We start from the raw sequence: 55,414 nt of genomic DNA on the forward strand, positions 1-55,414 counted from the left end.
CCCGCTTCGGCGCCGGCTCAGGCAGCAACGGCTCGATCAGCGACCACAGTTCATCCGACACGATCCACGGCCGCGACTGACGTTTCCCCACGGCTGGACCAACGACCAGCCGAACCGAAAGTCACATGATCAACAGCTTCTGTTAGGACCTCTAAGCCTTGCCGGCAGCAAGACTGTCGGGCTTCTTGGAGGGCTTGCCCGGAGCCGGTCTGCACACACGAATCTCCTCCAGGACCGGTTCGAACCGGGTGGCGTCTCCCCGCTGACCTGGAGTGACCATGGAGACGGAGCGGGACGCCCGCGCACGTAGCGCTGTCAAGCGCCGCCGCTTGTGCCGCAGTGAGCTTCGGCTGTTCGGCGGAACAACGGCTTGGTCCACTCCAGCCCGAAGCAGTCACGGCACCCGCGGCAAACGCCTCGCCGGCAGGGTGGACGCGGTCCTGGCCCGGCTGTCGGTGGGGCAACGTGTCGGGCCACGCGGAGCGGGTAGCCGAACAACAGTCAATCCGACCATCAGTTCGGATACCCAGTCTCAGGAGGTGACGGCCGTGAACGCCGTCGACAGCTCCACCTGCTCCGGGGAGACGGAGGAGGCGGTCACCGGGCAGGTCAGAACCTGCCTCCCCGCCTTTGATGAGGTGAACGTCGATCCGGCAGCGGACTCCGCGGGGCAGAATGCCGACCCGGAGCCCCAGATCGTCCGTGGTGAGGACTGACCGACGGCTACCGGGCCGTCGGAGCCGGCTGTACGCCGCCGGAAAGCCGGCGGCGTACGGACACCGTCCAGCCCTTCCGCGTCTGTGGTGCGGCCGTCCCTCTGGACGGCGGCCGACCGAAGCCCTCCGCCTGACGTCCCCGGCGGTGAGGTGCTGCGATGAACCACCGTTCCTGGCATGACGGACCCGGCCCGGCTCTCCGAAACGTCAGGAGGCCCGAGCGGCTCATTCGGACCCGCTGACGCCGGTCACCAGGTCGATCAGCCCTGGCAACCCTGTCTCGTGCAGGGCACGACGCTGGCGCTCGGCGGGTGTGCCGCGGCGAAGGAGCCGATGGACGAGCCCGCTCACTCCGCGAAGGTCACCCGCGTCCCCCAGGGCGCACGTGATGTGTCGCAGGAGGGCGTACAGCACGTCGCCGCTGCGGTGCGGGCGCCCTGCGGGATCCAGCAGAATCCCGTTCAGACCGTGCCGAGCGGCGTGCCAGTTCGCGGCCTGTGTCAGCTCCGGCGCAACCGCAGGAAGTGGCATGCCGGCCTTCTCTTCCGCTATGGCCGTGGCCACCAGCCCCCGGACGATCCCGGCGAACATGACCGCGTCGTCGGCGCTCAGCTGGACGTCGAGGCAACGCACCTCGACCGTGGGGTAGCGGTCGGACAGCCGAGCCTGCCAGTAGACCTGCCCCCGGTCAGCGATCACCCCCGACTCCACCAACTCCTCAAGACGCTGTTCGTAGTCGCACACGCCGTCGAAGTGGGGCGGCGGGCCACTGACAGGCCAGCGACCGAACAGGATGGTGCGCCAGCTCGCGTACCCCGTGTCCCGGCGGTCCCACACGGGCGAGTTCGCGGACATCGCCAGCAGGGTGGGCAGCCAGCCCCGGATCCGGTTCAGCACCGCCACGCCCGTCTCCGGATCAGGGACCCCAACATGCACGTGCATTCCGCAGATCAACTGCTCGTCGACCAGTTGGCGAGCCTCTCCCTCCATCCTCAGGTAGCGCGGTGCGGGGGTCACGGGTACGGGCAGGCCGCCCCGCAACGGTGCCGCCCCCGTCGCGGCCACACGGACTCCGTTCGCCTCGGCGGCGGTGGCGACCGCGTGACGCAGCCGCAGCAGATGGCCTCCCACTTCGTCGAGGCTCCAGCACACGGGCGTGGCCACCTCGATCTGAGCCTGCAACAACTCGTCCTGGATCTCGTCGCCCTCAGCGAAGGGACCGACACCAGCCGCCCGGCGGACCTCCGTCACCACCGGGGCCGGGACGGCTGTCGCCGGGTCCACCAGCAGATACTCCTCTTCCACACCCACGGTGATCACAGCTTGCGCCTACCCGGGCACCTCATGATCACCCGTCCTCGATGTCCCTCGCACGCGGTCGAACAGCTGGAACCCACCGCGACCGCGTGAAAGGCCGGGCACGAAGGCGGGGCCCGCTCAGGCGGCCGGCAGCGGTCGGCACACCGAGAGTCCGCCCCATGACCACGCGCTTGTTCGGGTCGTCGAGCCGAACTCGTCGGACTCGATGGGGGCCATGGATGCCTCGGCCTGTCCGGTGAGCCGCGCCACCCAGACATGCGGGTCCGCGGCTTCCTTGTCTCGATGGGACCGCCGGCTCGCCCGCGGCGGCAGCAGGCAGCCGCAGCGGTGACTGGGACCCGCAGGTCCACCTACACCCGGCGTGCGGACGTCCGGGCCGGGGTGTCGTCAGGTGTTGCGGGCACGGATGACCACCAGTTCCTCCCGCTTCTCGCCCGCGCCCGCCAGGCCCCTCCGTTCCAGCCAGGCCCGTCGCGAACGCAGGACCGGACCCCACGGCACGGTCGCGCGCGCGGCGATGCCGGCGGACAGGCCCTCGCCGGTCAGCCGGTCGACGGTCGCCTCTGCCCCGCACATGCCCGAGTGCACCATCAGGAGAACGCCTCCAGGGCGAAGCAGGGCGGCAGCGGCCTCGCAGATCCGGTCGATCACGAGGCGTCCGTCGGGACCCGCGTCCCAGGCCCGCTCCGCGCCTCGCGGGGGCAACCGGGTGCTCGGAGCCGGAACGTACGGAGGGTTGGTCACGATCAGGTCGAATCGTCGCCCGCGTGTCCGCTCGGCGAAGTCGCCGTGCAGCACGCGCAGGGGCAGCCGGTGGAACCGCGCGTTCATCCTCGCTGTCACCACCGCGAGCCACGAGACGTCGACCGCCGTGACCGTGGCGGCGCCCCTGCGCGCGGCGTGGAGGGCGAGCGCACCGGTTCCGGTGCCGATCTCCAGGACGTCCGTGAGGGGCCCGACCTCCTCCTGAGCGAGGGTCGCGGCGAGCAGTCGCGTGTCTGCCTGTGGCCGGTAGACGCTCGGGAGGGCGACCAGTCCGCCGGGGAGCGTCCCCGAGGTCAGAGCCGTGCTGGTCATCGCCTGCCTCATCTCCGGGTTGGAATCCGGCTCGCGTGCGGGCTGCTTTCGTGGCTACGGGCCCACCGGGCTACAGCGGGCGTGGCCCTCGTGTCAGGGTTGGAAGAGGACCTTGACGGCCCCGTCCTGCTTCTTCTGGAACATGGCGTACGCGTCCGGTGCCTGTTCGAGCGGCAGGCGGTGGGTGGCGAAGCCGTCGACGCCCAGCGGGTCCCCATCGGTGAGCAGGGGGATGATGTCGTCGACCCAGCGCAGCACATTGGCCTGGCCCATCCGCAGCGTCAGTTGCTTGTCGAACATGGTGAGCAGGGGCAGCGGATCGACCGCGCCGCCGTACACCCCGGACACCGAGACGGTGCCGCCGCGGCGGACGAGGTCGATGGCGGTCTGGAGGGCCGCGAGCCGGTCGACTCCGGCGCGCTTCATCAGGGATGCGGCCAGCGCGTCCGGCAGGAGGGTGGTCAGGCCCTGGGCGGCTTCGGCGACGCGGCTGCCGTGGGCCTCCATGCCCACGGCGTCGATGACGGAATCAGGGCCACGCCCACCGGTGAGTGAACGGACGGCCTCGGGCAGGTCGTCGCCGCACTCCTTCAGGTCCAGGGCGTGGACGCCGCGTCGACGTGCCCTTTCCAGCCGCTCGGGGACGAGGTCGATGCCGATGACCGTGTCGGCTCCACGGTGAGCGGCGACGCGGCAGCTCATGTCGCCGATGGGCCCGAGTCCGAGGACCGCGACGCTGCCTCCCTGGGGCACGGCCGCGTACGCGACCGCCTGCCACGCCGTGGGCAGGACATCGGAAAGGTAGACGAAGCGGTCGTCGGAGGGTCCGTCGGGAACAGGGATCGGCAGCGAGTTGCCGAACGGCACGCGCAGGTACTCGGCCTGACCGCCGGGGACCTGGCCGTAGAGTTTCGTGTACCCGAAGAGCGAGGCGCCTGTGCCATGCTCCCGTACCTGCGTCGTCTCGCACTGGGAGTGCAGCCCATGGCCGCACATGAAGCATGACCCGCACGAGATGTTGAACGGGATCACCACCCGGTCCCCCGGCTTCAGAACGGTGACCTCCGGTCCCACCTCCGCGACGACTCCCATGGGCTCGTGCCCCAGGATGTCGCCGGGATCGATGAACGCCCCGAGGACTTCGTAGAGGTGCAGGTCGGAGCCGCACAGCCCGGTCGTCGTGATCCTGACGATGACGTCATCGCCATCGCGGATCACCGGATCGGGCACGGTGTCCACACGCACGTCCCTCTTGCCCTGCCAGGTGAGAGCCCTCATGACGCCTCCTCATCGACCCTGCGTGTCGTCGCTCTCGTCCGTGTACGGCCCACCGTCGCTGGTCCGCGTCCGCCGCGCCGTTGCCGTCGGCCCCGCCGGCCGAGCTCACCTCCGCTCGGGCGCCCGGGCCCGCCTTTCGGCCCACCTATCTCTGCACGCCCCTTCGTCCCGTGCTCCGCCGGATCACTCATCGCGCACCACCCGGACACTCGTGACCTCGGTGTCGACCGCGTCCGGCACGACCATGCCCGCCCGCACACCGGTCCGCAGGTAACGCAGGACGTCGCCGCTCAGGCGCTCCCCCGGCACCACTGCCGGGATGCCCGGCGGATAGGGGGTCAGCATCTCGGCGGCGACCCGGCCGTCCGCCTTCTCCCAGGGGACCTGCTCCGTACGGGCGAAGAAGGCGTCCCGCGGAAGGCTCGCCTGCTCCAGCCGGAGCGTCGACGGCGGCGGGATCTCGACGGGCCGGCCGGAGCGCAATCCCGCTCGCTGCCCGGACAGGTCCGTCAGCCCCGCCACGAGTGCCTCCGCGGTGTCGGCGTCGTCGGCGTGGGTGAACTGTGCGGTGAGGCGGCGGTGGTCGGCGATGTGGAGGTTGATCCGGCGGTTCGCACGCAGCCAGTCGGCGGCGCGGTAGCCGGTGATCTTCCACGCGCTGAGGTCGATGATGATCTGGAGGGGGTCCATGTCGGCCGCCCGGCCTGGCCCGCAGAAGTCGTCGCGGTCGTTCACGCGGATACCGCCGATCCGCGAGACGCGTGCCCGGGTCTGACGGGCGAGGGTCAACGCGTGGTCGTACAGGGTCTCACCGTGTTCGACCATCTGCCGGCGCCAGCCGTCCAGAGCGGCGTACATGAGCACGTTGGGGCTGGTGGTGCCCAGCAGGTCCTCGCGGCTCCTGAGCACCTCGGGCCGGACCAGGTGGCCCTGAAGGTGGAACACGGAGCTCTGCTCCAGGGCTGAGCCCATTTTGTGGACGGACGTGACGCACACGTCGGCCCCGGCGTCCATGGCCCAGGTGGGGAGGTCGGGGTGGAACGGCAGGTGGGCCCCCCATGCTTCGTCGACGATGAGCGGCCGGCCCCGCCGGTGACATACCTCCGCGATCGCGGCCAGGTCCGAACAGGTGCCGTAGGGGGTGGGTGTCGTCACCAGCGCGCCCCGAGCGTCGGGGTGATCGGCGAACGCCGCCTCGAACGCCTCGGCCGCCGGCGGGTGGGCCAGGTGACGCTCCGCGTCCCATTGGGGGTCCACCCAGGCGGGCTCGATCCCCGAGAGGATCAGACCCGACACCACGGACTTGTGGGCGTCGCGGCCCACCAGCAGCTTCTCGTGCGGCCCCGCGACGGACAGCATCGCCGACTTCACCGAGAGGGAACTGCCGCAGGTCGAGAAGAAGGCGTGGTCCGCACCGACGGCCTCGGCCATCAGGGCTTGGGCCTCCTGCACCACGCCCTGGGAAGACGTGCGGTCGTCCAGACCGCTGGTGGCGAGGACATCGGACCAGAACGTCGCATCGCCGAGCACGGCCCGCACCCTGGGGTCGGCACCCCGTCCCTGTTTGTGGCCGGGGGGTGTGAACGGTGTCTGGCCCTCGCGGTGGTACTCCGCCAATGCATCGAGAACGGGTGCCTTCGACTGGTCCATAGCGCGCACCTGCCCCGGAACCGATCACGAAAACGGACATTCGGCGTGATTCGGTGGGAGGTGCGTGGCGCTGACGGGCCGGGCCGGTCTGCTCTTGCCGGCCGCTTCGGGCGAGGAGGCGACGTACCGCTTCTTTCACTGCGCCGCGGGTCGCGGGGCCGTGACGTGCGTCATCCTCCCCGAGCGCGTGCGTCACGCCTCTCCCCGCGGTGTGCGTCCCCTCGACCCGTTCCGGCCGATCGGGGTGGCTCGTACGGAGTCTTGGCGGGCCTCGCGGGAAGGCCCGGCCTCTTCCGCGGCAGGCATGCCGCGCGCGGCTACCCGCCCCGTAGACCTGCGTCCCCCCGGACCGCGGGGCCCGGCTTCCCCACGCTGTCGCGAAGCTCGTCGGCGCGGCCCCCCGCACCGAGCAGACCGGTCGCCTCGAAACGCAGCTCCCGTTCCAGGCGCGGCAACCGGGCGCGGGCGTATCGCGTGACCACCAGGGGGACACAAGCCCGCACGGGTTGGACCGCACGGAGCCACGCCGGCACGTAGACGGTCGTCTCACGCCGGACCACGGCGGCGGCCAGCCGGTCCGCGACCCGTGCCGCGGTGGACACCCTCCGGGCAGGCGGCGGCATATGGGCGCGCAGTTCACGCAGCACTGCATGACGGTCCGCATCGCGGACCATATCGGTGTCGATCCAGTTGAGGTAGCCGATCCCGACCATCACGCCGCGAGGCGAGAGTTCCGCGCGCAAGGACTGGGCGAAGGACTCGACGCCTGCTTTGGAGGCGCAGTAGGCGCTCATGAGCGGGGTGGCTCCCAGGGCCGCCAGGGAGGCCACTTGCAGGTAGTAGCCGTGGGTGTGGAGGAGGTCGGGCAGGAAGGACCGTGCCGTGACCGCACTGCCCACGAGGTTGACCTCGACGACGCGACGCCACACGTACGGGTCGGTGTCGGCGAACATGCCCCCTTGGGCGACGCCGGCGTTGCCCACCACGACGGACACCGGCCCGAATCGGGAGCGAACCTCCCGGGCCGTGTCGGCCATGGCCACATCGTCGGTCACGTCGACCTCCCAGGTGGCCGCCTCGGCACGTGACGCTGCGGCCACCTCTTCCAGGCGTCTTCTCTCCAGACCCAGGAGGGCCAGGCGCGCACCCCGCTCGCCGAGGGACCGGGCCAGCGCCGCTCCCAGTCCTCTCGCCGCCCCGGTCACCACGACGGTGCGGTCCTGGAGGGGCCGGCCCTGGCTCTGTGTCCTCACGTGGCGCCTCCCGCTCATTCGGGTCGGCCCGGCCGCGGCGGTGCCGAACGCCCGCGGGGGTCGGGGTCCCCCTTCCAGGATGCTCCTCCTCGGCGGTCGCCCGCGGACGGGAACACGCGGCCCGGACAGGGCGCGACCGGTCCTCGGCTCACGACAGCGCGGGCGACGAGCGCGTCCGGTCCTGACCGCGTGAAGCATGTCCATGGGGGTAGGCGCACCACGACCGTGTCGTCACTCCGGTGAGGACGTGTTCCGTGCGGCCGGCCAGACTCCGGTCGTCCGGTGAGTCCGGAAAGGGCCCTCCACCCCGAGGGCGGCCTCTTCTCGTGGCTGCCCGGGGCGGCGCCGTGCCGTACGCGGCCCGGGCCGTACGGGGGCAGCACCCGTCGTTCCGCTAGGAGGGATCCCCCGTGGCCGTCCGACATCAGCTCGTCCGACGTCCGCCGCTCTCGGTGTGGGCCGTGCTCGCCGATCCGGCCCGCTACGGAGAGTGGGTGGCCGGTCCGTCGGAGTCCGTCCCGCTCGACGACAGCTGGCCCTCACCAGGCTCCCGGCTGCGCTACACGATCCGGCTGGGCCCCTGGACGGTCGAGGGTGTGACGACCGTCCGCCACCAGGAGGCCGGCAGGGAGCTGGAACTGGAAGCAGCGTTCAAGTCCCTCGGCACGGCGAGGATCTTCCTCCAGCTCAGGCCGTGGGGTGAAGAGACGCTCGTCGTCTGCGACGAGCACCCGCTGCGCGGCCTCGGCGGAACCCTGCACAACCCGGTGAGCGAGGCCGCTCTCCAGCTCAGGCACCGGGGCATGCTGGCTCGTCTGGCCACGGTGGTGGAACGACGGTCCGAGGAGGTGTTCCGTGCCTGACGCGGTGGTGATCGGTGCCGGCCCCAACGGACTGGTGGCCGCGAACCTGCTCGTCGACGCGGGATGGAGCGTGGAGGTCCTCGAAGCCCAGGAGGAGCCCGGCGGGGCCGTGCGGAGCGACCATGGAGTGCACACCGACTACGTCTCCGACCTCTTCAGCGCCTTCTACCCCCTCGCCGCCGCCTCGCCCGTCCTGGCCGGGCTCGACCTCGCCGCCGAGGGCCTGCGCTGGAGCCACGCCCCGAGCGTGCTGGCGCACCCGCTGCCGGACGGGCGGTGCGCCGTACTCGAACGCCATGTGGAGGACACATGTGCCGGGCTGGCGCGGTTCGCCGCCGGCGACGGGCCCTCCTGGGAGGCTCTGTACCGGACGTGGAGGCGGCTGGAACCGGACCTCCTGCGAGCCCTGTTCACGCCATTCCCGCCAGTCCGCGCGGGACTGCGGCTGGCCGCGAGGCTGCGGGGTGCCGAGGGGCTGCGGCTCGCCCGGAGCATGGCCCTGCCTGTGCGGCGTCTGGGCGAGGAGGAGTTCGCGGGGGAAGGCGGCAGGCTCCTGCTCGCGGGCAACGCCCTCCACGCCGACCTGGCTCCCGAGGCGGCGGGCAGCGGCGGCTTCGGCTGGCTGATGTCGATGCTCGGCCAGAGCCACGGGTTCCCCGTCCCCGTAGGCGGAGCCGGAGCGCTCACGGCGGCGCTCGTGAGCCGCCTCCGGCGCCGAGGCGGAGTCCTGCGGTGCGGGCAGCGCGTCACGTCCGTCGTCATCCGCGGCGGCACGGCCGTGGGCGTGGGAACGGCGGGCGGGGAAACGGTCGACGCGCGTCGGGCCGTACTGGCCGACACCTCGGCGCCCGTCCTCTACCGGGAGCTCGTCGGCGAGCAGCACCTTCCGGCTCGTCTCCTGCGTGACCTGGAACACTTCCAGTGGGACTTCGCGACTTTCAAGGTCGACTGGGCGCTGACGGGCCCCGTGCCGTGGGTCGTGTCCGGAGCCGTCGGCGCCGGCACCGTTCACCTCTCCGACGGGGTGGACGGCCTGACCCGCTTCGCCGCTCAGATCGCCAGAGGGCTCGTCCCCGACGAGCCGTTCGTCCTCTTCGGTCAGATGACCACCGCGGACCCCACCCGGTCACCCGCCGGAACGGAATCGGCGTGGGCCTACACCCACCTCCCCCAGCGCGTCACCGCGGACGCGGGTCCCGACGGCATCACCGGCCGGTGGGACCCCGGAGAACAGGAAGCGATGGCCGACCGGGTCGAGAGCCAGGTCGAACGCCTCGCACCCGGCTTCCGCTCCTTGATCGCGGCACGCCGTGTCCTCGCCCCTCCGACCCTCCAGGCCATGGACGAGAACCTCCACGGCGGCGCCATCAACAACGGCACCACGGCTCTCCACCAGCAGACGGTCTTCCGGCCCACACCCGGCACCGGTCGGCCGGCGACGCCGGTCAAGCACCTCTATCTGGCCTCCGCCGCCGCCCACCCGGGTGGCGGCGTCCATGGAGCGCCGGGTGCCAACGCGGCCCGAGCCGCGCTGCTCCCCCGCACCGTACGCGCGACCCTCCACCGCGCTCGACGGTGACGGCCCTCCGTACTCACTCGGGTAGGTCCCGCGAGAGCGGCGCAAGCCGCCATGGCAGGCTCGCGGCACCCCGCTCTTCAGCCGCTGGGTCCGTCGTTCCGGTTGCCGCTGCCACCCATGTGGGTGAGCTTGGAGAGGAGGTCCGAAAGGGACCGACCCCTCGCCGATCGTGCTTGTCCTCAGGAGGAGACATGGCGCACCCCGAGCAGGACCCGAAGCGGCAGGAAGGTCCGGAGGACGGCGGCGCCGACGGCACGCCTGACGTCCACGACGGAGGAGCGGACGGCGGCGCGGACGGAGGAGCGGACGGCGGCGCGGACGCTGGCGCGGACAGCGGCGCGGATGGCGGCGCGGACGGAGGAGCGGACAGCGGCGCGGACGGTGGCGCTGATGGCGGCGCGGACGGAGGCGCCGACGGAGGAGCGGACAGCGGTGCCGACGGAGGCTCGGATGGCGGCGCGGACGGAGGCGCGGACAGCGGCGCCGACAGCGGCGCCCAAGAGGCTGGCGACGGCGATTGAGCACCGTGTCGAGGACGCTTCAGGGCACGGCCTCGGATGCCGAGAGCGGTGTCCTGGAGACTCGGCTGATCGGCCTCAGCCGCGAGGAGTTCGCTGTGAGCGTGTGGGGGCGCGCCCCGCTGATCACCCGCGGAAGCGGTGACTTCTCCGACCTCTTCTCAGCATCCGCTGTGGACGAGCTGGTCTCCCGACGCGGGCTGCGCACGCCGTTCCTCCGCGTCGCCAAGGGCGGCTCCACCGCCCCGGAGTCCTCGTTCACCTCGCCGGGAGGAGTGGGCGCTTCGGTGCCGGACCAGTTGGACGACACCGCGCTGTGGCGGAGTCTCGCCGACGGCAGCACCCTGGTCCTGCAGGCACTGCAGCGCACCTGGCAGCCGATCACGGACTTCGTGGCGCGGCTCGGCACGGAACTCGGCCATCCCGTCCAGGCGAATGCCTACGTCACCCCACCGCAGAACCGCGGCTTCGACGACCATTACGACGTCCACGACGTCTTCGTTCTGCAGGTCACCGGGACCAAGCGCTGGATGGTCCACGAGCCCGTGCACCCGGCGCCGCTGCGCGACCAGCCCTGGACCGCTCACCGCGCCGCAGTCGCCGAAGCAGCACGGAGCGAGGCGCGCATCGACACCGTGCTCGAACCCGGCGACGTCCTCTATCTGCCGCGCGGCTGGCTGCACGCCGCCGAGGCGCTGGGCACGGTGTCGATCCATCTGACGCTCGGCATCCACACCTGGACGCGGCACGCGCTGGCGCAACAACTCGCCGAGTCCGCCCTTTCGTTGCTGCGGGAGGATGTGGAGATGCGCGAGTCCCTGGCCCTGGGCGTGGACGGTCCGGGCGACGAAGTCGACTTCGTGCGCCGACGTCTCGTCGCCGCGCTCGCCGAGGCCGATCCCGCTCCCCTCTTCCACCGCGACCGCCGCGGCCAGGCGCGCCCCGCGCCCATGGGGCCCCTGGCGCAGCTCAGAGCCGTCGCCAACCTCGCCCCCGACTCGCCGGTACGGCTCCGGGAGGCGCTGGAGGCGAGGCTGGAGGGTCGTCGTCTCATCACCCGCGCCGGGTGGCTCGACCTCACGGAGGCGGACATCCCCTCGACGCTGCAGATCCTCGGCGGCGGCACTCACCCTGCCGGCACACTGGGTCTTCCCTTCGTCGAACGGCTGCTCCGCGCGGGCGTCCTCGTCCCCGCCGGGTCGTGAGACCGGCCCGATGACGACTCCGGCACGGTTCCTCTGCTCCGATGCCGCGCGCCTGCGCGGGGATCCGATCGCGGGCACAGCTCCGTACGGTTCGGTCTGGATCCTGATCGAGTACCGGGGCGGCTGGCCGTTCAACGGTTTCGACGGACTCGATCTCGATCCCGGCATCAAGGCACGGGTGAACTCCGCCGCACGGGCGATGCGTGCCCGCGTGGTGCTGATCAGGCGACCCGGCCGCGCTCGTCCGGACGAACAACCGCGATGGGCCGTTCTCCGCTACGAGGAGGGCGGAAGCCACAGTCAGCATTGGGGAGCCTGGGACGACGACAGCGACTTGGCGGGAATCGTCACCGCCCTGGACGCGCCTGGGGAGCGGGGGCGTCCGCCCGTCCTCCTCGTCTGTACCCACGGCCTGCACGACACCTGCTGCGCTCTCCGCGGCCGTCCGGTGGCCCGCGCGCTGAGTGAGGGATGGCCTCAACTGGTCTGGGAGTGCACGCACGTGGGAGGTGACCGGTTCGCCGCCAACGTCGTCGTCGCACCCGACGGTGTCTACTACGGCAACCTCGACGCCCTCTCGGCGGTGAGGGTGGTGGAGGAACATCTGTCGGACCGCATCCACCCGGACCACCTGCGCGGCTACACGGGCCTCACCCCGCCCCAGCAGGCGGCCCTGTCCGCTGTTCTCCACCACGCCGGTCCATCGGGTCGGCACGACTACTTCATCGAGCGGACGGTCAGGGACGACGACCGCTGGCGGGTCCGTGTCACCGGCCGGCTCGCCGGACTGTCGACCTTCGAGGTCGAGGTCCACGCCCAGCGGGCACGTGCGCACCAGCTGACCTGCCGCGCCCTGTCACCCAGCTCGGCGGTGTACTACGAGGTCACCTCGCTTCACGTCGCCTGATCGCCCCCCTGCCTCTCATGGCGTTCTCCTCGCGCCTTCCGCAGGAACGCCCACCCCTCAGTCGCCGGCGTGCGGTGCGGGTGTGGGGGTTTGCCGAGTCGCGCCCCAGGAGGCGAGAAGGCGTAGGCCCTGCTCGGAGGGGGAGGCGGGCTCGGCGGTGTAAATGGTGAGGGTGAGGCCGGGTTCGGCGGCCATCTCAAGCCCTTGGTAGGCGAGAGTGAGTTCACCGACGGCCGCATGGTGGTAGCGCTTGAAGCCGGTGCCGTGATGGCGGACGTCGTGGGCGCCCCAGCGGGTGCGGAAGGCGTCGCTGCGGGTGGAGAGCTCGCCGACGAGGTCGTGGAGGTCCTTGTCGTGGGGGTCGCGGCCTGCTTCGGTGCGCAGGATGGCGACGGTGATGTCGGCGGCCTGGTCCCAGTCGGGGTAGAACCGGCGGGCGTCGGGGCTGAGGAAGGTGAAGCGGGCCAGGTTCTCCTGGTTGTGGGGGTCGGCGTAGACGTCGGCGTAGAAGGCATGGGCGAGCCGGTTGGCGGCGAGGAGGTCCATGCGGCCGTTGCGGACGAACGCCGGCCCCTCGGTGATCGCGTCCAGCGTCCACTGGAGGCTCGGATGCGGCTTCCAGCGCCGCGTGGCGCGGCGGCGGGGCCGGGCGAGTGAGTCGGAGCCGTCGGCTGTCTGTGCCAGGCGGAGCAGATGGGCGCGCTCGGCGTCGTCGAGCTGCAGAGCGCGGGCGACGGCCTCCAGGACAGCCGGTGAGACGCCGGCAAGGTGGCCGCGCTCCAGCTTGGCGTAGTACTCGACGCTCACGTCGGCCAGCGTCGCGACCTCGCTGCGGCGCAGGCCCGGCACGCGCCGACGGGTGCCGGCGGGCAGGCCGGCTCGCTCGGGGGTGATCTTCGCGCGCCGCGAGGTGAGGAACTCGCGGACCTCTGCCTGGTTGTCCACACCCTCGACGGTACGTCCCGGGTACGGCCGCAGGGATGCACTGGCAGTACACCCCTTGAGGGTGTCTCGCTGCGGGCGACGGGAGCGGCTTGTCTGGACGGCGTGGTGCTGTCCGCCTTGCTGTCACGACGGATGCGCACCTGTACCTGCACCTGTACTCGGCAGACGGCCGCGGATCTCCGGCGGCTGCCCGCCACGGCACGCGAAGGAACCCCTCTCATGCGCGGAGCAGTGATCCACGCCCCCGGCGATGTCCGCTTCGAGACCCTGGACGACCCGACGATCCTCAAGCCCACCGACGCGATCATCCGGACAGCCGTCACCTGTGTCTGCGGCTCGGACCTGTGGCCCTACCGGGGCGCGGAGCCGATCGGCGAGCCGCACCCGATGGGCCACGAGTACGTCGGCTTCGTGGAAGAAGTGGGCAGCGAGGTCACTTCCCTGCGGCCCGGGCAGTTCGTCGTCGGCTCGTTCGCCACCTCGGACAACTCCTGCGCGAACTGCCGGAACGGCTATCCGTCGAACTGTCTGCACCGCGAGTTCATGTCGACCTGCCAGGCCGAGTACGTCCGTATCCCGAACGCCCAGGGCACCCTGGTCGCCACCGACGAGGTCCCCGGCGAGGAGTTCTGGCCCGGGCTGCTGGCCGTCTCCGACGTGATGGGCACCGGCTGGTGGGCCGCGGAGGCGGCCGGGGTGAGGCCCGGCTCTGCCGCGGTCGTCGTGGGCGACGGCGCGGTCGGCCTGTGCGGCGTGATCGCGGCGAAGGAGATGGGCGCGGAACGGATCATCGCCATGTCCCGCCACGAGTCCCGGCAGAAGCTCGCCCTGGCCTTCGGCGCGACCGACATCGTCACCGAACGCGGTGAGGAGGGCGCGGCCCGGATCAAGGAGCTGACCGGCGGGATCGGCGCCGACTCCGTCCTGGAATGCGTCGGCACAGCCCAGGCCATGAGCCAGGCCCTGCACTCTGCCCGCCCCGGCGGCAGCGTCGGCTTCGTCGGCGTCCCCCACGACGTCGCGGTCGACGGGCAAGAGCTGTTCTTCTCCCACGTCGGGCTGCGCGGCGGCCCCGCCCCCGTCCGCCGCTACCTCCCCGATCTCATCGACCGCGTCCTGACCCGCCGCATCGACCCGGGCCAGGTCTTCGACCTCACCCTCCCCCTCGCGGAGGTGGCAGAGGGCTACAAGGCCATGGACGAACGCCGCGCCATCAAGACCCTCCTCATCCCCTGACCCGTCCCCCGTCCGAAGGAGCGATCATGCAGATCACCCGCGGCTCGACCGACACCGTCAAGGGGCCGGCCGACTGGTTCACCGGCGACGTCTACATCGACGCCGTCGCCGCCGCGCCCGCCCCTTCCAGGGTCACCGCGAACCTGGTGCACTTCATGCCGGGCGCCCGCACCCACTGGCACCGGCATTCCCTGGGGCAGACCGTCTTCGTCACCGAAGGCGTCGGCCTGTGCCAGCGTCGCGGCGGACCGGTGGAGATCATCCGGCCAGGCGACCGCGTCCTGTTCGAGGCCGACGAGGAGCACTGGCACGGCGCAGCCCCTAACCGGCTGATGGTCCACCTGGCCATCAACGAGGGCGACGCCGACCATGCCGTCGTGCACTGGCTGACGCCCGTCACCGATGCCGAGTACGCCGCCGCCCCGGCCGTCTGACCTCACGCCCGGCCCTCTCGTACACGTCTGACCCGGAGGTCCCCTCGATGCACTCCACAGACCTTCGCGGTCCGGCCTGTATCGCTTCCGCGGTCGCTCTCCTGCTCGCCGCGACCACGTGCTCCAGCGACCGGCGAGAAGCGGGGCCGACCGCCTCCACGACGTCCGTCTCGTCACCTGCTTCCGGGCGGCAGGAGGTGCTGGCGACCACCGCGCCGCGCCGTGGTCCCGCCTCCCCTTCGCCGGCCTCCGGCAGGAGCACCCTCATGGACATCCGCGTCACCCTCGACGGCAATCCGGTCGAGGCCACCTTGAACGACAGCCCCGCCGCACGCGACTTCGCCGAACTGCTCCCGCTCGCACTGGATCTGAAGGACTTCCATGGCGTCGAACGGGTCGCCGGCCTGCCGCGCAAGCTGGACACCTCGAGCTCCCCCGAACCGACCGCGGCCAGGACCGGCGACATGGCCTACTACGCCCCCTGGGGCAACCTGGCGCTCTTCCACCAGGACGGGCCTTCCGCTTCCGCCGACCTGCTCGTCCTCGGCCACCTCGACGTCGGCGCCGCCCGGCTCGGCCGAGCCGGCCGCATCACCATCGAATCAGCCTCCTGACTCTCCCTCCCCGCCTTGACCGCCCGACGGGACGACAACGGCGTGAATCCCACCTACGACTTCTCCGGCCAGGCCGCTTTCGTCACCGGCGCCTCCTCCGGCATGGGGCTGGCCGCCGCCCGCGCCTTCGCCGAAGCGGGCGCCGCCTGGGCCTCGCCGACATCGACGGGGAGACCGTCACCACCGCCGTGAAGGGCCTCACCGCTGTTGGCCACCGGGCGCGCGCCCTGGTCTGCGACGTGTCCGACGAGGACCAGATCGCCGCGGCCGTCGCCCACACGGTGGAGACCTTCGGACGGCTCGACATGGCCCACAACAACGCCGGCGGCCGTCGCGGAAGCCCGCGAGCGACGCGGCGAGAGGCCGGCAGGCGGTGGTCGGGCGATCGTGCACGGAGCGCGGCAGGCGCGTGACTGCTGCGCCGATCAGCGGGTAGAGGCGTAGCGTAGGAAGTGCCCGAAGGCCGGTGGACCGTACGGGTCCGTACCGCATCCCAATGTGGAGGGTTGGATCTCCGCCAGCCGCACAGCCGGGGAATTCTCTCCCTGGCTCAGGTCGTCGATACGCCGATGGCGGCCCTGCCCGCCCCGTATGCCCCGACGTCCGGCCTTCCCGGCCCCCGCGACTCAGAGACCACACATATCCCTTGCGTCGTCCGCCTGGTCTGGCTGGTGGAAAGTTGTCCGCCATGCCCACCGTCGCCTTCGTGGACGGAACCCTCTCGCTGAGCCTCGCGGCCGATCTCGCCGTCCCCGACCGAGCGGCCGCCGTCCGCACCATGCAGGCCCTCGTCCTCGGCCACCGGCCGGACCGCGTGCTTGTGCACCTCACGCCCGGCCCGCCGACGTCCGCCGCGCTCAGCGTCCTGGCCCGGCTCCGGCGCCTGTGCGAAACGCTCTCGCTTCCCCTCGGCCTCGCCGCGGGCCCGCCGCCCGGTGCGCGGGCTCGCGGCCGCACCAGGGCGGGTGCGTCATGACCGGCGGGCTGGCGCACGAGGTCGAGACCGTCCTCGCCGACGGTGGCTTCGGCCCGGGCAGCGGCCTCGCCGTCCAGGAGCGCGCGGACGGCGTGCTCGTCTCCTGGAGCGCCGACGCGCTCATCCGGCCGACGATCCTCGCCCACGCCTCCGACCCGGCCGTCCACACCCGCGCCACCATCCCAGGGATACGCACCGCGCTGGACCACGCCCTGGCCGCGCTTTTCCTGGACGCGGGGTTCCACACCATAACCTCCTCCGACGGCGTCCTCCTCGTGAGCCGGATGCGGTCGGCAGCCCGTCCGCCCTGGTGACAGCCGGATCGAGGCGGATCCCCAACCGCTTCGACCCAGCTGCTCGACGAACGGGGCGTCCGCGGCGTCGCTGTCGCCACCGGCCCGCGTGGACCCCACCTCACCTCAGGCGACCTGCGTCACCGGCGAGACAGCGCCCGTCTCACCCACTGCCCCGACGAACAGCACACGGGATCGTCCCGTCCGCCTACCCCTCGACCCCCGTGGAGGTGTGCGCAGCGCCCACCGGCTTGGATTCCGGGGAGCCTCGCTGACGCAAATACACGGACAGGATGGCCATGGCGGCCACGGCCAGCAGTTCCGACTGCCAGTTCTGCAGTGAACGGTCCCAGAAATCGGCGGAGACGAGATAGTCGCTCCAGGACACCGGTGGCAGGAGCTCGCGCAGCTGCTGCTCGTTGTATGCGGCTGTTCCGGCGATCGACTGCGCGAGCCAGGACAGGACGAACAGCAAGGCCATCGCGGTGCCGAGAGAGCGTGAGTACAGGCGCTGCCGCCAATCCTTCGTGCCCGCCCACCGGGGTGAGTCGGCCCGGACGTGGTCGCCGATACGCTGCTCCTCATCACTTTCGGTTCCCGCCTTGTGGAGTTCCTTGGACTCGGGCGAGCCACGCTGGAGGAGCCAGACCGTGCCGAAGATGTAGAGGAAGAACTGGAGGAACTCCGACTGCCAGTTCTCAGTGACGTCGACGGCGAAGTCCGACGACATCAGGTACTCGCCGATCGTCAGCTGCTGCATCCCGTCGACGGCGAGGTCCTCGTTGTAGCCGGCCCGTCCGGCGACTGCCTGGCCGGCGAGGACCAGGAGGAACGCGCCGCCGAAGGCGAGTGTGAGGCTGTTGTCCCGCCAGAAGATTCCTTTACGGGATTCGCTCCGCCTGTTCACCGGTACATCGCCCCGATCATGGTGAAGTAGCTCAGCCCGCCAAGGATCATCACCAGACAGGCTACGAACACGAGGCGCACGTCAGCCGCCCTTCACCATGCATCGGTAAGGCTCCCCGGCCTGCGGCCGGCACCCTGCCGCAGTGACTTTCCAGCCATCGGCGAACTGCGACAGGAACAGGGTGTCGTCCGGAAGCCGCAGCAGCGCCTGCCTCCCGTACACCTGGGTGGGGCCGGGCGCTCCGCCGCCGGCGGGGAGATCCTGGCCTTCGAGAGCAGCACTGCACGACATGTTCTCGGTGCCCTCGAGTTCCTCGCGGGTTTGGGGCGCCAACAGCGTGCACGCCTGTGCGTAGTCCCCTTCGGCGAGTGCCTCTTCGAAAGCCACGCCAGCGTGCCTGGCCCCGTCCACGCGGCCGGCGGGCGCTCCGCAGCCGCACACCAGGACCGCGGCCGCCACGGCGACGGCTGTGAGAGGAGGAGCCCAGGACGGCTTCCTTCCCTGGACAGCGGGCCACGGCACGAGGCGAAGATGCCGTGTCACTTGTCGGCCGCGCTGGGCACGGCAAGCGGGTCACGCGGCGCCTTTCCCTTCTCCGCCTCAAGCTGCTCGCCGAGATCGGTCAGCAGGTTGCGCCCCATGGCCTTGCGGACGTCGGGGAACCATTCCTTCTCCTCTTCCTCGACGTGGTGGCGGACGTTCTCCATCAGGACGCTCATCTTGGCCTTGAAGCGTTCGTCGGAGGGATCCATGTCCTTGAGTTCGGAGAGCATCCATACGACGGCATGGTGCTCCTCGATGCTCTCGAGAATGTGGTCGGTGGTGTCGGGCGCTGCTTCACGGGCGGCCGGATAGAAGACCTCCTCCTCGATCCAGGCATGCACGGTCAGCTCTTCGACGACCTGGTCGGCGATCGTCCTGCGCTCGGTGAGATCGTCGTCCCCGGTCTTCTCGAACCGCTTGAACAGCTTCTCCACCGTTTTGTGGTCCTCGCGCAGCAGCACGATGGCATCCATGAAATCTCCTCCGCCTGGGCCTGCAGGTGCCGGATCCGTAAGGGACACCCCACCATCAGTCCGGAATGCGCTCGGTGATGCTCCTGGCCCTCGTGACACTCCCGGGACCGCCCACCCGGCCCAACCCCGGCTTCGCAAGACTGGGCGCCCTTCGACGCGGCGAGATGCTGATCTCGGCGGGTGCTGTCGATGCGTGCGGCAGCGGCGGCAGGCTCCACAGCGGACTGCGCAACGTCGTCCCGGCTGTCGACCGCCCGGCCTTCGATCGGTCATGGGGTGGCGATGCCAGGGAGGGCGCGTTACCGGCGGCGGAACGTCTCTTCGACTTCCGATCCCCTCGATCGGCGTATGTCGGCGTGACAAGGCGGGATACGGCATGACCGTCGGGGTAGCGGATCACCATGGACACCACCACGGAAACCATGCCCTTGCGCGCCGTCGCGTTGGTCTGCACGCTCTCCCCGTCCCCGAAGAAGTCCAGCTCACAACTGCTGGCCGAGCAGACCCTGGCCGCCCTGGCCGGTCATGGTGTGACCGGCCAGGTGATCCGGATCGCCGACCACGACGTCAAGCCGGGCGTCGAGGTCGACATGGGAAACGGTGACGCCTGGCCGGGGATCCGCGACACGATCCTGGGCTGCGACATCCTGGTCCTGTCCACACCCATCTGGCTCGGCCACCCTTCCAGCCTCGCCCAGCGTGTCCTTGAACGCCTCGACGCCGAACTCGGCGAGAGCGACGACGAGGGCCGCCTGCTCACCTACGGCAAGGTGGCTGCCGTGTGCGTCGTCGGGAACGAGGACGGTGCCCACCATGTCAGCGCCGAGCTCTTCCAGGGCCTCAGCGACGTCGGATTCTCCCTCGCGCCGAACGCCGTCACCTACTGGGTCGGCGAAGCCATGCAGGGCACCGACTACCAGGACCTCGACACGACCCCCGAGAAGACCGCCGCGACGACCAGGACACTCGCCGCGAACACCACGCACCTGGCGCGCCGCCTCAAGACATCGGCCTACCCGCCCTCTTCTTGACCTCCGCCGCACCCGACCGAGCCGGAAGGAGACCACGATGACCTCCCCCGAAGAGAGCCGCCTCATCGATCCGGTGAAGCTGCACCCCCGGCCCCCGTTCCCCGGGCAGGACCAGGAGCATCCTGGCTGGACCGAGGCGATGGATCCCCGCCCCGACCACGGCGAGGACAGCTATCGGGGACACGATCTGTTGCGTGGCCGGAAGGCGCTGGTCACCGGAGGGGACTCCGGGATCGGCCGGGCCGTCTGTCTCGCCTTCGCCCGGGAGGGAGCCGATGTCGTCTTCACCCACTTGCCCGAGGAGTCCGGGGACGCCGACGAGACCGCCCGCCTGGTCCGCGAGGCCGGCCGCACAGCGGTCGCCGTCGCCTGCGACATCCGGCACGAGAACGAGTGCACCGCCCTCGTCGACAGGACGGTCGGCGAGCTGGGCGGCCTCGACCTGCTCGTCAACAACGCCGCGTACCAGATGGCCCAGCCGGACGGCATCGCGGCGATCACCACCGAGCAGTTCGACCGGGTCATGAAGACCAATCTGTACGGGATGTTCTGGCTCACCAAGGCCGCGCTGGCCCACCTGCCGCGCGGCGGCTCCGTGATCAACACGGCGTCCGTGCAGGGCTATCAGCCCAGTCCGCACCTCCTCGACTACGCGATGACCAAGTCCGCGATCGTCTCCTTCACCCACGGCCTCGCCCAGATGCTCGCCAGTCGGGGTGTCCGGGCCAATGCCGTGGCCCCCGGCCCGGTCTGGACACCGCTGATTCCGGCCACGATGCCCGACCCGACGAGCTTCGGCGCGCAGTCGCCCCTGGGCCGTCCCGCTCAGCCGGCCGAGATGGCACCCGCGTACGTGTTCCTCGCCTCCGACCGCGCCTCCTACATCACCGGCGAGATCGTCAACGCCACCGGCGGAACACCACTGCCGTGACCCCTGACGAGGCGCTGCGCCGGATCGCCTTCCTCCTCGAATGGCGCGGGGCGTCCCCCTACCGGGTACGGGCCTTCCACACGGCGGCCGACGCCGTCCGCGGCATGCCGCCGGGACCGGTGGACGCCGAGCGGGCCGGGCTACTGCGCGGAGTGGGGCCGGTCACCGCTCAGGTGATCGCCCAGGCGTCGACGGGGGCGGTTCCTGACTATCTCGCCCGTCTCCGGTCCGAAGCCGATCCGGGCGCCCGCGCCGGGTGGGACCTCGTTTCCGCGAGTACCGGGGACTGCCATCTGCACTCCGACTGGTCGGACGGCGGCAGTCCGATCGAAGAGATGGCCGCAGAGGGCCGTGCCCTGGGCCACCAGTGGGCCGTGCTGACGGATCACTCGCCGCGGCTGACGATCGCCCATGGGCTGAGCGCCGGGAGGCTGAAGAGCCAAGTGGAGGCCGTGGCCGCCGTGAATTCCAGGATGGGCCCGGGTTTCCGGCTGCTCACCGGCATCGAATGCGACATCCTTGAGGACGGCTCGCTCGACCAGGACGAAGACCTCCTCGGCCGGCTCGACATCGTCGTGGCGTCCGTCCACTCCGCACTTCGTTCGGAACCCGGCCCCATGACCGCCCGTATGGTGGCCGCGGTGCGCAACCCGCACGTCGACGTTCTGGGGCACTGCACGGGTCGGATCATCACCGGCAGGGGCCGCCCGGAATCCCGCTTCGACGCCCAGACCGTGTTCGCCGCGTGCGCGGACGCCGGTACGGCGGTGGAGATCAACTGCAGGCCCGAACGGCGCGACCCGCCGGACGACCTGCTCGAACAGGCCGCCGCCGCAGGCTGCCGCTTCGCGGTGGACACCGACGCCCACGCCCCCGAGCAGTTGTACTGGCAGAGTACGGGCTACGCCCGCGCCGCCCGGGCCGGCCTGGGAGCCGATCGCCTGATCACGACCTGGCCGCTCGGTCGGCTGCTGAGCAGCAGAAGCAGCCGACGATGAACCACCCCCTCCCCCGCCGCCTCATCCTCACCAGCGTCTGGCCCCTGCCGGACAGCCGGCTGGTCAGCATCCTCGACCACGTCGCGAGCCGTCCGGGCGCCCGCGGGCTCACACGAGCCGGCTCACCACCACCGCCTGCGCCCTCCCTCCCGCAGCGCCGGCAGATCGGCGTGTGATGTCCCACCACCTACGTCGGAGTGGAGGCTGCCGGGAGTGCTTGGGCAGCGCCGCTGCGGGCAGCGGCAGAGTCGGGGCTGTTGCAAGCCTCTACCCGGTTCACCGACGGCGAGGAGTCATCGCATGAGCAAGGTCAGCGCCGTGCTGAAGCGTATGCGCGGCATGGTGAAGGAGTCCGACGGCAAGGCGCTGCAGGACCCGGTACGAAGCCGGCGAGGACGCCAGATGCGAGAGCAGGCAGAAGCGGAGCGATCCGCTCTGCGCGAGGCACGACTGCGTGACGGTGGCGAAAGCCGCTGACGACTGCGTGCGCAGCGCCGCAGGTGAGGCTGTCCCTCCTGAGACGCGGCAGGGTGGTCGCGGGCTGAAGTGCGGGCCGAGGAGGTGCTGCCTGTGGATGTGTGGGTACGACGGCAGCGCTGGTTCTCCGGTGGGCCCGGTGCCGCGGCGCAGGCCCGGCATGAGGTGCACGGGCTGGCGGGGGATGCCCTGCTCATCGGTCATGCGGTGAGCCAGAGGTCAGAGGGTGATGCGGCTCTGGTCGCCAGTGAGCTGGTCTCCCATGCCGGCGGTGCATGTGTGCTGGAGCTGGTGCTCACCTCCGGCGGTTTCGACATCCTGGTCAGTGGTCTGCCGTCTTCGGTTCCGGCTCTGACCGGAACCGGGCGGTGCGTGTTCTGGTGGGAGCTGGTGACGCGGCTCGCACGGGAGCTGACGGTCAGCAGCACCTCGCCCCTCGGCGTCACCGTGCGGGTCCGGATCGACACCAGGTGACGTCGGGGTTGCCATCGGTCCGATGCTCCCGCCGGGGCGGGAAGACAGGCGCACAATGGGAGGGAGGCGTGTGCCGAGTCAGCCGCTGGTGGAACCAGGCGATCTGAGTATGGCGAAGAGCCAGGGGTTTTCCGAGGACGGGATCCCGCAGGGCTTCGTGGCGACTGGGCCTCATAGCTACAAGTCCCGGGGCGTCGCACTGGTGACACGCGACCTCTCCGCGCCGGCCGGCGTGTGGCTGTTGGATGTGCGCGGCGAGTTCGACCGGGACACGCTGCCCTGTCTCCGTGCGGCGCTCGATGACGCCTACGCGGCGGGCGCCGCACGCATCGCCCTCGACCTCTCAGGTGTGACCTTCGGAGACTCCTCGTTCCTCAGCGCCCTCCTGCAAGCGCATCACGATCATGAGGACCTTCTCCTCGTCGGGCCCTTCACCGGCCAGATCCGGCGGCTCTTCGAGGTGACCGGCACCGACAGAGTCCTCACCCTCGCACCCGACCGCGACCACGCCGACCTGACCTGAACCGGACAGCCGGACAAGTTCCTGGCCCCTTCTGCCGTGATCTGGGGCGCGACGCCTCGCCCGCCCATGCCAGGTCGAGTTCTTTCGGCCGCCCCAGCAAGCGTGAGGGCCGGCCGGGGGATCTCGTCGGTCATATGACGCATGCACTGCCCTCGAGCGGGCATGTGCCCATCCTGATGTTCGACGGACAGGCTGCATGAAAGAGACCCCCCTTCATGCGAGGCCCTTCCAGGCCGCCCACCGTTAGAGGAGTTCGCCATGACGCATGCGATCACGACCCTGAGGCCGGCTGCCGCCTTGCGGGACACGTCGGCCGGCGACACGGGGGCCGCGACTCGCAGGCGGGCGCTGGACGGTCTGCCGGAAACGGCCCGCCCCACCGCTGCGAGCACCGATGACGCCTGCACGCTGTCGGTCGGGCTGTTCCACCGCCTCGGCCAGCTGGAAGAAGGAACACCTGAGTACGCCTACGTCCGCAACACACTGATCGAGCTGAACCTCAGTCTGGTGAAGTTCGCGGCCCGCCGCTTCCGCGGCCGGCCCGAACCCGCCGAGGACATCATCCAGGTCGGCACGATCGGCCTGATCAAGGCCATCGACCGCTTCGACCCGTCCCGGGGCATCGAGTTCTCCGCCTACGCCCTGCCGACGGTCGTCGGCGAGATGAAACGCTTCTTCCGTGACACCGGCTGGGCCGTCCACGTCCCCCGCCGCCTCCAGGAACTGCGCCTCGACCTCGCCAAAGCCTCCGACACCATGGAACAGCGCGACGGCCACCGGCCCAGCAGAGCCGCACTCGCCGAACACCTGCACCTCACCGAAGAGGGCGTGGCGCAGGGACAGCTCGCCGCGAACGGATACACCGCACACTCCCTCGACGCCCCCATCGACGGCACCGAAGACGACGAACACGCCCTACAGGGCACCCACGGCAGCCACACCGCGGTCGAGGACCCCGCCTACGGACTGATCGACGACCTCCAGTCACTACGCCCCCTGCTAGAACAGCTCGACGAACGCGACCGGAAGATCATCGAACTGCGCTTCGGCGAAGAACTCACCCAGGCCGAGATCGGCCGCCGCCTCGGCCTCTCCCAGATGCACGTCTCCCGCCTGCTCGCCGGCATCCTCACCACCCTCCACGACGGCATGCTCACCGACCAGAAGACAGAAGACACACCCGCCGACCCCGAAAAGTGACCAGGAACCACAGCAGAGGCAGCCAGTGCCGGCCGACGGGGGCCCGGCAGGCTGCGTCCGGCCGCCACCCCACCCCTGGAGCCCGCGTTCCGCGTCCGGCCGGCTGTACGGGAACGCGGCCATCTCCCCCGCCACAAGAACGCCGCGCGCCAGACCCGGGTGAGATGTTCGGTGTGTCTGGCAGCCATGCCGCAGTCGCCGAGGCGGGCCCGGTCGGGGACCGAACAGCCGCGTTCGCCCAGATGGCCCAGCCCCCAGGCCGGCCCTGCGGGCAGGGTCGCCGGGGCCGCATCGCCGCCTGCCGGGCCTCTATCCCCGCGATCCGGGCCGGAGCGGCGGCGCCGAGGATGTCGGCGAACCGGGCGAGGGGCCACAGCTGCGGCAGATCGCCCGCGAGCGGTATCTGCCCGGTCACACCGCCACGAGCGCCGTCGACCGGTGGGTGAACTGCATGGCGGGTGCCTTGGACTGGCAGTCCTGACACAGGGGGCAGCCTCCCGCGCCGTACCTGTGACACCGGGCGCGGCAGACGGCGCAGAGGCCCGCCTGATCGCTCGGGGTCATCTCCGGCCGCAGGTTCTTCGGAGAGGGCTGATAAGGGGCGGGGGTGGTCATGGCGGCGGCTTTCTCGGGCAGGGGCGGACGCCGCACCAGGGTGCGGCGATCCGGGTCGTTCGACGGTGCGGCTCGCGTTGCGCGATAAATCGAACGCCTGTTTGCATTGTAGGCATGGAGCGCACCCCCTTCCCTCGCGACCTGCTGATCGCGCAGACGCGGGCGACCGCCGCCTACCGGGCCCTCGCCGTCCCCCGCGCCGTCCATACGGTCGCGCTCCGCCGTGCCCTGCTCCGCTGGGAGACCGTCGTGTACTACCACCCGTACTGGACGACCCGGGCCCGCGGTGCCGGCGGGCGGGCAGACCTGCGGCTCGCCGCCCGCGCCGAGCTCGCCCGCCACGAGCGGGAGGGGAAGGCGGCATGAGCGAGCGCGACCGCGATCACACGATCTGGCACGTGCGCTGCCACCCCGACACCAGCCCGGACGCCCACCGCCACGTCCTCGACTCGCCACAGAAATCGCCCCGGTCGTCCAGCCCCTCCCGCCAACCGCGTTCGTCGCCCAGCTCCGCGGCGCGAGCCGCGGGTTCTCCGAGGCCCCGCGCCGTCTGGCGCAGAGGTTCCAGCTCCAGGCCGTGGCGCAATACGGCGTCCGTGTGCTCGTCGGTGTGTCGGACTCACGGGCGGCTTCCGCAACCACCTCCGCCCACACGGGGCAGGCCGGGGTGCTCTACCTCCCCGACCACCGCGCCGTCGAGGGTTTCCTCCCCCCGCTGCCGGTCGACGCGCTCCACGGCCTCGGACCCGACCAGGCGGAGAGCCCGCGCCGGTGGTCGCCCACCCGGCTTCGACGCTGAGGCATACAAGCAGCGCAACGCCGTCGAACGCCGTATCAACCGGCTCGAGCAGTGGCGTGGTCCGGCCATGCGAACCGGCACACTCGCCATCGTCTGGCAGTCCGCACTGCACCTCGCAGCGATTCTCATGTGGACACGGCGCTGACCGAAGGGCAGCGCCTAGGAAAGTGGCCGACCGCCAAGGCCCGTCCGGCTGACGCCGCGAGGCGAGAACGTCATCGGACCTATCCAGCCCTGGCGGACGAGAGCGATCTGGGAAGGCAGCGGTGACGCTGGATCGAGTGCCCTCCCGCGCGCCCAGTTCTCGAACAGCCCCTCGGTCGTCTCGACCGCGGACACCACCATGGCCACCTTCAGGTCCCCGTCGCTCCACGTGTTCCACAGAGCCCAGCCCTCCGGCCTGGGGTCGACGCCGATCCGTGCACACACCTCCTCGTACGCCTCCTCCACCCCGGCCGGCATGGCCCCGGGCTTCAACACCGAGGCTCCGACGAGACGGACCAGTGGCCGGTCTTCGTCCAGGCAGCCGTCGCCCTCGAAGTGGTAATGACGCAGAGCCCGAGCAAGCACGTTCACGCTGCGCTGGAGCGGTGTCGCCTCTTCCGGGTCTGCCTGGAAAGAGAGCCATCCTTCGTTGGACGCCTGCACACTGACGCGGTGGGCGAGACGCTCGATCTCCCGGAGATAGTCCAGGTCACTGAGCTCGGGTGAGGTCATGGCCCGAAGTTTCGCACCATGCCGCCGGCGCCGGTACACGATCCGGCATGCAGCACCCTGTGCACCGCACTTCCAAGAGGCAGGCCCTCGAGCCTGCCTGTGCAGTGACGGCAAGAGCCGCCCCCGCAGAGTTGGTTCCGCGGGCCGCCGCCAGCAGCGGCGGGGAGCTGCCGTGGGTTCCGCTCCGTTCCTCCGTCGAGCACGTCATCGCGTACCCCCGTCCATCGTTCCCGGGCGGTAGTGGGATTTCACGACGGTCGACAGCGGCGCAGCGGTCACCGCGTCAGCCTGAGCGGCGTCTGCGCCTCACACCCCACACAGCCACCGCCGTGAGGGCCAAGGCGGCAGCCGCGCCCGCTGCGAGGAGCATGGGTGTCCTCGGCCTCGGGTCGCTCGCTGTGGTGGTGGCTTGCGTCGGCGTCGGGCTCGGGGACGGTTGCGGCTTCGAGGTCTCGGCAGGGGTCGACGGCGGCGTGGTCGGCGCGTCGACGACCGGCCGGATGAACTTCGGCATCTTGCCGCGGTCCGGCGCCCCGGGCTTGCCCAGCCCCCGGTTGATGTGCGCGCCGGGGCGGACGATGCCGTAGCCGAGGTAATTGCTGACTGTGCCGGACTCCCATCCCTCGCCGCGGGCTGCCGAGTCGTACATGACGCGCAGGACCTGGGACGCGGTCCAGTCGGGGTGCAGGGACCAGATGAGGGCGGCGGAGGCCGAGGCGAGAGCGGCAGAGGCGTGGGTGCCGCCCCCGTCGGGGCAGTAGCGCTGGAAGGAGGCGTCGCACCAGCGGGGGATGTTCGTTCCGGGAGCCGAGATGTTCACGTCGTCGCCGTGCTGGGAGAAGTCGGCGACCCTGCCCTCCGGGGTGGTCGAAGCGACGCTGACGACCTCGAGGTAGCGCGCCGGAGAGAGGGGCTTGTTCCCCTTCTTGGCGTTGTCGCCGCTACCGGCAAAGACCAGGACGTCCTTGGCGAGGGCGTCTTGCAGGGCGTAGTTCTGTCCGGTCAGGCCGGAGCCGATGGCGTACTGGTTGCCGAGTGAGATGGTGATGATCTTCGCGTCGAGTTTCAAGGCCATTCTGATGGCCTGGTCGAGATGGTCGTACATGCTCGGCAGTTCGTCGTGCTTCAGCATGGGCACACGGATCGGGATGATCTTGGCGCCGGGGGCGAGGCCCTGCAGACCGCCACCTTTACCCGTTCCCGCGATCAGCTCGGCGGTCGTGGTCCCCTGGCCGCTTCGGTCACTGGTGTCGGGGCCGCCGCCTTCGGGGATCGAAGCGTCCCGCCCGGGCAGGACCTGACCCCTGAGGGAGGGTGTCGAGGGGTTCACTCCCGAATCGATGACGGCGATCTTGATTCCTTCGCCCGTCGTCTTCTTCCAGATCTTGTCGACGTGCATGCGGTCGAGGTACCACTGCTGGTCCCTTGCTCCGTCCGCGTGAGCCAAGGGGGCCTGAGCGACCAGTCCTGTCGCCGCTACCAGGGCGATGACCACCGCACGCCCCCACACGTCATGACGCCGAGCGGTGACGGCCGGCCGTCGCCCCTTCGATCCGTAGTTGGGTTTCAGGAAAGATGCCATGCACCCGATTGGATCACGGCGCTCCAGCTTCGAATTCCAGCGATGGTGACTGGCGCCTCGCTGCCTGCCGGTACTTTTTGTTGCACGGCAATGCACTGGCCCAGGCCGGCCTGACAGGGCAAGACCGGGAGCAGTCGGAGGCGAAGGCGCCAGGGGCCGGGCTGGTCCCAGCGCATCAGTGTGACAACTCCATCAGGTCGCCCCTCCCGGCGACCGTCGGCACCCACCACCACACTTCTCTGCCGGGCGTGAGCAGCCTGCCCAGACTCCCAGCTCTCCTGGAGCAGGCCGTGGACCTCGACCTCGCCGACCGGCCCGTCGCAACATGCCGGAGCGCCTGCAAGCCCGGCCGCCCGGCACCGCGACCTGCGGGACGTCGCCGACGACCGGCGTGGACCCCGCCCGCTCCGGCGGGCTTGGTCCCGCCGCCGTTCGGGACATGGCTGCGGCCGGTCCTCCCCGAGCCGCAACTGCCCACCCCTTCATCGGGGGCCGATACCCGACGGCGTCCTACGTGATGAACCGCCCACGCCGAATGTCCATGACGTGTTCCGGATCGACTGGGACGCCTTCCGGCGGACGCTGACCCGGCTGCCGGCCGGCCGCACCCCGTGGCTTCCTCGTGCCTCTGTGTGCCCGGGTGTCGGGTCATTTCAGGCTGGTGAACGTGGCGGCGACGGCGGCCGCGAGGGTCAGCACCGCAGCGAAGACGATGCCGGCGCGGGTGAGGGCGGCGGGATAGGTCGCGCCGTCGAGCCGGGCGAGCTTGCCCGCGCCGGCGGCGGCGAGTACCGCGATCACGAGGACGAGCGCGGTGGTGAAGAGGATGAGGGCGAGTTTCACGGCAGGCTCCCGGTAGGGGTGGGAATGCTGGCGTGATCGAAGGTTGCTGAAACTCTGTTCGCCGTGGTTCGGGCCGGACGATGATGAACACCGTCGAACACCGCGGGGTCGGGGAGCGAGCAGGTGGACGAGGCACAAGGACTGAGCGGGGAGGCGGCTCTCACGGAGCTGCGCCGGAGGCTCAGTGAGGAGCTGGCCAGGCGCCGGTGGACCAAGACGCGGCTCGCCGCTCGGGCCGTGCTGGGGCGTACGACGGTGTCGGAGGCGTTCCGTGAGGACGGGCCGGTGCCGTCGGAGCAGACGGTGGCAGCCCTGGCCGATGCTCTGAGCCTTCCGCGCGAGGAGCTGCTGAGGCTGCGCCGCCGCGCCACTGGAACGAGTTCTGGGGCAGTTGGTCCGGTAGCGCGGGTCGTGGAGGAGGTTCCGCGTCCGGGCCGCCCGATCGGCGACTGGGATCCGCACGCTTTGGAAGTGCATCCGGCGGGCCCTGCCGTGGCGACGGCTGGGAGCGTGGGTGGTGCCGGGGTTCGGGCTCTTTCCGCGTACGTGCGGCGGGAGCATGACCGGGTCCTGGCCGAAGTGGTGCAGGAGGCGTCGTCAGGCCGTAGCCGGATCGTGGTCCTGGTGGGGTCGTCCTCGACCGGCAAGACACGGGCCTGCTGGGAAGCGGTACAGCCGCTCGCCGCGAAGGGCTGGCAGCTGTGGCACCCGTTCGACCCGACCCGGGCCGCGGCAGCGTTGGAGGGCCTGCACCAGGTAGGCCCCGGGACGGTGGTGTGGCTGAACGAGGCCCAGCACTACCTCGGCGACCGGGAGCATGGCGAACGGATCGCCGCCGCCCTGCATCACCTGCTCACATCTCCCGAACGCGGGCCCGTCCTTGTCCTGGGCACCTTGTGGTCCGAGTACGCCCAGCAGTACCGGGCCGTACCTGCCCCCGGAGGGCCGGACCCGCACAGCCGGACCCGCGAAATCCTGTCCACGAGCACGTTGACCGTCCCCGAGTTCTTCGACGCCTCCGCACTGGCCGCGGCCGCCGAGCTCGCCGAGAACGGCGACGCTCTCCTGGCCGACACCCTTACGCGCGCCGGCGCGGACGGGCGTGTGGCTCAGGACTTGGCAGGCGCTCCCGCTCTCCTCGGCTGTCTCCACGACGCCAGCGCGCCGGCCCGGGCGCTGCTGGAGGCGGCCATGGACGCCCGTCGGCTCGGCCTCGGCCTCCACCTCCCCCAGGTGTTCCTGACCGACGCCGCCCTCGACTACCTCACCGATCTGGAGCACGATCAGCTCACTGACTCCTGGGCGCCCCTGGCCTATGCCGAACTCGCCACCGCCGTCCATGGCAAGCAAGCCCCGCTGAGACCCGTCAACCCTCGCCCCGCACGCCGCCCCGCCCCGCCCACAGGAGCCGCCCTTCCCTCCCCCCTGCTGTCGGAGCCGATGGTCCGACTCGCCGACTATCTCGAGCAACACGGCCGTGCCACCCGCAGGCACCTGTGTCCACCGGCCTCCTTCTGGCACGCCGCCCACACGCACCTCACCCAGCCCGACGATCTCGACAACCTCGCCGAAGAGGCAGACAGCCGTTATCGGCTGCAGTGGGGACATTCCCTCCGCCACCGTGCCACTGAACGCGGCAGCACGGGCGAGTTGTGCACCCTGGGCTGGAAGCGGCAGAAGGCTGGAGACAAGGAAGGCGCCGAAACCCTCTACCGCACAGCAGCCGACCTCGGCAGCGCCGAAGCCCTTCATGCTCTGGGCCTGATGAGGGCGAAGAGCGGGGACCGGGACGGCGCCGAGACTCTCCTCCGCGAAGCAGCCGACCGCGGCGAAACCTACGCCTTGTTCTCCCTGGCCGATATGCGGGAGGCATCAGGGGATCGGGAAGGCGCCGAAGCCCTCCACCGCGAAGCAGCCGACCGCGGCGACGCCGAGGTCCTCTGCAATCTTGGCGCGTCGCGGGCGACGGCCGGGGACTGGGAAGGCGCCGAAGCCTTCTACCGCGAAGCGGCCGACCGTGGCAACGTCCTTGCCCTGTCCTCCGTGGCCGATATTCGGGAGGCGTCAGGGGATCGGGAAGGTGCCGAAGCGGCTTGCCTCGAAGCGGCCGACCGCGGCATCACCTACGCCCTGACCTCCCTCGCTGATGTACGGGAGGCGTCCGGTGACCAGGAAAGCGCCGAAGTTCTGTACCGCAAAGCAGCCGACCTCGGCGACAGCTATGCCTTGACCTCCCTGGCCTCGATGCGGGAGGCGTCCGGGGACCAGGAAGGCGCCGAGGCTCTCTACCGCAGAGCCGCCGATCTCGGCAGTGCCGACGCCCTGATCTCGCTGGCCTCGATGGTTGAGGTGTCGGGGGACCGGAACGGCACCGAAGCCGTTCTTCGTGAAGCAGCCGACGGCGACAACATCCGCACGCTGACCTCTCTGGCCAAGATCTGGAAGGAGTACGGGGACCAGGAGAGGGCCGAAGCCCTCTATCGCAAAGCAGCCGGCCTCGGCAGCAGCCCCGCCCTGGCCTCCCTGGCTGAGATGCGGGAGAAGGCGGGGGATCAGACGGGCGCCGACGCCCTCTACCGCAAATCGGTGGACGGCGGCGGTGGGGCCGCCTTGGCCGTCCAGAAGAGGTGGCCTTTCGGCTTGGACCCTGACGGTAAGGCCACGCCACAGTGGGCGTGCGCCTCCCGGTTCTGCCGGCCATGACGTGAGCCGCGCGCCATGAGGCGATAGCCCTGACCAACCCGACGATGCCGCCGCCGGCCATCACGGGAGTGACCGGCGCCGCGTACACGGGCAACGGGCTGAGCGCCGCGACCTCGACGACCCTGTTCGATCGGGACACGATGGCCGACCGGATCTCCCTGCAGTCCCCCGCCAGGCCCGGAACGACGGGCGCGCCCGGGTCTGCGCCAGGCCCCTCGGACGCGATGCGGTCTTGACGGGGGCCTCGTACCCCTCCTGTGCTGAAGAGGTACGAGGCCGGCGGTCGTCGGCGTTGCGGGAGAGCGGCGTTACTTGGGCATGAGGACGGTGTCGACGATGTACACGTTGGCGTTGGAGGTCTTCACGTTGCCGCAGACGACCTTGGACGTGTCGTTGACGGTGTAGTTCTCACCGCCTCCCTTCGTGGTGATCATGCCCTTCTGAAGGGTCTCGAAGGATCCGTTCTCCAGCTGCTTCGGGGTGAGCTTCTGGCCGACGACGTGGTAGGTGAGGATCTTGGTGAGGGTCGCCTTGTCGGCGAGGACCTTGTCGAGGTCGGCCTTCGGGATCTTCGCGAAGGCGTCGTTGGTCGGCGCGAAGACCGTGATGTTCTCGGCGTTGTTGAGGGTGTCGACCAGGCCCGCCTGCTTCACCGCGGTGACCAGGGTGGACAGGGCCGGGTTGTTCGACGCAGCGGTCGCGACCGGGTCCTTGGCCATGCCGTCGAAGGAACCCGCCCCCTCCTTCGGCACACCGGCGCAGGCCGGGCCGAAGGGCTGGTCGTCGGTCATCGCGTCCTCGGTGGGCGTCGCGCTGCTCTGCGCCTCGTTGCCCGCAGCGCTCGGCGGCGCGGCCTCGTTGCCGCTGCCGGAGTCCGAGCAGGCGGCCAGGGAGAGAGGCAGCAGGGCCGCTGCCGCAACGGCGATGGCAGTGCGGCGGATCTTCGTGCTGTTCATGATCGGGTGCTCCTTGAAAGCTTCTGTTCGTGTGTGCTTGCGTGGTTGTGCCGGCCGGTGCGGTCTTCTGCCGCCCGGTGGTCTAGGTGACGGTGACGAAGACGCTGTGCCAGCCGCTCGCCCCGTCGGGAACGGTCCGAGTGCGCTGCTCGGTCTGGACTTCGCCGGTGCCGTCGGTGGCGCGGACCGTGATGTTGTGTCCGCCGGGGGTGGCGTTCCATCGGTAGGACCACTGCCGCCAGGTGTCGGTGCCGGCCTGGGCAGCCAGATCGGCGTCCTGCCATGGGCCGTCGTCGATACGGATCTCGACGCGTGTGATGCCGCGGCGCTGGGCCCAGGCGACACCCGCGACGGTGACGGTGCCGGTGGTCGGTCGCCCGAAGGGCTTGGGGGTGTCGATGCGTGACTGGGTCTTGATCGGCGCCTTGCGGGCCCACTTCCGTTTCACCCAGTACGGGTCGTAGGCGTCGAAGGTGGTGAGTTCGATGTCCTCGATCCATTTGCAGGCCGATACGTAGCCGTAGAGGCCGGGGACGAGCATCCGGACGGGGAAGCCGTGGTCGAAGGGAAGGGGTTCGCCGTTCATGCCGACGGCGAGCATCGCGTCGCGGCCGTCCATGAGGTCCTCGACCGGGGAGCCGAACGTCATCCCGTCGACCGACCGTGCCACCAACTGATCAGCTTTCCCTCCCCGTGACGGGGGGATTGCACCGGCCTCCTTCAGAAGGTCGGCCAAGGGGACGCCGAGCCAGCGGGCGTTGCCGATGTAGGGGCCGCCGACCTCGTTGGAGACGCAGGTGAGGGTGATGTCGCGTTCGACAAGAGGTCTGGCGAGGAGCTGGTCGAGGGTGTAGGTACCGGGGCGGGTGACGCCTCTGCCGTGGATGCGCAGCCGCCAGGTTCCGGCGTCGACCCTGGGAACGGTCAAGGCGGTGTCGACGCGGTAGAAACGGGAGTTGGGGGTGGTGAAGGCGGTGATGCCGGGGACCTTCAGCTGAGCGCCTGCCGGCAGGGCGGGGGCGGGAGAGGCGGGCCTGGGCAGGACCAGGCTCTCGCGGGAGGCGACAGCGTTTTGGCCTCGCCGGCTGGTGAGGAACCGTCCCAGTGCCCCGGCCGAGGTCGCCGCCACTGCGGTCGCACCGGCCGAGGTGAGGAAGCCGCGCCTGTTCCACCCCCCGGCGCTGTCCTCGCGGACCTCGCCGGCGGGGGCCGGGGCGGGTACGGCTCTGGACGCCAGGAGGTACAGGGCGATCGCCCCCGCCAGTGCGCCGGCGACCGAGGGGAGGGCGTCGCCGATGCCGGTGGAATCGGGGCGGCTGAGGGCGGCTGTCGCTCCGACCAGTCCGAACAGCAGCACGCCCACCGCGCCCGCCCGCCGATGCGACAGGGCGAGGATGCCGACGGCGATGGCGATCAGGGCGAGAATCGCGAGGATCCCGAGCTGAAGGACAGTTTTGTCGTCCTCTCCGAACGTCCGGATCGCGAAGTCCTTCACCGAGGCCGGCGTGCGGTCGATCACCGCTCCCCCGACCGCGGTCACCGGCCCTGCCGCAGGACGCACCAGTCCGGCCACGAGCTCGGCCACGGCCAACGCCGTGAGCGCGGCCAGGAGTCCGGCCGACGCGCCGATCGCGGCGCGGACGAGTTTGCTGCGGAAGCTGCTCACACCCGGCATTCGGTGTCCTCCGCCCAGCAGATTGGTCCGCCCTCCGAAAGAGTGAATTGCTCGCGCGTGTTGCCATCGGGGCATGGTGTCGGGGGGGCGGGGAGGCCCGTGCCACCGGCGTGCTCGGTCCTGTTGGCACCGGGGCGGGAGAGAGGTCTGCGGGAAGACGGGGGCCACCAGACGCAGGTGCTCGAGGCCGAGAATGAACGCGGGGACGAACGGATGAGGTTGCCCGAGCTCACACCCGGCGAGGACGCGGTCAGTCCCTCGTACGTCCGCGTCAGCGGACGCCACCCGCCGGGGCGCCCACCACGACCGCGCCGGCCGCCAAGGACACGGCCAGCCCTCGCCGCGCACGAACCGTTGGTCCTGACCTCCCATGAGGTCGGCCGACGTGCGGAAGTCCCGCACGACCGGTGAGGAATCTCCCGTGAACGACGCCGGGCTCTCTCGCACCCCGTGTTCGCGACCGCTCTCCCGTCAGCTCGGCCTCACGCCCGCGCTTCCCCCGGAGGGGATGACCACGGGTGGATGGGGTGCCGAAGAGTCCACCCATCCGTGGGCCTGTCCGCTACGAAGAACAGACGACACACGAACAGATTCCCCACAACGGACCGTCTCCGGAGACGGTCCCCCACCGCACGAGCAACGACACAAGGAGCGGCATGCGATGGACGCCCCGCCCCCCGACGGCCGCCCCCGGCCGTCCCTGCGCCTTCTCTCCACGGGCGGAGCGGCGAAGGTGAACCGACCGATCCCCTTCAGCGGCGGCCGTCCCGCCGACACTGACCGCGACGACCTCACCGACGTCATGCAGCAAGTCGCCCGAGGAGACAAACAGGCGTTCTCCGCCCTCTACGACGCCATCGCCCCCCTGGTCTTCGGCATCGTGCTCAAAGTCGTGCGCGACCGGGCGCAGTCGGAGGAGGTCGCCCAGGAGGTCATGATCGACCTGTGGCGCCAGGCAGCCCGCTACCGCAGCGGCTCCGGCTCCGTCAGAACGTGGGCGGCGACCATCGCCCACCGGCGGGCCGTGGACCGGGTCCGCTCCGCTCAGGCCGCCACCCACCGCGAGCACGCCCAGGCCGCCCGCGAGCACACCACCGCGTACGACGACGTCGCCGAACAGGTCGAGACCCGGCTCGAGTCCGAACAGGTACGCCGCTGCCTGCGCGGTCTGACCGAACTGCAGCGCCAGGCCGTGACCCTGGCCTACTACCAGGGCCTGACCTACCGTGAAGTCGCCGAAGCCCTGCGCACGCCTCTTCCCACTGTCAAGACACGCATGCGCGACGGGCTCATCCGGCTCCGCGACTGCATGGGGGTGACCGTATGAACCACCACGCCACCGACGCCCATACCCTCGTCGCCGCCTACGCCTTGGGCGCACTCGACGACGACGAGCGCAAGGACTTCGACGCCCACCTGCGGACATGCGAGGCGTGCCGGCAGGAAGCCACCGAATTCGAGGCCACTACGGCGCGCCTCGCCGCGGCCGTCTCGCACACGCCTCCGACGGCGGCGAAGGCACAGGTGATGGCCGCCATCGACGACGTCCGTCAGCTGCCCCCACGTATCCCCACGCCCGACGCGGCGCCCCGCATCCGCGGCATCCTGCGCCGCCGGATCGTGCCCCTGGCACTGGCCGCCGGCGTGGCCGTGGCCGCACTGGGCGGAGTCGCGGTATGGCAGGCGCAGATCAGACAGGATCTGGAACGGCAGGCACACCATGCCCAGCAGCAACTCGACGCGGTCAGCGTCGTCCTGGCGGCCCCGGACGCCCGCACCGTCCACGGCAGGGCCGCCAACGGCGCCCTGACCACCGTCGTCTCCTCCGACCGGCAGAACAAGGCCACTTTCACCGCCGCCGACCTGCCCGCACCAGGACCGGGAAAGACCTACCAGCTATGGCTCGACCACGACGGCACCATGCGCCCAGCCGGACTGATGGACCAAGACGGCACCGTGATCCTCACCGGCAATCCCGCCGACGCAGGCGCCGTCGGACTGACCCTCGAACCCGCCGGAGGATCCCCCCAGCCCACGAGCGCCCCCCTGCTGCTGATGACACTGCCCGCCTGACCGTCCACCCGTACCCACAGATCGAGGTCCCTCATCGGCAGCACCCCGAAGGCGGCGAGGCGAAGAGGCGTCCCGACAAGCCGGCACATCACCCCGCCGCTCGGATTCCCTGGAAGGGGGGGTCATGTGGGTCGTCCTGCCGGAGTGTTCGGTGAACCGTCAGCTGCCGGATTGCCCGGCCCGGCGGACGCGCAGCGCCCAGAGCACGAGGGGTGCTTGGAGGGGAAGCCGGGCCAGTGCCGCCGCTCGAAGCGGGGTGGGCCGGTCGCGCCAGTCGTAGGCCATTTTCACGTTCGCCGGGAACAGTGCCGTGAACAGCCCGGCTGCGGCCAGCGCGCCCAGGCGCCGTGTGCGCGGGACGGCGATCGCGGCACCGACGGCGATCTCCGTGACGCCGCTCAGGTGGGTCCATGTCCGGGGTGAGCCAGGCAGGCTGCGGGGCACGATGGCGTCGAACTGCCGGGGAGCAGCGAAATGTGCCACCCCGGCGCCGATCAGCAGACCGCTGAGGAGCCGGGCGGACGTCGTGGAAGCGGGCATCTTCGTCCCTCATCAGGAGCCGCCGCGCCCTGCAGGGGCACGGAAAGTTACTCAACAGTAGGCCCTGGGAGTCGTCTTGTCGATCACGTGTCGAGCCAAATGTGGGGGTGCCGGCAAGGTGGTTGCGGTGAGGTAGCGGGCGGGGCGTTTGTCGTGGCGGGTGGCGATGCCGTGCTTCCACAGCAGGCGGCGGTACTTGTCGAAGTCATAGCCCCGGTTCGCATACAGACGCCGGGGCTTGCGGCGGGGGCGTCCCCGCGGGGCCGCGGATCGATGGGGTGGCGTCCAGCAGCGGCAGGAGCCGGGTGACATCGTGCCGGTTGCCGCCGCTGAGGGTGACAGCAAGCGGGGTTTCGTGGCGGTCGACGATCGAGTGGTGCTTGGCGCCGGGACGGGCCCGGTCGACGGGTGAGGGACCGGCATGATCCCCCTTTGAGGGCCCGGATGTGCGAGCCGTCCACGGAGCAGTCGTCCAGGTCCAGCAGGCCGGCGCGGCGAAGCTCGGTCAGCAGGGCGGCGTACAGGCGCGGCCAGACGCCGGCTCAGTCCAGTCCCGCAACCGGCGTCAGGCTGTCACGCCGGAGCCGCCCACGGTCTCCGCAGGGACATCGCGCCACGCGACACCGGTCCGCAGCACGTGCATGACGCGGGCGAGCGCTGGGGCTGGAACGCGCAGCCGTCCCAGGTGGCGATGGCGCCGTTCGGGAGCAGGCGGCGGAAGCGGGGCCAGCCGCTCCCACAGACCGTCAGGAACACGATCAGCACGCGCCTCGGACACCCTGCCGACCAAGATCGCCGAGCACGAGACCCGCGGCTCAACCCATTCTGAAGCGATCAGTCAGAAGAGCTCAACCACGATGGCGGCGCTCACGGCGGTGATGGCGAGGCCGACGAGAAGGATGACCAGGGAGAAAGAGGTGAGCCACACCTTGCGGAGCCATGAGTGCACGAAGGTCGATTTGTCGGGACGCCCCGGGCGGTAGGCCACCTGGACGGTCGGGGCAGTGCTCCTTCCGAGCAGGTCGACGCGGCTGTGGGTCGCGCCCTGCATGTCGGTGTACACGTAGCTGACGCCGTCGCGCTTCGCCTCGACGGTTATGCCGTGCCGGGGCAGGTGCCAGATGTCGTACAACCCCCGCATCAACACGGCGCCGAACGCGGTGATCCCCACGCCGAACGGCGTGACCATAAGGAAAAGGACCGCCATTGCCATCGGCCCCAGGATCCCGATGACCACGGCCATCGCGAGGATCAGGAGTCCGGCGGTCCACGCCCAGAACGTCAACCCGCGGAAGTTCGCGTCCTCGTCGGACTCCGTCAGCGTGCTGACGGTGACGAGGGCCGATCTGTCGGCGGACTCCGCGGACTCGTCAGCGTGCTCGGGCAGGCTTGCGTTGACCGTGTCGGCGAACATCGTGGCGGCCGCCTCGCTCACGCCCCCGACCCGATGGACGGCCGGGTTCGATCCGGCCGGGGCGGTGAGCTCCACGGCGACGACGCGACCCTCCGCCCGGACCGTCCGGACGGCCTGGAACGGAATCCGCGTCTCCTCATGTCCTCGGGTCAATACGAGTTCGTCGTCTTCGGCTTGGAGGACGACTCCCCCGGAGCCGCGCAGGACGGGTACGGGTGAGGTGATCGGCATGGGGGTGATCATAAAGGGCAGCCATCCGATCACCCAGGGGCTGCTACGGCGTCACCCAAGGCGCGAGGCCGCGTTCTCCGACCCCGCTTTGGCGACCGCGCGCTGATGCGCCCGGACGATCGTGAAGTCGGTCGCGACCAGCAGTCGGCCTCGGCCCGCCTCGGGTCCGCGACCAGCAGTCGGCCTCGGCCCGCCTCGGGTCCGCGACCAGCAGACGGTCGAAGGCGCGTCGGCGGCACAGCGGGCGAACCGTCCGTGGACGTTCTGCCAGGGGCCGTGCCGCTCGGGCAGGTATCTCCAGGGCAGACCGGCGCGTTACTTGAACACGATGCCCTCGAGTGCGTGGCGGTGTTCCCGCCACCAGCCATCAGCCCGAACGGCGGTCGGGCGTGCGGTAGCAGCGGCGCAGCCACTGCTCACACGTCGGGCCTGTGCTCAGACCGGAATCACTCGCTTGCGCAGCGGCTCGCCGATACGCTCGTCGCGTCCGCGCGGCCGACCGCCGCCGGCCGGCCGGGGGGCCGCGCACCGAGAGCTGGGGAGCACACGGTGGACTGGCTGCTGACCGACGGCGTGGGAATCCTCATCTTCTGGTGGCTCGTCTTCGCCGGGTGCAACGTTCTGCGGGGTGTGTACTGCCTCGTCCGGGACAGAAGGCGGCAGCGGATGGTGCGTGCCATCACAGCCCGGGGCGCGGATCCGGTCCGGGCCGCGTATCTGGCCGGTGACGTGGGGGATGCAGCCGAGGCAGCGGTGCTCGTCCTGGCCGCCGACAGGTTGCTCAGGGTCGCCGACGACGGTGGCCTGCGGCTCGCCTCCCCCGGCAGGGTGCCGCGCGAGGCGACCCTGGCGGCATTCATCCGGGGAGTGGGTAGTGCCCCTGGCGTGAAGGTGTACGAGATCCCCGATCATCCCCGGTTCGAGGAGTTCCTCACGCTCCTGCGGGCGCGGGAGCCGGACATCAAACTGGTGATGACGACCGGTCTGAGCCGGCCCCTGATCGTGGCCTTCGCTGCCCTGTCGGCTTTCGCCTTGGGCCTGCACGCACGGCTGGCCGAGGCGCCGGTGCCGTTCGAAGAGAACGGGCGCCCGGCAGCGTGGATCTTCTGGGTCCTGATCGACTGGATGGCCATGACCGCGGTCGCGCTCCTGTGGCCCAGGGACGGCGGACGCCGCTGGCCGGAGCTCGACGCACACTGCCGAGAACAAGTGGAACACGCACGTGAGGCTGTCCCGAGAAGCACCCGCCACGCCGTGATCACCTCGAAGCACCGGCCACGGCCGGCCCCGAAGACCCGGCAGGCGGGCAGGCGCCGGAACAGTTCCTGGGCCGACGACATCGACGGCGACTCATGCGGCGGCGACTCATGCGGCGGCTGCGGCGGCGAGTGACACAGCCCGCCCCCGTGGTCGGTCGGAGTGGACACGTCGGGGGCCGCCAGGATGGGGCCATGCGACCGGGGCGGACCCCGGCAGTGCTGCGGCTGCCGTAGCCGGCGACGGTATGGAGCACGACTCGGTCCTGGTAGCCGAGGGCGGCGCCGTCGTGGCCGGCCAGGTCGCCTCGGGGGCGCGGGGACGGACGTGGCGGGCGTGGTCGTCCGGGTCCGGAATCGCTGGCTGGGAGTGCTGTCGGGGTGGAGCGGCAGGAACTCGCTGTTCTCGTCGGCAGGCGGCACCGCGATACCCGGTGCTCGCGGGGCCAGTGCACCTTCAGATCTTGCAACCTGACATTCTCGTGGCCTGAAGAGAGCGAGTGGTTTCACCGATTCGGCGCCTTGTGCAGGTTGCCACTCTTTGCGGGCGCTCACTTCCGGCCATTGACCATGACAGGGACAGGCGGCACCGTCCCCGCCGGTAGTTTCGACGACTGTCGAATCGTGTACCGGGAGAGGGCGTTCGGCGCCCTTGTGACTTCTTCATGCCCCGATCCGCTGTATGCGAAGGCCACGACTCCTCCTCTGCGGAGGGGACGAGAAGTGGAGGGTATGGCGGTGGTGGTGTCGGGGCGGATTGACCTGACCGCGCTGGCGCTCGTCGCCGCGGTTGAGACAGGCCAGGCATTCGCTGTCGCAGCCACCCGGAGCAGCGCCGGCGACGCCTCTTCCGCCGATGATCATGGCCACTCCGGTGGGCTCCGCCGGCTTCGACGACCAGGCCGACTCGTAAGGAACAAGCACTCACATGGGCAACGGCGTGGCGATCGTCGCTACTGGGATCGGCAAGACATTCTCCATGGGCAAACAGACCGTCACGGCGCTCCGGGACGTCTCGCTGTCCGTGCCCGTCGGCACGCTGACCGCGCTTACAGGTCCGAGCGGCTCCGGCAAGAGCACACTGCTCCACCTGATCGCGGGCCTCGAGCGTGTCGACTCCGGAGATCTGAACGTGCTGGGGCACCAGGTACACCGGTGCAGTCCTGCCGAGCTGGCCGCGCTGCGGCTCCGGGAGATCGGTTTCGTCCACCAGGACTTCAGCCTTCTCGCCGACCTCACCATGGTGGAGAACGTACGTCTTCCACTGGAGGCCGTCGGCACGCCTCGCGGCGAGGCGACGAAAGCGGCGTCCGAGGCGATGGCTCGGGTCGGGCTGAAGGAACTGGAGCAGCGTTTTCCCGCCGAGGTGTCCGGAGGGCAGCAGCAGAGGGCCGCGATCGCACGAGCCATCGTCGGCAACCGCACGCTGGTCCTGGCGGATGAGCCCACGGGTTCGCTCGACTCCAGGACGGGCTCGGAGATCATGGACGTGCTGGGCCGGCTGCGCGACGACGGGGTGACCGTCGTTCTCAGTACGCACAACCCGGCCAACCTCTCCCACGCCGATCACGTTGCCGTGCTGCATGACGGCGCGCTCGTCTCCTTCGATGCCGCCGAGGGGGACGTGGCGTGACCAAGGGATACGTGCATCTCATCGGCAGGCGCACCGTCGTCGGCCGCGGAAGGAGGCGTAGCGGCCTTCTGGCGCTGCTGGCTTTGCCGGTGCTGCTGGCCACCTTCGCGGCGGGAGTGTTCTCCTCGGCGGCGCCTACGGCTGAGCAGCGGGCGACCAGCACCATCGGGCGCCACGCCGACGGGTACCTCTCGCAGTCCGATCCGTCGGTGACCGAGGAAATCGCGGCCGAACTGAGGCAGCGGGCGCCGGGCATGACGGTGATGCCGGCCGACGAGAACAGCCAGTTCCCCGTCTGGTCGAAGGACCGGACGGTCGCGGTGCGCTACGTCGACACCGACTGGTCTTCGCCCCTGGTGGAGGGCCGGTACCGGTTGCTGGAGGGGCGCTTCCCCTCCGAACGGGGAGAGATCGCGGTGAGCCGGGCGCTGGCCGACGCCCAGGGCCTGGAGGTCGGTGACAGCCTTCCTTACCGGTGGAAGCGAGAGGGGCCCGCCGAGATCGTCGGCCTGGTCGAAAGCCCACAGGCCCATGCCGCCTACGACTACCTCGCCTCGCCTGGGCAGCTGCGTGCCTGGCCGAAGACCGGCAGCGACAGCACCAACGTCCTGCCCTCATCGTTCGGCCTCCTCGTTGCGGGTGACCCCGAGCAGATCAGCATCGCGGAGGAAATCGCCGGCGCCCAGGGGCTGCAGCTGCTGACGAAGTCGGGCATCGCCGGCTCCAGGACCATGATCGAACGGGAACCCGCACTGCTGCTGGCTCCCGGCGTCCTCGTTCTCGGAGTCATCGCAGCCGGCGCGTTCGCTCTGCGCATGCGGCGCACCCGGGCCGAGTTCGCGCTCCTCGCCGGTCTCGGGCTGCCCGACCGCGACCTGCGGTACGCGGCGATCTCCGGAGCGGTGTGGGCCGGCGTCATCGCGGTCCCCGCCGGATGGCTCGCCGGAAGCCTGCTCGCCCTCGCCGCCCGCCCGGTGCTTCCGAGCCTCACCGACAAGGACAACGCCCCCTACGACCCTCTTCTGGCCGGCGGCGCTCTGGCCGTCCTGCTGTCGGTCGCCGCGGCATCGCTCACCGCGGTGGTGACCACGCGCTACCCGGCAGGTGTGCCGGCCCGGGAACGTGCGCGCACGTCTGCTCGCAGTGAGAGGCGGGCTCGCCGGTGGGCTCCGGTGCTCAGCGGCCTGGCCGCGGTCGGGATCACCGTCGCGGTGGCTTTCCAGGAGGACGAGATCGTCTCCTCCATCGCCGCCGTCACGGCGATCGCGGCCTTGGCCGCGGCTGTGCTCACTCGGATCGCGGACGTTCTGCAGGGCGTGGCCCGCCTTGCCGACAGGAGCCTCAGCGCGCGCATCGCGCTGCGGGCGTTCGTCCGCGACCCCCGTCGCCCGGTCTCCGCGATCGTGATCGGATCCGTCTCTCTCGCTCTGACGGTCGGCATCCTCGGCACACTGTCCAGCGTCACCGCCCAGGACCGCGCCACCTACGTGGGCAATCGCCATCTCGACCAGGTGGAAGCCCTCCTCTACAGCGGGAGCGACCCGCGCGCCGTCGAGCAAGCCCTCGCCGGCGTCCTGCCCGCAGGAACACCGATCGTCAAAGGGACGTATCCGGTCGACGACAAGCTTCTGAAGGCGTCCCCCTCCCCCGCTCTGACACCGCCCTGGAGCATCACCTGGCAGGCAGGCAGCGCGACCGACGATCGGAAGCAGACCATCCAGGTCGTCGACGACGAACCGACGTTCACGTCGCTCACCGGTCGCGCCTGGACCGCGCACGAACGCCAGGCGCTGGAGAGCGGCCGCATCCTGGTCCTGGACCCCGAGTACATCAAGGGCGACCGCGTCATCCTCTCCAAGCCCAACGGCCTTCCCACGAGCACCGACCAGTCGGAGACCCGCTGGACCGTCGCGGGTGCCGTACGCTCCGACCCGGTCGACGCCACCACCCTCACCCGAGCCTCCGCCTACCTCACCACCCGCACCGCGCACGCCCTCGGCGCAAGGACCGTGGACTACTCAGTCGTCGCGTCCCCCACCACCGGTATGGACGCCGCCACGTCGGAGCGGCTGACCAAAGCGCTTGAAGCCGTGAACGTCGTGATGGCGGACGTACGCATCGAGACCGGCCCCGAACTCACCCCGCCCTCGCAGTGGTACCTGATGCTCGGCCTCGCCCTCACGGCCGTCGTGACCGTTCTCGGCATCACCATCACCTCGTCCGCAAGCGAACTCCGCCCCGACCTCGTACGCCTGCACCGTATCGGCCTGTCCCCCAGATCCCTGCGCAACGTCGTCATCTGGCAGTCGATCACCGTCACCACCCTGGCCGCCATCCTCGGCATCGCAGCCGGCTGGGGTCTGACCGCCGCAAGAAACTGGCCCGGGAGCATCCCCGTCGTCATGAACTGGACAGCCATCGCCACCCTCCTGCTCCTGACCCTCGTCCTCGGCGCGGCCTACGGAGCACTCGCCGCACCACGCAAGATCGGCAACACCCTCAACCGCACGGAAACCTGACCAAGCCGCCCCACTGGACGCCAGGAACCTCCTCGCATCCAGCGGATGCGAGGAGGGAGACCGACATCGCCGCGCCAAGGGCTTGTCCGGTCGATCATGTACGGATCCAGAGGGTGAGGGCTGCCGCGGCGGCGGTCCCGAGAACCGGGGCGGCCCGCCCGGAGTCCACGCCGCGACACGGCGGCCCGACACGAGACAAGCGGGACGCACTCATCCCTGCCTGACCATCGCCCGGCGCTACGCCCCCGACCCCGACCTCGCCCGGTGGCGGGTCGGGCGGCGGCCCTCGTGCGGTACGGGACGTACAGGAATTGCAGCGCCATGCCGATGGGGTGAGGCTGAGAACCCACGCTTGAAGGGGAACAGCCAGCTATGGGCGATCTGGTCGTGGTCGGGGTGGACGGCTCGGCGATGAGCCTCGCCGCCGTCGAGGCAGCAGCCACGGCGGCGGCACGGCGCGGCGCGGCCCTGCGCGTGGTCCATGCCGAGGCGCCGATCAAGCCCAGGCTCATGGTGCCGGACCCGGCTTCCCGGGCACTCGTCCAGGAAGCGGCCACCCACGCACTCGCCGTGGCGCCCGGGGTCGCCGTGACCACGAACGTGGTCACGGGCGACGTGGTGCACGTGCTGGAGGCCGCATCACAGGCCGCCGACCTGATCGTCGTGGGTTCCCGGGGGATGGGCGGCATCGCCGGCCTCCTCCTCGGGTCCACAGCGGTGTCCTTGGCCGCCCGCAGCCACTGCCCCGTGATGATTGTCCGCGAGAAACACCGCGCGTCCGCCGACACCGGCCCCGTCGTACTCGGAGTCGACGGCTCCCGGGACAGTGACGAGGCCGTCGACGTCGCCTTCACCGAAGCCGCGCTGCGCCGGGCCGAACTCGTGGCCGTCCACGCATGGCAGCCGGGCAAGGACCCGGCCGGCGCGAGGCCGGAGTCCGCGGAACGCATGCTGGTCCAGGCGACCGCCGACCGCGCCGTCACCCATCCGGACGTCACCGTCAGACGGGATCTGGTCGGCGGCACGGAGCGTGAGGTCCTGCTTGAGGCGAGCAAGACGGCCCAGCTCCTGATCGTCGGAGCCCGCGGCCGCAGCGGCCTCGCCGGCCTGCTTCTGGGCTCGGTCAGCCAGGACGTGATGACACACGCCCACTGCCCTGTCATCACGGTGCGCAGAACGACGTGACGCCTTGTCCGCAACGAGGCTGTCGGGCTTCTTGCGGGCCTACCCGGCCCGATCCTGGGGAGTGAACCTTCTCGGTCAGGTTCGGGGGCGGTCGGTCATCCAGCGGGCGGCGAGGAGACCCGAGGCTGCGGTGAGCACGGCGGCCGCGAGGACCGTGGCGTCCAGGCCCAGCGCGTCGGCGAGGAGACCCGCCAGCAGGGCACCGGCCGCGTAGCCGATGTCCCGCCAGAACCGGTACGTACCGAGTGCGTGGGCGCGCCAGGCGGGGTGGGCGTGGTCGGAGACGGAGGCGATGAGCGCGGGATAGACCAGCGCGGTGCCGAGGCCAAGGCCCACGGCGGAGACGACGCCGGCGAGGAGCGGGCGGTCGAGGAGCGCGAGGGCCGACAGGAGCGCCGCGGACTGGAGGAGCATGCCGGACACGACGAGCGGTCTGCGGCCGATCCGGTCGGCGAGGTGCCCGGCCGGTATCTGGCCGATGCCCCACAGCAGCGGGTAAAGCCCTTTGATCAGGCCGATGGCGGCGATGCCGAGGCCGTGGTCGGCGAACAGGAGGGGGAAGACGCCCCAGGTCAGGCCGTCGTTGAGGTTGTTGACCAGGCCGGCCTGGGAGGCGCCGCGCAGGGAGCGGTCGCGCCATGAGGTGCGGGCGAAGGTCTTCCGGAAGGACGGTCTGCCCGCCGGGCCGCCTTCGGGTGCGGGGTGGCGGGCGAGTTCCAGGGCCAGGTGGGCGGCGGTGTCCCTGACCGACAGGGACAGCGCGAGACCGGCGGCGACGAAGACCGCGCCGATGAGTTCGGGGGCGGGGCGGAGCCCGTACCGGGTTGCGAGGTAGCCGGTGAGCAGGGCCGTGGCGCCGACCGAGACGTAGCCGGCGGCCTCGTTGAGGCCCGTGGCCAGACCTCGCCGGGTCGGGCCCACGAGGTCGATCTTCATGTTGACGGTCATCGACCAGGTCAGCCCCTGGTTGACGCCGAGCAGGACGTTCGCGGCCACGATCCACCACCACGAGGGCGCCCAAGCGAGCACGAACGGCACGGGTGCGCCGATCAGCCAGCCGGCCAGGAGGAGCTGCCTGCGGCGGAAGCGGGCGGTGAGCACGCCGGCGGCGAGGTTCGTGAGGGCCTTGGCGAGACCGAAGGCGACGATGAACGAGAAGACGGCCAGGTTCCCCGCGAGACCGAACACCTCGGTGCCGATCAGCGGAACCGTCGTCCGCTCCAGCCCGACGAGCGCCCCGACCGCGGCCGTGACCACGACGAGCAGCACGAACTGCGCCCGGTTCTCCCGCAGCCCCAGCCGGACGGTGCCGGGCGCGGAGCGCGGCTTCGTGTTCGCTCGTGTCATCACTTCACCGTTCCGTTCGCTCTCGTATCTGCAGATCACAATACCCCTAGGGGTATGAGATTCCCTCCCCTCACGGAGCTCCGCCCTGTGACTCTGGATACCCAGGGGGGTATTTGACTTCCCTGCTCGGCCCTGCCTACAGTCGAGGACGTAAGTACCCCGGGGGGTATTCGAAAGGTTGATCTTCCATGCGTGAAGTGGATCTGGACGTCTTCGCCACCGAGCTGGCCCAGGGCGCCTTCACCATCGATGTGAGGGAGCCGGACGAATACGCGGCGGGCCACGTACCGGGCGTCCGCACCGCGCCTCTCTCCGAGCTCGGCGCCCACCTCGCCGCACTGCCCGCCGACCGGCCCGTCTACGTCGTCTGCGCGAGCGGCAACCGCAGCGCCTGGGCCGCCGAGCACCTGGAGGCCGCAGGTTTCCACGCGATCTCGGTCGCGGGCGGCACCGCCGGGTGGGTCCGCACCGGCCGCCCCGTCGTGCGCGGCTCGGACGTCCGGGCCGCCTGAACGGCCGGCCGGCCGCCCTCACCGCACCACTCCCCGTCTCGCGGAGCTCACACTCCGCGCCCGCTTTCTCCGTCGAAAGGTTCGCCGTGTTCTTCGCCCAGTACTACCTCGACTGCCTGTCCCAGGCGTCGTACATGATCGCCGACGAGAAGACCGGACAGGCTGTCGTCGTCGACCCGCGCCGTGACGTCTCGGAGTACCTCGCCGACGCGCGGGCGCACGGATTCACCGTGGTCGGTGTGATCAACACCCATTTCCACGCGGACTTCGTCGCAGGCCACCTGGAGATGGCCGCCGAGACGGGCGCGTGGATCGGCTACGGCTCGCGCGCCGAGACGGAGTACCCGATCCGGCACCTCGCCGAGGGCGAGCGGATCGCCCTGGGCGAGGTGGTCCTGGAGGTCATGGAGACCCCGGGGCACACGCCGGAGTCGATCAGTGTCCTGGTGTACGAGCACGCCGCCGACACCGTGCCCTACGGCGTGCTGACCGGTGACGCGCTCTTCATCGGCGACGTCGGCCGCCCCGACCTGCTGGCGTCGGTGGGCGTGACCGCCGAGGAACTGGGCGGCATGCTGCACGACAGCGTGCAGAACAAGTTGATGGGCCTGCCGGACGAGGTCCGCGTCTTCCCCGCTCACGGCGCGGGTTCGGCCTGCGGGAAGAACCTGTCCACGGAGAAGTCCTCCACCATCGGCGAGCAGCGGGCGACCAACTACGCCTGCGCCCCGATGGACCGGGACGCCTTCGTCGCCCTCGTCACGGCGGGGCAGTCCGCCGCACCTGGGTACTTCGCGTACGACGCCGACCTCAACCGCAAGGACCGCGCCCTGTACGACGCGAACGTCGCTGCCCGGCCGCTCGCGCTCGCCGACTTCGCCGACCTGCGCGCCGACGGAGCGGTGGTCGTCGACGCGCGTGACCCGCAGGAGTTCGCGGCCGGTCACCTCGCCGGCGCGGTGAACGTCCCCGCTGACGGCCGGTTCGCCGAACAGGCCGGCACCGTCCTGGACCCGGCGGAGGAACTGGTGGTCATGGCGCCGCAGAACCGGGAGGAGGAGATCGTCACCCGCCTCGCCCGCATCGGTTTCGACCACGTCGTGGGCTACGTCCGCAATCCCGAGGACGCGCTTCGGGTGATGGCCGACGAGGTTGCCCCGGCCAGCCGTCTCACCGCCGCGCACCTGAAGGCCGCCCTGGCCGGAGAGAACCCTCCGCTCGTCGTGGACGTGCGCACCTGCGGCGAACGCGAGGCCAACGGCTTCATCCCCGAGGCCCTGCACATCCCCCTGAGCGAACTGTCGTCGCGGGCCGGTGAACTGCCCGGCGACCGGCCCCTGGTCCTGCACTGCGCCGGCGGCCACCGCTCCTCCATCGCCGCCAGCCTCCTGCGCCACCGCGGCTTCGGTGACGTCTCCGACATCCTCGGCGGCTGGGCCGCCTGGGCCCTGGCGGCCGAGACCGCAGCCGTCTGACCACCCCCGAACCGCCGGTCGGGCACGAGTCCGGGACCCTTCCCGCCGTGCACCGCCGGCCTGCGGCGGGGCCGGAGGCCGCACTGCCTCCGCTCCTCCGCCGCCGTCGCGGGCGCGGGTGTACCGCCCCGCCCGCGACGGCCCCCTTCGTCCTCTGACGCCTGGGTCGCTGCCATGACCCACGGCCCCCTCCCCCTGCGTACCCCTTCGCACTACCTTCCGGAGTTTTGCATGAGCACCGAGCGCACCGCCCCATCGATCACCCCCGCCGTCCTGCGTGCCCTCACCGACGAGGGCCGCGCTCCGCGCCTGCTCGACGTGCGCACGCCCGGCGAGTTCCGCACCGTCCACATCCCCGGCTCCTACAACGTCCCTCTGAACGCCCTGCGTGAGCACCGCGCGGAGCTGCGCTCGCACCTGGACGAGGAGGTCGTGCTCGTGTGCCGCTCGGGGCAGCGCGCCCGGGAGGCGGAGCAGGCCCTCGCCCAGGCCGGGCTGCCGAACCTGCGGGTTCTGGAGGGCGGCATGAACGCCTGGGAGGCGGCCGGCGCGTCCGTGAAGCGAGGCCCCGAGCGGTGGGACATGGAGCGCCAGGTCCGCCTCGTCGCGGGTTCCGTCGTCCTGGCCACCGGCCTGGCCGGCATCCTGATCCCCGGCGTCCACCTCGTCGGCACCGCCGTCGGCGCCGGCCTGACCTACGCCGCGCTCAGCAACTCCTGCGCCATGGGCGTGCTGCTCTCCAAGCTCCCGTACAACCGGGGACCGCGCACCGACATCCGCACCGTCATTTCGGAGCTGCGGAGCGCGTCATGACCGCCCTCATCGTCGCGGTCTCCCTCCTGATCGGCGTCAGCCTCGGCATCCTGGGCGGCGGCGGCTCCATCCTCACCGTCCCGATCCTGGTCTACCTCGCCGGACAGGACACCAAGGAAGCCATCGCCACCTCGCTGTTCATCGTCGGTGTCACCAGCCTCGCCGCCCTGATCCCGCACGCCCGCGCCCACCGGGTCCGCTGGCGGACCGGACTGCTCTTCGGCGCGTTCAGCATGGCCGGCGCCTACGCCGGCGGACGCCTCGCCGCGTACATCCCCGGCACCGTCCTGCTGGTCGCGTTCGCGCTGATGATGCTCGCCACCGCCTTCGCCATGCTCCGCAAGCCGCGCGACGGGGCGAAGAAGGCCCGCCCCGCCCACCGCGACCTGCCGCTGAAACACATCGCGGTCGAGGGCCTGGCCGTCGGCGCCGTGACGGGCCTGGTCGGCTCCGGCGGCGGCTTCCTCGTCGTACCCGCCCTCGCGATCCTCGGCGGACTGCCCATGGGCATCGCCGTCGGCACCTCGCTGCTGGTCATCGCGATGAAGTCCTTCGCCGGGCTCGCCGGACACCTCTCCGGCGTGACGATCGACTGGTCCATCGCCCTGACCGTGACCGCAGCGGCGGTGATCGGCAGCCTGGTCGGCGCCCGCCTCGCCGGACGCATCCCCCAGGACGCGCTGCGCAAGGCGTTCGGCTGGTTCGTCGTCGTCATGGGCGTCTTCGTCCTCGCCCAGCAGCTCGACGCCGCCGTCTGGACCCACCCCGCCACCTGGGCGGTGCTCGGCGCCGCCGCAAGCGCTGCGGTGACCGCCCGAGTCGTGAGTCGGTCAAGAACGACACCACCGCAGCCGACGCCTCGCGTCCGCCAGGACGCGGCGGTGAAATAGACCGAGGACACGTCCCAAAGCGTGCTCGATGAGGGGGAGGAGGAGAATTTCCGTGCAGATGAACGAAGAATCGATGAAGCCCGTCCTGAATCGTCTCAAGCGGGCACAGGGTCAACTGGCCTCGGTGATCGCCATGGTCGAGAACGGCAGAGAGTGCGAGGACGTCGTCACCCAACTCTCCGCCGTCTCCAAGGCCCTGGACCGGGCCGGGTTCAAGATCGTGGCGAGCGGGATGCGCCAGTGCCTCACCGACGGTTCCGAGAACCCGCCCCTGACACAGGACAAGCTGGAGAAACTCTTCCTCACCCTCGCCTGACCGTCCCGACTGCTCAGAGCTGTCGTGATCACCGGCGGGAAGCCTCTCATCCGGCAGTGGGGTCTGTTTCCCCTGTCGGGGTGGAGAAGGGCAGGCCCCTCGTGCGCGCGCTCCAGGCGGGCGACGTTGGTCACTCGATCAAAGTGGCCGCTCTGAAAGAGCCCAGCGCCCCGCAACCCGAAGCGGGCGTCCGCGGCAAGTTCTCACCCTAGCTGCGCATTTGCGAATTCCACCTGCTCGGTGAAGAGGAGGCGCCTCATCCTCCGGTCCCCCGAAGTATGGGCACGCAACTCGTCCTGTGGGCGGAGGCAGCCCGTCCTGGGCTGACCTAGCCTGACCAGTAAAGAGCGAACAGACTCGTCTGGCCGATTCTGAGACTGAAGGAGACCGAGCACCGTGGCATCTCCCATCAAGAACCTCGCCGAAGGTGCCGTCCTGTTCGGAAGTGGACTGGCACTCCGCCTGTTTACCGGAGATGTCGAGATCCCTATCTTCACACTCACAAAGGTGGGTGTCGTGTTGATGGTCATTGGCGGCATCGAGATCCTCTACGGCATATACCGCACAGCGAGTAGCAGAAGCAGCAAGTCCGGCTCCTGACGGCCCCTGTCACACTGAGCTCCTTCAAAGTGGCCAGCAATCAGGCGATGGACTGACGTGCCGCGACGCACGAGGCTCCTGCGCCAGTGAGAGAGGTGTCCGACGTCTCAACTCACCAGCGCAGAAGTCTCGTTGGTTTCCGATCCTGCCGCACTCGACCTACCACGGCAGTCACGGCAGTCACGGCGTGAGCGTGCAGGTCATCACCGATCCCGTCGGCAAGCTGCTGTGGATCTCGCCCGCACTGTCCGGCCGCACCCATGACCCGACCGGGGCCCGTACCCACCGCACCATCCGGATCTGCGAACGCCAGGACGTCCCGTCCTCGCCGACCCGTACCTACATCGGCGCCGGCCCCTGGGTCACCACACCGATCAGACGGCTTCCCGGCCGGACCTCACCACGACCCAGCAGAGGATCAACCGAGCTCTGTCAGCGGCGCGGACACCGGTCGAACGAAGCATCGCAAGGCTGAAGACCTGGCGAACCCTTTCGCAAAGCCCACGGCAGCCCCAACCGCATGACGGCCATCTCCACTGCCGTCCTCACCCTGGAGCGTCAACGCTGAAAGGGCTCACTCGGAGCTGCCGTCGACTGGCAAAGGCAAGCTTCTGCGCCAGCCCCCGACCAGGCCAACCGGCCTCCCCTCCACTACCGCACCTTCTCCGGTCGGTCGATGGCCGCGGGCCAAGATCACTCCAAAAGCCTCAGGCGCAAAGGCGCACACGTCAGCGCTAGCGTACGGATCCCTTCCGCATCTGAGCCCTGGCGCTCGCTGCACGCGGTGAACTGTACGGGCCTGCTCTAGCGGTGCACCGACACGCGTGGTTTCACTGGGCGCTTACTTCCTCGCCCGCCCACTAACGGGCGAGGAACGGTCACGGCTGATCGCCGGGTGGTCAGGACAGGAGCAGGGTTGGTCTTCTCCCGACTCACGTCTTCGTCCCCGCCCGGCCTCAGTCCCCCTACGCCAGCAGGAGGTTGCTATGACATTGAGGCAGTGGACGGGAGCGGTCGAGTGGCTGGCAGCGGCCGCCCCAGAGCCCCGCTCGTGCAAGAGGGACTGGCAGCACAGCGCTACTGGTGCCCATCTCCTGGCCGCTGGGCGCTTCTGGGACGTCCTGATCGTCCCCGCGTGCCTCGGATTGCGCGCAGCCGACATGCTGGCGTGTCTGCCTCGCCTCGAACCCGGCCCAGCCTTGCTGGACAGCAGGCGGCGACACGTCGGCTTCTTTCTTCCTCCCGATCCCGGGTGCATCTGGGCCGGACACGACATCCGCTACCTCACCACGGGCAGCTGGATCGCGGCGCCGGCCCCGCACTGCCGCTGGGGTGACTTGCGCTGGATCTCCCCGCCTGATGGGACCGGCACGCTGCATACACCTGCGGCCCTGGAACTCGCGCTGCACGTGGCCATGGGCGAGCTGGCTCGCGACCACGGCATCACACGCCACAGCGAAGCCCCCCACCGGACCACAGACACACACGCGCCGGCCATCCCACCCGACACCCCGCACCAATGATCGTGGCAACGGCACATCGCGGGTGAAGCCGACTGGACCGCATCCCTCCCTGCCTGCAGTGAGCGTTCCCTGGTGAATACCGTCGCCCGCCTGGGTGATGCGGCTGACGGAAGCCTTTCGGACCGGGTGCCGCGACGGCTAGAACGCGGGACGTGATCACCAAGCTGATGGGCGAGGCGCGCCCGCGCTTCTCCTTGTCGCCCTCTCTGCTTGCCGCGTCCCTGCGGGGACCTCCGGCAGCACCACCTGGCCGAGAGCGCCCGACGGCGCCCGGGAACTCCCGCCGCGCATCGCGCTTGTCGGGAATGTGGTCTCCGGCCGCCCGTGGCTGCGATTCGCCATGAGCGGCGAGTCACCCGAGCAGGTGCAGGGCGGCTGTGAACGTGGTCAACGCCGCCACTCGCATCCCATCGGCCCGGGTCACCGGGCCGGTCAGGCGACGGCCTCGTGTGGAATGCCTGGCGTTCAGACGCGCATTCCCCAAGACGCGATCATCGGCCGGCGATCACGCGAGGCAGTTCCGCCAGGGTGTCAGCGAGGCGGTCGGCCGACAGTCCGCCACCCTGGGCCAGCCCCGGGGAGCCTTCGCCACGTCCGCCGAGCAGCTGCTTGACCGGCGAGGCCGCGTTCAGGCCCGCCTCGCGGGCGGCCTTCCTGAGCACCAGAACGACCATGCCCGCTTCCGTGCCGATGCCGACGGCACCGGGAAGGCCGGCGGGGAGGCGGTCGCGGACGGCGGCGGCCAGGGCCCGGGCTTCGTCCGCGCCGCCCTCGGCGAGGGCCGGCGCGGTGGCACGGGTGCGCGCCCCGCGAGACGATGAGATGCGACGAGTGCAGAGCACTTGCCAGGGGGACGAGCACTCAACCCGTCCGGAGCGTTGCCATGAAGTCCAAGTCTGGCTGCGGGCCACAGAGCGATCCTGAGTTCTTTGAGGCTCTCAACAAACTGCTTGAGCAGTACCCCGAGGCGGCCAAGAAATATGCAGTCAAGTGCATGCGGTTCGAGCTCGACGTGCTGAAGGTCGACTTCAGCAGGCAAGTAGGCGTGTCCCGCATCGAAGACGGCCGTGTCGTCACCGAATTCGTCGACCGCGACATCGCGCGCGGTGGGGACTGCTGCGGCTGGTGGCACAACGAGTGCATCCTGGAGTGCGACCCCTGGCCCGAGATGTGAACCCGCCTGGTCCCGACGGCAACCGCCGGACCAGGTCCACCACGAGCCGGCCGGGCAGTCCGGCAACCGGGGCGCGGCGACCGCCTCACCTCGCGGCGTCAGATCCCACTGCACCAGCAACTGCAGGCAGCCCACACCTCACGGACCCGCTCGATCGGCTGGGGGTTCTTCGTTCTGCCCTGCCTGCATCCAAACCCGCCCCACCGTCAGAAACACCCACCGAGCGCCCGCCACACCCCCGAGAGGCGGGCGCTCACCTCAGTCCTGGCAGGACACATCACGCCGGCAGGGGATCCGTGCATAGAGTGTCACCATGCCAGAAGGGTCAGGAAGCACGAGTTCGAGAATCTCATCGCACTCTGCCCTACCTGCCACCGGCGCAAAGGCAACGGGCCCGACCAGATCGACCGCAAAGCCCTCCGCCAGCAGCCGGCGCCGAGTTCGTCCAGCGATGGGCCGCCGCGCAGCCGCTCGAACCGGGCGCCGAAGAGGCGTAGCCGAGCCGGCCGACACGACGAAGCCCGCCGGCAGAAGGCGGCGGGCCCTGGCCCGGCACCATCCCGGCCATGCCCGCGTCACTCTCCATCAGAGTGCGGAAGTACGGCAGGCAGAGAGGCAGCAGTCACACGCTGTCCGGTCCGGTGGTCGACGACAAGAGCCTCGCCCTCAGGCCCAGCCATCCACCGACAGCCTCCAGCCAAGCTCTTCTCATCCGCCTCCTCGCACGTGCGATTGACAGCGAGCCGGCCAGTGGGACTCCGAGGCCGCACGTGACCGAACAGATCGATCACGGCGCTGCCGAGCACAGCTCTCAGGCTCCCGGCTCCGGGGGTGCGATGGTCGCGCCCCCGATCTCGGTGCCTTCGGGCAGGTCGCGGAGCTGCAGAGCGAGCTGGGTACAGAGTTCGAAGTACACCCGCTGGTCACTGACCTCCATGTTCGCGACCTCGTCCGAGCCGCCCAGGGCCAGCGGCACCTTGTAGGCGACCACCTGGCCGAAGCCCAGCGGTGCGGCCCCGGGGTTGGCCTCCCGCCATTCCTGGAAGTAGGGAAAGGCCAGGGCGTCCTCGTCCTCGTCGGCCACGGCCTCGAAGAACTCGTCGATGGTCAGGCCCGTGGTGAGGTGCTCGCCCTCGGCCGGGTCGACCGCGATGACATAGCGGGGCTTGGCCTCCGGATCACGGATGTCGAAAAGCAGCTCCCGGCCCGACCAGTCGAACGCGAAGGGGTAGTAGCGCCCCTCGATGCCCTCGATCATGCGGGCGCACGCCTCGTACGACTCGCGAGCGGACTTCGGAGTGTGGAACCGCAGGAAGCCGTCCGCGAGGACGCTTCCTTCCGCCTGCTCGAACAGGCCGGAGAGGGTGGCGGGCACGGGGTGTCCGCCCTCGCCGGGAGCCGTTGGATCTGCCGTACCCGTCACGGGGAAACGGCGGAGGAGGATCTCCAGGGACATGTGCACTCCTACGTGAACTCGACCTTGCCGATGGTGCCACCCCGCACCAGGCCGAGCCTCCCGACCCGCTGCGCCGCCTGTGAGGCGGTTGCGATGGACGCGCTGCCGACAGCGAGCGACCGGCACGACGATCACGGTGGCGGGTG

Annotated in this window: 57 protein-coding genes and 4 pseudogenes; 40 read left to right on the top strand and 21 right to left on the bottom strand. The window is 70.5% G+C overall.

Annotated features, from left to right (window positions below):
* Positions 1-548: 548 nt before the first annotated feature.
* On the top strand, positions 549-716 hold the full coding sequence (locus ACFVU3_RS13365) for a hypothetical protein (protein ID WP_390066011.1): 168 nt from the start codon (positions 549-551) through the stop codon (positions 714-716).
* A 225-nt stretch (positions 717-941) separates the two neighbouring features.
* Here ACFVU3_RS13365 and ACFVU3_RS13370 read toward each other — a convergent pair whose 3' ends face one another.
* The 5 genes from ACFVU3_RS13370 to ACFVU3_RS13390 all read right to left on the bottom strand — a co-directional run bounded on the left by ACFVU3_RS13370 (position 942) and on the right by ACFVU3_RS13390 (position 7,312).
* On the bottom strand, positions 942-2,036 hold the full coding sequence (locus ACFVU3_RS13370; protein ID WP_390066012.1) for a glutamate--cysteine ligase: 1,095 nt from the start codon (positions 2,034-2,036) through the stop codon (positions 942-944).
* A 387-nt stretch (positions 2,037-2,423) separates the two neighbouring features.
* The gene (locus tag ACFVU3_RS13375; protein WP_390066013.1) at positions 2,424-3,113 is read right to left on the bottom strand and encodes a HemK2/MTQ2 family protein methyltransferase; all 690 of its coding nucleotides are present in this window, start codon (positions 3,111-3,113) and stop codon (positions 2,424-2,426) included.
* 93 nt (positions 3,114-3,206) lie between these two features.
* A complete protein-coding gene (locus tag ACFVU3_RS13380) occupies positions 3,207-4,391 on the bottom strand; it encodes a zinc-dependent alcohol dehydrogenase (RefSeq protein ID WP_390066014.1) in 1,185 nt (394 codons plus the stop codon).
* A 183-nt stretch (positions 4,392-4,574) separates the two neighbouring features.
* The gene (locus ACFVU3_RS13385) at positions 4,575-6,041 is read right to left on the bottom strand and encodes an aminotransferase class I/II-fold pyridoxal phosphate-dependent enzyme (protein WP_390066015.1); all 1,467 of its coding nucleotides are present in this window, start codon (positions 6,039-6,041) and stop codon (positions 4,575-4,577) included.
* Positions 6,042-6,358: 317 nt separating this feature from the next.
* Entirely contained in the window at positions 6,359-7,312 is a 954-nt protein-coding gene (locus ACFVU3_RS13390; protein WP_390066016.1) for an SDR family oxidoreductase, read from the bottom strand.
* Between the two features lie 392 nt (positions 7,313-7,704).
* Between ACFVU3_RS13390 and ACFVU3_RS13395 the strand changes: the two genes are divergently transcribed.
* Together ACFVU3_RS13395 and ACFVU3_RS13400 are read left to right on the top strand one after the other, a co-directional pair.
* Positions 7,705-8,157 carry an SRPBCC family protein gene (locus tag ACFVU3_RS13395; protein WP_390066017.1) on the top strand — a complete coding sequence of 151 codons (453 nt, stop codon included), beginning with the start codon at positions 7,705-7,707 and terminating at the stop codon, positions 8,155-8,157.
* Positions 8,150-9,736 carry a phytoene desaturase family protein gene (locus tag ACFVU3_RS13400; RefSeq protein ID WP_390066018.1) on the top strand — a complete coding sequence of 529 codons (1,587 nt, stop codon included), beginning with the start codon at positions 8,150-8,152 and terminating at the stop codon, positions 9,734-9,736. Before ACFVU3_RS13395 ends, ACFVU3_RS13400 begins: the two co-directional genes overlap by 8 nt.
* A gap of 179 nt (positions 9,737-9,915) precedes the next feature.
* On the opposite strand, the gene ACFVU3_RS13405 is transcribed toward ACFVU3_RS13400, so the two are convergent.
* Positions 9,916-10,236 carry a hypothetical protein gene (locus tag ACFVU3_RS13405; RefSeq protein WP_390066019.1) on the bottom strand — a complete coding sequence of 107 codons (321 nt, stop codon included), beginning with the start codon at positions 10,234-10,236 and terminating at the stop codon, positions 9,916-9,918.
* 17 nt (positions 10,237-10,253) lie between these two features.
* Here ACFVU3_RS13405 and ACFVU3_RS13410 point away from each other — a divergent pair, with 17 nt between their 5' ends.
* Together ACFVU3_RS13410 and ACFVU3_RS13415 are read left to right on the top strand one after the other, a co-directional pair.
* On the top strand, positions 10,254-11,459 hold the full coding sequence (locus ACFVU3_RS13410; RefSeq protein ID WP_390066020.1) for a cupin domain-containing protein: 1,206 nt from the start codon (positions 10,254-10,256) through the stop codon (positions 11,457-11,459).
* 10 nt (positions 11,460-11,469) lie between these two features.
* Complete coding sequence (locus ACFVU3_RS13415; protein WP_390066021.1) at positions 11,470-12,366, top strand: sucrase ferredoxin; 897 nt, start codon at positions 11,470-11,472, stop codon at positions 12,364-12,366.
* A gap of 57 nt (positions 12,367-12,423) precedes the next feature.
* On the opposite strand, the gene ACFVU3_RS13420 is transcribed toward ACFVU3_RS13415, so the two are convergent.
* Positions 12,424-13,311, bottom strand: coding sequence for a helix-turn-helix transcriptional regulator (locus ACFVU3_RS13420; protein WP_390066022.1), 888 nt, complete (start codon positions 13,309-13,311; stop codon positions 12,424-12,426).
* A 219-nt stretch (positions 13,312-13,530) separates the two neighbouring features.
* Here ACFVU3_RS13420 and ACFVU3_RS13425 point away from each other — a divergent pair, with 219 nt between their 5' ends.
* From ACFVU3_RS13425 to ACFVU3_RS13450, 6 genes and pseudogenes are all read left to right on the top strand, one after another.
* The gene (locus ACFVU3_RS13425; RefSeq protein ID WP_390066023.1) at positions 13,531-14,547 is read left to right on the top strand and encodes a zinc-dependent alcohol dehydrogenase family protein; all 1,017 of its coding nucleotides are present in this window, start codon (positions 13,531-13,533) and stop codon (positions 14,545-14,547) included.
* A 26-nt stretch (positions 14,548-14,573) separates the two neighbouring features.
* Positions 14,574-14,981, top strand: a complete 408-nt coding sequence (locus ACFVU3_RS13430) for a cupin domain-containing protein (RefSeq protein WP_390066024.1) — start codon at positions 14,574-14,576, stop codon at positions 14,979-14,981.
* Positions 14,982-15,247: 266 nt separating this feature from the next.
* Entirely contained in the window at positions 15,248-15,595 is a 348-nt protein-coding gene (locus ACFVU3_RS13435) for a cyclophilin-like fold protein (RefSeq protein ID WP_390066025.1), read from the top strand.
* A gap of 42 nt (positions 15,596-15,637) precedes the next feature.
* Positions 15,638-15,921, top strand: a pseudogene (locus tag ACFVU3_RS13440) (SDR family NAD(P)-dependent oxidoreductase); the annotation flags it as partial.
* A 362-nt stretch (positions 15,922-16,283) separates the two neighbouring features.
* Positions 16,284-16,571 carry a hypothetical protein gene (locus ACFVU3_RS13445; RefSeq protein WP_390066026.1) on the top strand — a complete coding sequence of 96 codons (288 nt, stop codon included), beginning with the start codon at positions 16,284-16,286 and terminating at the stop codon, positions 16,569-16,571.
* Positions 16,568-16,885 (top strand): hypothetical protein, encoded by a 318-nt coding sequence (locus ACFVU3_RS13450; protein ID WP_390066027.1) that lies wholly within the window; start codon positions 16,568-16,570, stop codon positions 16,883-16,885. The genes ACFVU3_RS13445 and ACFVU3_RS13450 overlap by 4 nt, the downstream gene beginning before the upstream one ends.
* Before the next feature lie 187 nt (positions 16,886-17,072).
* On the opposite strand, the gene ACFVU3_RS13455 is transcribed toward ACFVU3_RS13450, so the two are convergent.
* The 3 genes from ACFVU3_RS13455 to ACFVU3_RS13465 all read right to left on the bottom strand — a co-directional run bounded on the left by ACFVU3_RS13455 (position 17,073) and on the right by ACFVU3_RS13465 (position 18,787).
* Positions 17,073-17,771, bottom strand: coding sequence for a DUF6766 family protein (locus ACFVU3_RS13455; RefSeq protein ID WP_390066028.1), 699 nt, complete (start codon positions 17,769-17,771; stop codon positions 17,073-17,075).
* Between the two features lie 81 nt (positions 17,772-17,852).
* Complete coding sequence (locus ACFVU3_RS13460) at positions 17,853-18,158, bottom strand: hypothetical protein (RefSeq protein ID WP_390066029.1); 306 nt, start codon at positions 18,156-18,158, stop codon at positions 17,853-17,855.
* Between the two features lie 152 nt (positions 18,159-18,310).
* Complete coding sequence (locus ACFVU3_RS13465; RefSeq protein WP_390066030.1) at positions 18,311-18,787, bottom strand: hemerythrin domain-containing protein; 477 nt, start codon at positions 18,785-18,787, stop codon at positions 18,311-18,313.
* 401 nt (positions 18,788-19,188) lie between these two features.
* Here ACFVU3_RS13465 and ACFVU3_RS13470 point away from each other — a divergent pair, with 401 nt between their 5' ends.
* From ACFVU3_RS13470 to ACFVU3_RS13520, 11 genes and pseudogenes are all read left to right on the top strand, one after another.
* Entirely contained in the window at positions 19,189-19,818 is a 630-nt protein-coding gene (locus ACFVU3_RS13470) for a flavodoxin family protein (protein ID WP_390066031.1), read from the top strand.
* Between the two features lie 37 nt (positions 19,819-19,855).
* Positions 19,856-20,749, top strand: a complete 894-nt coding sequence (locus ACFVU3_RS13475; RefSeq protein ID WP_390066032.1) for an SDR family oxidoreductase — start codon at positions 19,856-19,858, stop codon at positions 20,747-20,749.
* Positions 20,746-21,747, top strand: a complete 1,002-nt coding sequence (locus tag ACFVU3_RS13480) for a PHP domain-containing protein (protein WP_390066033.1) — start codon at positions 20,746-20,748, stop codon at positions 21,745-21,747. Before ACFVU3_RS13475 ends, ACFVU3_RS13480 begins: the two co-directional genes overlap by 4 nt.
* The gene (locus ACFVU3_RS13485) at positions 21,744-21,923 is read left to right on the top strand and encodes a hypothetical protein (RefSeq protein WP_390066034.1); all 180 of its coding nucleotides are present in this window, start codon (positions 21,744-21,746) and stop codon (positions 21,921-21,923) included. Before ACFVU3_RS13480 ends, ACFVU3_RS13485 begins: the two co-directional genes overlap by 4 nt.
* A gap of 124 nt (positions 21,924-22,047) precedes the next feature.
* Positions 22,048-22,224 carry a hypothetical protein gene (locus ACFVU3_RS13490; protein ID WP_390066035.1) on the top strand — a complete coding sequence of 59 codons (177 nt, stop codon included), beginning with the start codon at positions 22,048-22,050 and terminating at the stop codon, positions 22,222-22,224.
* Positions 22,225-22,317: 93 nt separating this feature from the next.
* Positions 22,318-22,698 carry a hypothetical protein gene (locus ACFVU3_RS13495; RefSeq protein ID WP_390066036.1) on the top strand — a complete coding sequence of 127 codons (381 nt, stop codon included), beginning with the start codon at positions 22,318-22,320 and terminating at the stop codon, positions 22,696-22,698.
* A gap of 109 nt (positions 22,699-22,807) precedes the next feature.
* On the top strand, positions 22,808-23,221 hold the full coding sequence (locus tag ACFVU3_RS13500; RefSeq protein WP_390066037.1) for an STAS domain-containing protein: 414 nt from the start codon (positions 22,808-22,810) through the stop codon (positions 23,219-23,221).
* A 258-nt stretch (positions 23,222-23,479) separates the two neighbouring features.
* The gene (locus ACFVU3_RS13505) at positions 23,480-24,421 is read left to right on the top strand and encodes a SigB/SigF/SigG family RNA polymerase sigma factor (protein ID WP_390066038.1); all 942 of its coding nucleotides are present in this window, start codon (positions 23,480-23,482) and stop codon (positions 24,419-24,421) included.
* Positions 24,422-25,150: 729 nt separating this feature from the next.
* Entirely contained in the window at positions 25,151-25,402 is a 252-nt protein-coding gene (locus tag ACFVU3_RS13510; RefSeq protein ID WP_390066039.1) for a hypothetical protein, read from the top strand.
* A 244-nt stretch (positions 25,403-25,646) separates the two neighbouring features.
* Positions 25,647-25,835 carry a hypothetical protein gene (locus ACFVU3_RS13515; protein WP_390066280.1) on the top strand — a complete coding sequence of 63 codons (189 nt, stop codon included), beginning with the start codon at positions 25,647-25,649 and terminating at the stop codon, positions 25,833-25,835.
* A pseudogene (locus tag ACFVU3_RS13520) lies at positions 25,792-25,980 on the top strand (IS5/IS1182 family transposase); the annotation flags it as partial. The gene ACFVU3_RS13515 and the pseudogene ACFVU3_RS13520, both read left to right, overlap by 44 nt.
* A 14-nt stretch (positions 25,981-25,994) precedes the next feature.
* On the opposite strand, the gene ACFVU3_RS13525 reads toward ACFVU3_RS13520, so the two are convergent.
* The 3 genes from ACFVU3_RS13525 to ACFVU3_RS13535 all read right to left on the bottom strand — a co-directional run bounded on the left by ACFVU3_RS13525 (position 25,995) and on the right by ACFVU3_RS13535 (position 28,977).
* Complete coding sequence (locus ACFVU3_RS13525; protein ID WP_390066040.1) at positions 25,995-26,552, bottom strand: hypothetical protein; 558 nt, start codon at positions 26,550-26,552, stop codon at positions 25,995-25,997.
* A gap of 283 nt (positions 26,553-26,835) precedes the next feature.
* Complete coding sequence (locus ACFVU3_RS13530; protein ID WP_390066041.1) at positions 26,836-28,134, bottom strand: S8 family serine peptidase; 1,299 nt, start codon at positions 28,132-28,134, stop codon at positions 26,836-26,838.
* A 648-nt stretch (positions 28,135-28,782) separates the two neighbouring features.
* Positions 28,783-28,977 carry a hypothetical protein gene (locus ACFVU3_RS13535; protein ID WP_390066042.1) on the bottom strand — a complete coding sequence of 65 codons (195 nt, stop codon included), beginning with the start codon at positions 28,975-28,977 and terminating at the stop codon, positions 28,783-28,785.
* Between the two features lie 123 nt (positions 28,978-29,100).
* On the opposite strand from ACFVU3_RS13535, the gene ACFVU3_RS13540 reads away from it, so the two are divergent.
* The gene (locus ACFVU3_RS13540) at positions 29,101-31,680 is read left to right on the top strand and encodes a hypothetical protein (RefSeq protein ID WP_390066043.1); all 2,580 of its coding nucleotides are present in this window, start codon (positions 29,101-29,103) and stop codon (positions 31,678-31,680) included.
* A gap of 29 nt (positions 31,681-31,709) precedes the next feature.
* Positions 31,710-31,895 (top strand): annotated as a pseudogene (locus tag ACFVU3_RS13545) (DUF4394 domain-containing protein); the annotation flags it as partial.
* Between the two features lie 93 nt (positions 31,896-31,988).
* Here the strand turns inward: ACFVU3_RS13545 and ACFVU3_RS13550 are convergent.
* Both ACFVU3_RS13550 and ACFVU3_RS13555 read right to left on the bottom strand, forming a co-directional pair.
* The gene (locus ACFVU3_RS13550) at positions 31,989-32,636 is read right to left on the bottom strand and encodes a fasciclin domain-containing protein (protein WP_390066044.1); all 648 of its coding nucleotides are present in this window, start codon (positions 32,634-32,636) and stop codon (positions 31,989-31,991) included.
* 82 nt (positions 32,637-32,718) lie between these two features.
* Entirely contained in the window at positions 32,719-34,311 is a 1,593-nt protein-coding gene (locus ACFVU3_RS13555) for a molybdopterin-dependent oxidoreductase (RefSeq protein WP_390066045.1), read from the bottom strand.
* A 733-nt stretch (positions 34,312-35,044) separates the two neighbouring features.
* Here ACFVU3_RS13555 and sigK point away from each other — a divergent pair.
* Both sigK and ACFVU3_RS13565 read left to right on the top strand, forming a co-directional pair.
* Positions 35,045-35,638, top strand: a complete 594-nt coding sequence (gene sigK, locus ACFVU3_RS13560) for an ECF RNA polymerase sigma factor SigK (protein ID WP_390066268.1) — start codon at positions 35,045-35,047, stop codon at positions 35,636-35,638.
* Entirely contained in the window at positions 35,635-36,384 is a 750-nt protein-coding gene (locus ACFVU3_RS13565) for an anti-sigma factor domain-containing protein (RefSeq protein WP_390066046.1), read from the top strand. Before sigK ends, ACFVU3_RS13565 begins: the two co-directional genes overlap by 4 nt.
* 159 nt (positions 36,385-36,543) lie before the next feature.
* Here the strand turns inward: ACFVU3_RS13565 and ACFVU3_RS13570 are convergent, their stop codons facing one another.
* From ACFVU3_RS13570 to ACFVU3_RS13580, 3 genes and pseudogenes are all read right to left on the bottom strand, one after another.
* Positions 36,544-36,924 carry a MauE/DoxX family redox-associated membrane protein gene (locus tag ACFVU3_RS13570; RefSeq protein WP_390066047.1) on the bottom strand — a complete coding sequence of 127 codons (381 nt, stop codon included), beginning with the start codon at positions 36,922-36,924 and terminating at the stop codon, positions 36,544-36,546.
* Between the two features lie 144 nt (positions 36,925-37,068).
* Positions 37,069-37,702, bottom strand: a pseudogene (locus ACFVU3_RS13575) (IS5 family transposase); the annotation flags it as partial.
* Between the two features lie 60 nt (positions 37,703-37,762).
* On the bottom strand, positions 37,763-38,569 hold the full coding sequence (locus ACFVU3_RS13580) for a hypothetical protein (RefSeq protein WP_390066048.1): 807 nt from the start codon (positions 38,567-38,569) through the stop codon (positions 37,763-37,765).
* A 549-nt stretch (positions 38,570-39,118) separates the two neighbouring features.
* On the opposite strand from ACFVU3_RS13580, the gene ACFVU3_RS13585 reads away from it, so the two are divergent.
* From ACFVU3_RS13585 to ACFVU3_RS13600, 4 genes are all read left to right on the top strand, one after another.
* On the top strand, positions 39,119-39,961 hold the full coding sequence (locus ACFVU3_RS13585) for a hypothetical protein (RefSeq protein ID WP_390066049.1): 843 nt from the start codon (positions 39,119-39,121) through the stop codon (positions 39,959-39,961).
* Positions 39,962-40,753: 792 nt separating this feature from the next.
* Positions 40,754-41,458, top strand: a complete 705-nt coding sequence (locus ACFVU3_RS13590) for an ABC transporter ATP-binding protein (protein ID WP_390066050.1) — start codon at positions 40,754-40,756, stop codon at positions 41,456-41,458.
* Positions 41,455-43,977, top strand: coding sequence for an FtsX-like permease family protein (locus tag ACFVU3_RS13595; protein WP_390066051.1), 2,523 nt, complete (start codon positions 41,455-41,457; stop codon positions 43,975-43,977). Before ACFVU3_RS13590 ends, ACFVU3_RS13595 begins: the two co-directional genes overlap by 4 nt.
* Positions 43,978-44,349: 372 nt before the next feature.
* Positions 44,350-45,162, top strand: a complete 813-nt coding sequence (locus ACFVU3_RS13600; protein ID WP_390066052.1) for a universal stress protein — start codon at positions 44,350-44,352, stop codon at positions 45,160-45,162.
* Positions 45,163-45,237: 75 nt separating this feature from the next.
* Here the strand turns inward: ACFVU3_RS13600 and ACFVU3_RS13605 are convergent, their stop codons facing one another.
* Complete coding sequence (locus ACFVU3_RS13605) at positions 45,238-46,509, bottom strand: MFS transporter (RefSeq protein ID WP_390066053.1); 1,272 nt, start codon at positions 46,507-46,509, stop codon at positions 45,238-45,240.
* Positions 46,510-46,697: 188 nt separating this feature from the next.
* On the opposite strand from ACFVU3_RS13605, the gene ACFVU3_RS13610 reads away from it, so the two are divergent.
* From ACFVU3_RS13610 to ACFVU3_RS13645, 8 genes are all read left to right on the top strand, one after another.
* On the top strand, positions 46,698-47,021 hold the full coding sequence (locus tag ACFVU3_RS13610) for a rhodanese-like domain-containing protein (RefSeq protein WP_390066054.1): 324 nt from the start codon (positions 46,698-46,700) through the stop codon (positions 47,019-47,021).
* Between the two features lie 86 nt (positions 47,022-47,107).
* Positions 47,108-48,496, top strand: a complete 1,389-nt coding sequence (locus tag ACFVU3_RS13615) for a rhodanese-like domain-containing protein (RefSeq protein ID WP_390066055.1) — start codon at positions 47,108-47,110, stop codon at positions 48,494-48,496.
* A 231-nt stretch (positions 48,497-48,727) separates the two neighbouring features.
* A complete protein-coding gene (locus ACFVU3_RS13620; protein ID WP_390066056.1) occupies positions 48,728-49,309 on the top strand; it encodes a rhodanese-like domain-containing protein in 582 nt (193 codons plus the stop codon).
* On the top strand, positions 49,306-50,199 hold the full coding sequence (locus tag ACFVU3_RS13625) for a sulfite exporter TauE/SafE family protein (RefSeq protein ID WP_390066057.1): 894 nt from the start codon (positions 49,306-49,308) through the stop codon (positions 50,197-50,199). The genes ACFVU3_RS13620 and ACFVU3_RS13625 overlap by 4 nt, the downstream gene beginning before the upstream one ends.
* A gap of 58 nt (positions 50,200-50,257) precedes the next feature.
* Positions 50,258-50,515 carry a metal-sensitive transcriptional regulator gene (locus tag ACFVU3_RS13630; RefSeq protein ID WP_390066269.1) on the top strand — a complete coding sequence of 86 codons (258 nt, stop codon included), beginning with the start codon at positions 50,258-50,260 and terminating at the stop codon, positions 50,513-50,515.
* Positions 50,516-50,911: 396 nt separating this feature from the next.
* Positions 50,912-51,115 carry a DUF5708 family protein gene (locus ACFVU3_RS13635; RefSeq protein WP_390066058.1) on the top strand — a complete coding sequence of 68 codons (204 nt, stop codon included), beginning with the start codon at positions 50,912-50,914 and terminating at the stop codon, positions 51,113-51,115.
* Positions 51,045-51,590 (top strand): transposase family protein, encoded by a 546-nt coding sequence (locus tag ACFVU3_RS13640; protein ID WP_390066059.1) that lies wholly within the window; start codon positions 51,045-51,047, stop codon positions 51,588-51,590. Before ACFVU3_RS13635 ends, ACFVU3_RS13640 begins: the two co-directional genes overlap by 71 nt.
* Positions 51,473-51,853, top strand: a complete 381-nt coding sequence (locus ACFVU3_RS13645) for a transposase family protein (protein WP_390066270.1) — start codon at positions 51,473-51,475, stop codon at positions 51,851-51,853. The genes ACFVU3_RS13640 and ACFVU3_RS13645 overlap by 118 nt, the downstream gene beginning before the upstream one ends.
* A 1,276-nt stretch (positions 51,854-53,129) precedes the next feature.
* On the opposite strand, the gene ACFVU3_RS13650 is transcribed toward ACFVU3_RS13645, so the two are convergent.
* Positions 53,130-53,480: a hypothetical protein gene (locus ACFVU3_RS13650; RefSeq protein WP_390066060.1), complete on the bottom strand. Its 351-nt coding sequence runs from the start codon at positions 53,478-53,480 to the stop codon at positions 53,130-53,132.
* Positions 53,481-53,521: 41 nt separating this feature from the next.
* Here ACFVU3_RS13650 and ACFVU3_RS13655 point away from each other — a divergent pair, with 41 nt between their 5' ends.
* Both ACFVU3_RS13655 and ACFVU3_RS13660 read left to right on the top strand, forming a co-directional pair.
* Positions 53,522-53,812 (top strand): hypothetical protein, encoded by a 291-nt coding sequence (locus ACFVU3_RS13655; RefSeq protein WP_390066061.1) that lies wholly within the window; start codon positions 53,522-53,524, stop codon positions 53,810-53,812.
* Between the two features lie 300 nt (positions 53,813-54,112).
* Complete coding sequence (locus ACFVU3_RS13660) at positions 54,113-54,586, top strand: HNH endonuclease (protein ID WP_390066271.1); 474 nt, start codon at positions 54,113-54,115, stop codon at positions 54,584-54,586.
* A gap of 37 nt (positions 54,587-54,623) precedes the next feature.
* On the opposite strand, the gene ACFVU3_RS13665 is transcribed toward ACFVU3_RS13660, so the two are convergent.
* Positions 54,624-55,268, bottom strand: a complete 645-nt coding sequence (locus ACFVU3_RS13665) for a T6SS immunity protein Tdi1 domain-containing protein (RefSeq protein ID WP_390066062.1) — start codon at positions 55,266-55,268, stop codon at positions 54,624-54,626.
* Between the last annotated feature and the right edge of the window lie 146 nt (positions 55,269-55,414).

It is taken from the genome of Streptomyces sp. NPDC058052 (assembly GCF_042885515.1).
Classification (GTDB): Bacteria; Actinomycetota; Actinomycetes; order Streptomycetales; family Streptomycetaceae; genus Streptomyces.

Excerpts from the sequence above, each read along its gene's own strand:
- ACFVU3_RS13485 (WP_390066034.1), top strand. The coding sequence starts at position 21,744 with ATGAACCACCCCCTCCCCCGCCGCCTCATCCTCACCAGCGTCTGGCCC.
- ACFVU3_RS13610 (WP_390066054.1), top strand. The coding sequence starts at position 46,698 with ATGCGTGAAGTGGATCTGGACGTCTTCGCCACCGAGCTGGCCCAGGGC.
- ACFVU3_RS13630 (WP_390066269.1), top strand. The coding sequence starts at position 50,258 with ATGAACGAAGAATCGATGAAGCCCGTCCTGAATCGTCTCAAGCGGGCA.
- ACFVU3_RS13505 (WP_390066038.1), top strand. The coding sequence starts at position 23,480 with ATGACGCATGCGATCACGACCCTGAGGCCGGCTGCCGCCTTGCGGGAC.
- ACFVU3_RS13530 (WP_390066041.1), bottom strand. The coding sequence starts at position 28,134 with ATGGCATCTTTCCTGAAACCCAACTACGGATCGAAGGGGCGACGGCCG.
- ACFVU3_RS13465 (WP_390066030.1), bottom strand. The coding sequence starts at position 18,787 with ATGGATGCCATCGTGCTGCTGCGCGAGGACCACAAAACGGTGGAGAAG.
- ACFVU3_RS13600 (WP_390066052.1), top strand. The coding sequence starts at position 44,350 with ATGGGCGATCTGGTCGTGGTCGGGGTGGACGGCTCGGCGATGAGCCTC.
- ACFVU3_RS13430 (WP_390066024.1), top strand. The coding sequence starts at position 14,574 with ATGCAGATCACCCGCGGCTCGACCGACACCGTCAAGGGGCCGGCCGAC.
- ACFVU3_RS13380 (WP_390066014.1), bottom strand. The coding sequence starts at position 4,391 with ATGAGGGCTCTCACCTGGCAGGGCAAGAGGGACGTGCGTGTGGACACC.
- ACFVU3_RS13570 (WP_390066047.1), bottom strand. The coding sequence starts at position 36,924 with ATGCCCGCTTCCACGACGTCCGCCCGGCTCCTCAGCGGTCTGCTGATC.
- ACFVU3_RS13655 (WP_390066061.1), top strand. The coding sequence starts at position 53,522 with ATGAAGTCCAAGTCTGGCTGCGGGCCACAGAGCGATCCTGAGTTCTTT.
- ACFVU3_RS13415 (WP_390066021.1), top strand. The coding sequence starts at position 11,470 with ATGACGACTCCGGCACGGTTCCTCTGCTCCGATGCCGCGCGCCTGCGC.
- ACFVU3_RS13550 (WP_390066044.1), bottom strand. The coding sequence starts at position 32,636 with ATGAACAGCACGAAGATCCGCCGCACTGCCATCGCCGTTGCGGCAGCG.
- ACFVU3_RS13500 (WP_390066037.1), top strand. The coding sequence starts at position 22,808 with ATGGCGAAGAGCCAGGGGTTTTCCGAGGACGGGATCCCGCAGGGCTTC.
- ACFVU3_RS13665 (WP_390066062.1), bottom strand. The coding sequence starts at position 55,268 with ATGTCCCTGGAGATCCTCCTCCGCCGTTTCCCCGTGACGGGTACGGCA.
- ACFVU3_RS13470 (WP_390066031.1), top strand. The coding sequence starts at position 19,189 with ATGGACACCACCACGGAAACCATGCCCTTGCGCGCCGTCGCGTTGGTC.
- ACFVU3_RS13385 (WP_390066015.1), bottom strand. The coding sequence starts at position 6,041 with ATGGACCAGTCGAAGGCACCCGTTCTCGATGCATTGGCGGAGTACCAC.
- ACFVU3_RS13490 (WP_390066035.1), top strand. The coding sequence starts at position 22,048 with ATGAGCAAGGTCAGCGCCGTGCTGAAGCGTATGCGCGGCATGGTGAAG.
- ACFVU3_RS13450 (WP_390066027.1), top strand. The coding sequence starts at position 16,568 with ATGACCGGCGGGCTGGCGCACGAGGTCGAGACCGTCCTCGCCGACGGT.
- ACFVU3_RS13565 (WP_390066046.1), top strand. The coding sequence starts at position 35,635 with ATGAACCACCACGCCACCGACGCCCATACCCTCGTCGCCGCCTACGCC.
- ACFVU3_RS13475 (WP_390066032.1), top strand. The coding sequence starts at position 19,856 with ATGACCTCCCCCGAAGAGAGCCGCCTCATCGATCCGGTGAAGCTGCAC.
- ACFVU3_RS13375 (WP_390066013.1), bottom strand. The coding sequence starts at position 3,113 with ATGACCAGCACGGCTCTGACCTCGGGGACGCTCCCCGGCGGACTGGTC.
- ACFVU3_RS13445 (WP_390066026.1), top strand. The coding sequence starts at position 16,284 with ATGCCCACCGTCGCCTTCGTGGACGGAACCCTCTCGCTGAGCCTCGCG.
- ACFVU3_RS13525 (WP_390066040.1), bottom strand. The coding sequence starts at position 26,552 with ATGACCTCACCCGAGCTCAGTGACCTGGACTATCTCCGGGAGATCGAG.
- ACFVU3_RS13590 (WP_390066050.1), top strand. The coding sequence starts at position 40,754 with ATGGGCAACGGCGTGGCGATCGTCGCTACTGGGATCGGCAAGACATTC.
- ACFVU3_RS13555 (WP_390066045.1), bottom strand. The coding sequence starts at position 34,311 with ATGCCGGGTGTGAGCAGCTTCCGCAGCAAACTCGTCCGCGCCGCGATC.
- ACFVU3_RS13425 (WP_390066023.1), top strand. The coding sequence starts at position 13,531 with ATGCGCGGAGCAGTGATCCACGCCCCCGGCGATGTCCGCTTCGAGACC.
- ACFVU3_RS13625 (WP_390066057.1), top strand. The coding sequence starts at position 49,306 with ATGACCGCCCTCATCGTCGCGGTCTCCCTCCTGATCGGCGTCAGCCTC.
- ACFVU3_RS13510 (WP_390066039.1), top strand. The coding sequence starts at position 25,151 with ATGGAGCGCACCCCCTTCCCTCGCGACCTGCTGATCGCGCAGACGCGG.
- ACFVU3_RS13605 (WP_390066053.1), bottom strand. The coding sequence starts at position 46,509 with ATGACACGAGCGAACACGAAGCCGCGCTCCGCGCCCGGCACCGTCCGG.
- ACFVU3_RS13580 (WP_390066048.1), bottom strand. The coding sequence starts at position 38,569 with ATGCCGATCACCTCACCCGTACCCGTCCTGCGCGGCTCCGGGGGAGTC.
- ACFVU3_RS13620 (WP_390066056.1), top strand. The coding sequence starts at position 48,728 with ATGAGCACCGAGCGCACCGCCCCATCGATCACCCCCGCCGTCCTGCGT.
- ACFVU3_RS13435 (WP_390066025.1), top strand. The coding sequence starts at position 15,248 with ATGGACATCCGCGTCACCCTCGACGGCAATCCGGTCGAGGCCACCTTG.
- ACFVU3_RS13390 (WP_390066016.1), bottom strand. The coding sequence starts at position 7,312 with ATGAGCGGGAGGCGCCACGTGAGGACACAGAGCCAGGGCCGGCCCCTC.